Source organism: Butyrivibrio sp. XPD2002 (assembly GCF_000423945.1).
In the GTDB taxonomy this organism is placed as follows: Bacteria; Bacillota; Clostridia; order Lachnospirales; family Lachnospiraceae; genus Butyrivibrio.
This window is the reverse complement of the sequence record NZ_AUIY01000005.1, coordinates 57,672-115,342: the sequence shown is the minus strand read 5'-3', so window position 1 is coordinate 115,342 and position 57,671 is coordinate 57,672. Positions and strand designations below refer to the sequence as shown.

Here is a 57,671-nt window from a genome sequence, read left to right as displayed (position 1 = left end):
AAGAAGCATGTTTCCGAATACAGGGATATCGATTATTACAAATGGAACACTTCTCTTAAATCAGAGTGAGGAATTTTGGGAATGCTGTAGGAAATGTGGTGTTGAATTAAAAATAACAAAATATCCAATTAACTTTGATTATGATAGGGCTGTTAAGCTTGCAAAGGAAAACGAAATAAAAATATATTATCAGGCGCATTCAGATGAACAGATTAAAGTAATGTATTGTGTGCCTATTGACTGCGAGGGAAAACAAACTCCTGCTATTAGTTATTCAATTTGTGCAAAAGGAAATGAATGCGTAACGTTGGAAAACGGAAAACTCTTTACATGTACGCTGATTCCAAATATCGAAATTTTCAATCAATACTTTGGAAAACATCTTAAAGTAACGGCAGATGATTATATAGATATTTATAAAGTTGACGATCCTGATGAAATTTTATCTGCTTTAGCCTCTGAAGTACCTTTTTGCAAATATTGCAATAACTTGGGATATAAGACTGGAATTCCATGGGGGATAACTAATGGAAAAATATCAGAATGGTTATGAATCTTTACAATCGGAAGGAGGACTAGTATATCCGCTCAAGTTGCAATAAAGAGATTAGCAAAGATATAACGACGGTCACTACTCTGCAATAATGAATTTATTATGGGGGATTATATGCCAATTACTTACACTGACATAGTAGCTGCGTGGCAGAAAAAAGATATAAAAACTATTGCTGATCTGGATGTTGCTCTTGGCGATTTCCGGATTCTCTTTGCATATAATTCCAACAAGATTGAAGGGTCTCAGATAACGATCATTCAGACCAGAGAAATATTTGAAAATGGTAAGGTGATTGGTTATACAGGAGATTTGCGCGCTCTTTTTGAGACAGAAAATCAGAGAGTTTGCTACGAGTTTTTAAAGAATAAAATAGTAAGTCGAGATGCTCTGACAGAGGAACTGATTCTTGAGATTCAGGATAAGCTATGTCATGGATGTTATGATGAAAGTCGTTGGCAGAAGGGAGAGCGTCCCGGAACATACAAGAAGAATTATTATGGTGTAGGCATGTCTGTGGGTGTACTTCCGGAAGATGTACCTGAAGAAGTGCAGTTTATATGTAAAGAACTAAGTGAAGCAGAACTGGATACAGCAGAGAAAATCCTGAAGGCAGCAGCTTGGTTTCATTGCAGTTTTGAAAGGATCCATGCATTTGCAGATGGTAACGGAAGGGTTGGAAGAACACTTCTGAATTATATATTGATGGTAAATGATCTTCCTCCGATTATTATTTTTGATGAAGATAAAGAGACCTACTATATGGCACTTGAAGTATTTGATCACACTGATAAAATCGAGGGATTTGTACAGTTCTTAAAGGAGCAGGCGGTGAAGACCTGGACAAGGAAGAATGTGAAGGGTGAAGAATTCGTATGCATCTGAAGAGGGACACCAAAGGCATGAAGGATAAAAAACACTAATGAATGTATATGAAGAATGAAAGGTCTTTGTATTCCGTTTTATCTGTTTAACTTCGAAAGCGACTTTGATAAAATAGAGTCACAGGATGAGACTTTCCTTGTAAATTTTAGCAAGCGTTACCGGGAGATTTATGATAAGCTTCGTGAAAAGCTAGAAAGCGGACAGATTGATGTTTTGACTCATCATTCTATTATAATGTTGTCGAAGAAAGTAATTGCTGCACTAACGGCGCAGCGAAAAATCGTAAAAGAGGAGGCCGAGAGAATTATGGGTGGACAGGTACTTGATTACGAGACGAAGGAACTGATTCGTACAGGAATAGAACAGGGAATAGAACAAGGAATGTCTAAGCAAAGTGCTGATGATATTCAAAAATTGAAGGCTTTCTTTCTGAAAACTAATCCTGGAATGACTGACCAAGAGGCTTTGGAAGAAGCAGAAAAAGTATTAAATAACTAAATCATTTTTCTTAAATGAGTTGCAGCCGGCAGTTTTGCCGGCTCTTTTAATAGGCGGCCAAAGGGATAGAATCAATTCTTTATTATGGGTAGCCCTTTTTTCTCATTACGGAAACATGTAATATAGTAATGTGCTCAACGAGATTTTGAGCACATTAGGGGGAACAATAATAAAGGAGAGACAGAGAGTATGAAAAAAGGATTAGTAGTTTTACTATGCTTGACCATGGGGATTTCACTTTTTACTGTGGGCTGCGGAAAGGAAAAAGAAGTTATAGTTCCAGAGGAAATTGTAGAGGAATCTTCTGACGTGTTAGAAGAAGAGAGTGAAGATGAAAAAGATGTAGATGAAAATGGTGTAGATGGAAAAAGTGAAGCTGAAGGGGATTCCGAAACTGATTCTGCAGTAGATATGGATGAGCTACAAAAGAATCTTGAAGCTGCAAAGGCTGAAGGTGACGCATATATTCAGGGGCTGGATACTAAGATTGAAGAGACTCTTTCCGGTTGCAATTTAAGTATTGATAATAAGGACTCATTTGATGAGACTGTAGCTAAGGAAATGCAGGTAGACGCAATCAATGGAATTGCTGCGGCCAAGATGGATGCGGGATTTGATAAGGATGTTCACTGGACATTACACCTTCATGAATCAAGTGTGAAAAATGATTTTCCTTCATATGATGAGCAGAATACTGTTTTCAAAATGACCGTTGCGGAGAATGAGAGCATTCAAATTAAAATCAGTTATACGATAAATGATGGATATGGCTTCAGTATCAATGTTTATAATCCGGAGAAAGATTATGTCGCATGGGTTAATATAACTGATAATACTGCAATGGTATCCGCGGAAGGTAATGTGGGTGATTTTAAGGATTTTTATAGTGACATAGACATAGGCGGAGATGAAGCAGATGCAGTTGCAGATTATGACAATGTTCCGATAGATAACAGTATTCATAATTATGTTGGCTGCTTTATCTCTTCTATTGAGGGCTCCACTAACATGATTATTAAGGACAAGGATGGTAATAATGTTGCTCTTGTTACCTGTGAAGATAATTATAATGATTTTCATGATATACCAATTGTCGATTGGGAGGAGCTTTCAAAATGTGCCTCATGTGCTGATGGATTGAATTTCCAGGTCGGCTATGATGAGAATGGAAAGGTGATCTGTATAGGATAAAAGTGAATAGTTAATTGTCAGAATATAGAGCATCTTCACATAAAATCAAATGTGGAGATGCTTTTTCGTGGGAAAATTTATATAATATAGATAGATTATTCAGCTTATACAGTCACGCGTATTTCATCATAACGAAAGTAGGGGGTCGCTTATGAGGGATGGTTTAAATGTATTAACACATGATCAGCAGAGGGCAATGCAGGTTCTGAATTCCGGACTGAATGTGTTTTTGTCCGGGACAGCAGGTACCGGTAAGTCTTTTTTAATAAATGAGTTTATAAAAGGAAAGAAAAATAAAAACGTTATTCTTTGTGCGCCTACCGGGGAAGCTGCGGAGCGCAATGGAGAAGAGGACCTTCAAAAAATATTTGAGATGCCTGACAGGATTCTGAGGGTGGGCGAATATAATGTTGATCCCAGTCAAAGACTCGACCAGGCAGACATAATTATTATTGATGATATAAACAGCTGCAGAGTCGATATGTTTGAGTATGCTATCAGGACGCTGCAGTTTATATCTAATTTAAAAGAGCTGGCATCTTCATACGACCATGCCGATAAGCAGATAATTCTTGTGGGAGATTTTTACCGTCAGCCACCGAAGATAGCGGAAGAGTACAGATCGCAGTTTATATCTGAGTGGGGAGTGAAGAGAGGCGAAGATCGCTTCGCATTTAATTCGTCACTTTGGGATGAGTTGTTGCTGGCAAATGTGATTTTGAAGGCTCGTATAAAGAAGGACGAAGTGCCCGAATACATGGAAAGAGTCAACCTTATCAAGACATGCTACGAAGCTGGTACGGATCTTTATATGTATGATCAGACTCTCAGAACTACGAAGGTTGTATTTGATTTCTACGAGGGTATTGCTATCAGGAATTATCCTAACGTTGACAGGTTAAGACAGGTCAACGCAAAGACATATATTGATTGGAATGACGCTGAGGATGATGAGCTCAGGGACGAGTGGGCTATGGGAGTTGGAATAGATGAGATAGCCAAGGCTCACGATAGGACTGTGGGAGCAATCAGATCCAGGCTTTTGAAGATTTCTTGATTTTTGATTTTGCTTGCAAGAATCAAGGAAATAGTGGAACAATATGGTTTGGACAATTTTATTTTGATGCTCTAAACTTACGCAAAGGACGTTAAACATTGAAATACACCACTATTACACCTGCAATTTTCATATCCCGCCCCAACCGCTTCATTGCTAAGGTTAAGCTTGATGGTAAGGAGCTCTCAGTTCATGTGAAAAATACCGGCAGATGCAAAGAGCTGCTGATTTCAGGATGCAAGGTTTACCTTGAGAAGGCTGCTAATCCTGAGAGGAAGACGCCCTATGATCTGGTGGCGATTGAGAATGACGGACGTATAATAAATATTGATTCACAAGCGCCTAATGCGGTTGTTCGAGAGTGGCTCCTTAAGAGTGGTGAGTATGATCTTGTAAAGCCTGAGTATAAATTTGGAGATTCCCGCATCGATTTTTATATGGAAAAAGATGACGAGAAGTTTCTGATGGAGGTGAAGGGGTGTACACTTTTTAAAGATGGCGTTGGGTATTTCCCGGATGCTCCGACTGAGCGCGGAGCAAAACATTTGCGAGAGCTTGCAGGTGCGATAAAGGAAGGCTACAAAACAGCTGTGGCTTTCGTGATTCAGGGCGAAGGAATATCTGAGGTGAGACCTAATGCAGAGACGGATCCTGAATTTACAGTCGCTTTTCATGAAGCAGTGGCAGCAGGGGTTAAGGTGATTTTCTACACTTGCAGAGTGACTGAAGATGAGATAGAGATTATTGGTTTGGGACCGAAGAGTACAATTTAATGGCTATTCTATAAGATAAGAGCAGATGGTTGACTTACCATCTGCTCTTAATTACATCTCCTTTGAGATATAGGTTTCCTTTTACATTTTCTTTAATTGGAGTTAGAAGGTTCTGCTTATTTAAATAAGTAATGTTTTGGCGAGAGCATTTAAGCTCGGCACATGAATCGCTGGTGTCGTAAAGGTTTTTCTGTACAAAAGAGATAAAATCCTTGTATTGTAGTGGAATATCCAATCCTTTTTCATACAGCTTCCATGCAGGAATATCAATGGAATCATTGAAGGTGGCATAATATCCACCGGTACCAAGCTTGCAGGAGTTGAATAATCGTTCGTTTGTAAGGATTTTTTCAATTTTGCTATTACCGGTAAATGATTTTAGGTCCACTTTTTTAATAGTCATATCAGTAAAAAAGCATAAGAGATGATAGCCTTCTAAGGCCACGATGTCTATCAGGTTTTTGAGTTGTCTTTGGCGTACATAGTCAGGAATAGATTCGATTTTTTTTATGTATAAAGCGTCCTGAGAACAGCGACCATCGGCAAGTTCCAATAATTTCATCTCATCATAGGACTTGAGTTTATGATGAGTCAGGATTGATCCTATGTTTTGGCGGCCACTTGGGATTACTCTTTCCTGTACCCATAAAAGACTGATGTCTCTGGGGATGGTGTATATTCCCTTTTTGACAAAGCTTGTCAGAAGAAGTGGTGCTGTCCATTCATCCAACTCGTCACTCAGTTCTATAATGCAGGTCTTGCCTTTTTCGTAGTACAAAAGAATTCCTATAAATAGTTTCTCTGCTTCGTCATTGATTTCAAAGATTTTCATATATTTTGTACCTTTCAAAAATCATGTTCCAGGTCTTATCAATACGGGTTTCTGATATGATGTCATGAAGATCGCCGAAAATAATATCTTTATCTGATGCATGGAGTTTGTGTCGCAGTGGTTTATGCTTAGGGTCCAGCAGCGAGAGATTATCAAGGCATGAAAAGCTGCCTATAAAATTGTTGCATGACTTATCTGCTAATATATCAAAGCTTTCTAAATCATCCTGCGTGTAACAAGAATAAAGAAGTGACACACCATGGTCAAATAAAGGAGCTATTCTAAGTGTGTGCGCACGGGAATTTCTTATGATTTCAATATTTGCTCCGTGTCTGTCTCTATTCAGAATAATAAAATCGATGGCTATCATGGTGTCGATATAATTTTTCCATCCCTGACGAACGCAGAAATCATAATGGGATTCTCCTGGTTCGCAGTTTGTTCTGTAGTAATCATCTAAAGCTATTTTGCTTTCTCCTGCTTTTTTGAAATCTGTAGAAGCACAGAGATATGTGTTAAAAATGCTGTCTTCAATTTCTATATCAGCATTGATGAGTTCATATGGCAGATGCTCCACGCCAAATATATCAAGCAACCTATCCACTATAATTTCATTTACACATTCATATCCGATGACGCTTTTTACGGAATCAAAATTGGACAGCTTATAGTATTTTTTTTCACCATCAAGAGTAGAGGTGGCCTTAAGGAAAGTACCTGCTGTGCCGCTTGAACTCCTTACATGAGACCACTGAAGATATGTGAGATTCTGTTTTTCTTTGATGATTGTAGCCATAGTATCACCTCATGATCTGTATTTGACGTACGTCAAATATATATGCATAGTATATCAGCTTCATTTGACGAGCGTCAAATGAAATATAAATTAAAGAAATAAAAGTGCCTATATCCCGATGCAATTCCATTCCAGCAAAACATAATGGATACTAAACCATCAAAATAATGGTAAAAATAGCTTTACACACCATTATTTTGATGGTTTAATTATATTATGAAAACAATAAATTATGTAACTCCAAATTCAATAAAAGCAGAGGATATAAAAATTCTCAGGGCAAAGCTCAAGATGACGCAGAAGGAGTTTGCTCTTTTTTGTAATGTGTCGAAACCAACTGTGGAACGATGGGAGATGTCAGATAAAGAGATAACCGGCCCGGTGACACTTTTGGCCCAGATAGTGTTGCGCCATCCGGAGATTGCGGATGAGCTTGCGCTGCCTGAGAAGAAGTATCCGATGAGGTTGTGGTATTACTATCTGAATACCGTGTGCACCATTATAGATGTGGACATGATTAATCAGAGAATAGAGATAAAGAATTACACTGACAATCTGGTATTTCGGGCGTTTGGAAGAAATGAGCACCCGACGTTTACGGACTATGAAGAATTTCTGAGGTCTAGATGTTTTCCGGAAGAACGTGACAAGATGAAGCTTATGCTAAGGGAATTGGATATTCCGTTTTATGATCCTCTCATGATAATTGAGAAGACAGATGGACGTATGGCAGAGGATGATTTTTGGATAAGGATTGAGAGATAGTATGAACAGATGAGGAAGTATAAGTATTTATTCAGGTGATTGAACCGGGGAGGAAAAGTTTTGAAGTGGGGAAAAGGAAAATTTAAAAGAACTGTTATCGTTTCGCTTTTTTCGCTTGTAATGCTGTGTGGTGTTAAGGTTGACACCCACGCTGCGGGTACGACTACTTACAATGTCACGGGTAAGTATGATCAGACATCGGCAAGGAGTATGCTTTCGACCATAAATGCTTATCGTACAGGAGGCAAGGCCTGGATTCGTGATACCAGCAATAATAAGAAGTCTCTTGGTAAGCTTAATGCGTTACAGTGGGATTATAATTTGGAAATAATCGCAATGCAGAGAGCGATGGAAATATCTGTCAGAGCAGATTTGGATCATAAAAGACCTAATAACACCTCTTACTATACATATACTTATAGCGGAACAAAGACTAATGGAGAGAATATATATGGCATAAGTAGGGCTTCAGGTGCCCAGGAAGCTTATGAACAGTGGATGGAGGAAAATGAACCGTACTCTGGTCAGGGGCACAGAAGAAACATGCTTAATTCAGGGTATACTTCTATTGGAATAGCTCATGTTGTAAGAAACGGACATCATTTCTGGGTACAGGAATTTGGACATTCAAATTCTAATGCTTCAAAAACGAATGCTGTAAACGATTATAAGACGCTTTCAATTGAGGTATTGAATGGCTTTCTGCATTCATATCTTCGTGACGCTGACGATTGGGACAGCATTGAAATAATGTATGGCGAGACCTTTGATCTTGGGGAAATAACCGAGTATATAACTGCTGAAACAACAACAGAAGGCTTAGACATTGATTTTCCTATTGAACCGTTAGAGCCTCCGATAGCAACAAGGAGACCAACAAATTGGACAGTGACAAATAGTAAGATTGCTGCTGTGTCCGGTAACAAGCTTACTGCTAATAAGATTGGAACTACTAGTATTACTACCAAGTCAGCCCTTGGAAAAACCTTGAGCATGCCGCTTACAGTAACTGCATGCAGAATCGGTTATACCTCAATAAATCTTGATAAGTACGACTATGAATACACCGGAAAACCGATAACACCAAACATAAAAATCACATACGCCGGTAAGACCTTAAAGCAGGGCACGGACTATACTGTTTCATATAGTAATAACACCAATCCAGGAACTGCGAAAGCTACTATCACAGGAAAAGGGAATTTTACAGGAACTACTACCAGGTCGTTTTATATAAGGAAAAAGGCAAGTGACATAGAGCCTCAGAATCCATCAGAAGGAGAAGGTGGTTCAGAAAATGTCTGGGAGGAAAGCAAGGATACAGAAGAAAAACAGCCTGAGAATCAAACAGCAGATAAGCTTTTAGATGACGGAAAATCCTGTATAATAGGCAATGTAATATATGTTATAAATGGAAATGACGCAGAGGTAAGCGGATGCACAGGGGATATTGCATCATATACTGCGCCTAAATATGTGACGATTTCAGGGAGAGAATACAGAGTATCTTCTATAGGAAGCGATGCCTTTAAGAAGATTAAAACCTTGAAAAAGGTTGACCTCTCAAAATCAGAAATCGAAACAATTGGATCGGGAGCTTTTTCAGGGGACAGCAATCTCAAAAACATAAAGCTGAAGGCTTCTACACTTAAAAAGGTCAATAAGAACGCATTCAAAAAAATATCCTCAAAGGCTAAATGTACAATTAAGGCCAAGGATAAAAAGGCTTACGATAAGCTTGTTAAGAAGGTTAAAAAAGCCGGAATGAAAAAGGCTACATTTAAAATGAAGAAATAAACACAGCGGAAGGAAGTATGAAAAAATGAGAAAATTACTTGTAGTTATCGACATGCAGAAGGATTTTGTTGATGGGGCACTTGGAACAAAGGAAGCAGTAAGCATAATTCCAAACGTTATTGAGAAGATCAAATCCTATGATAAAAAGGATGTTTTCTTTACAAGAGATACTCATCAGGCAAATTACATGCAGACCCAGGAAGGTAAGAATCTTCCGGTGGAGCACTGTATAGAAGGAACTGAAGGCTGGGAGATTGATGCAAATATCAGGCCTCTTTCAGAAGGAACAACCATAGTTGATAAGCCTACCTTCGGAAGCACAAAGCTTGCCCGTATGATTAAGGACATTGCAGATAAGGAAGATATTGAGATTGAACTTGTCGGACTTTGCACAGACATTTGCGTGGTTTCCAATGCACTTATGCTCAAGGCTACAATGCCTGAGGTGTCAATAAGCGTAGATGCATCCTGCTGTGCGGGTGTAACACCTGATAAGCATGGCGCGGCGCTTGAGACAATGAGATCATGTCAGATATATGTGAAGAATGATTAAAATGTCTCTGAAGAAATCTCTATCGGAAAACGGCAGCAATAATGTTTAAAGATGGAAAGAAAATGAGGCTATATGTATGGCTAAATGTAAGGTGTGCTACAGACACTGCGAAATTGAAGAGGGCGGGCTTGGTTTTTGCAAGGTGAGAACTGCTGCAGACGGAGTGGTGGTTCCTGTTAACTATGGGAAAATCACCAGCATAGCACTTGATCCTATTGAGAAGAAGCCCCTGGCTAGATTTATGCCGGGAAGCAAGATCATTTCGGTTGGCTCCTTTGGCTGTAACCTGCGCTGTCCGTTTTGCCAGAACTATGAGATATCCTGGTCGGATGAGGCGTATAGCTTTAATGACAGGGCAGAGTATCTGCCTCCGGAGGCGCTTTCTGAGCTTGCACTTAGCTATCGCGGTCGGGGTAATGTGGGAGTTGCCTTTACCTATAACGAGCCTCTTGTGGGGTACGAGTATGTAAGGGATGCTGCGAAGCTTGTCCATGAAAATGGAATGGTGAACGTTCTTGTATCTAATGGCATGGCGAGTCTTGAAGTGCTTGAGGAGATCATTCCCTACATCGACGCCATGAATATAGATTTAAAGAGCTTTACGGATTCCTATTACGAGGATTTCATCAAGGGCAACAGACAGATGGTGATGGAATTCATCGAGGAAGCGTCAAAGCACTGCCACATTGAGCTGACAACTCTGATCATTCCAGGCGAAAATGATTCCGATGAGGAAATGCGGGAGCTTTCAGGCTGGATCGCATCATTAAAAGGATCTGATGGCAAAAATATAGGACAGGAAATCCCTCTTCATATTTCAAGATTTTTCCCAAGATTCCATCTGACAGACAGGGATGCCACGAATGTTGGTCTCATCTACCACCTGGCTGATGTGGCACGAGAAAATCTTAAGTATGTTTATACCGGAAATTGCTAGAGCCAGGGAACAGAGCTACAAAATCATTTGCGAGCCCTACAGGGCTTAGCACACTTAATAAAAATATTACATTTATTTTATACATAACATTATCAGGATATCGTATAATTATTTATGATGATAGAATTGCAATGACTGTCGGGGATTTTCAGCATTGCATGATATATATTCAGAGCGTTTGAGAAAGGTGGCGCTATGAGGGGAGTATACGATTATCAGATTTACAAGGCAATGCGTGTGGGCAGAAGACTGCTCGCATGCATTGCTGTGTTTTTAATGATAGTCAGCTTTTCAGGGGATACCATCGTTGCTGAAACAAAGACTGAGACTGAAAATGCCATGCGACTAACGGGTGGCAGTGGAACCATAAGTGTCACAGGTAACAACGGTAAGAAGGATAAAGTCACATCCAAGATGAGACTTTCAAACGGAAGCACCATTGCCACAGCCTCAAGGAGCTACGCTTATGTAAGTCTTGACAGCACGAAAACCATAAAGCTGGACGCCTTGACCAAGGCAGAGGTTAGAAAGAGAGACACCAGATATGCCGTTCTCCTTAACTCCGGCAATCTGTTTTTCAACGTAACTTCTCCGCTTACAGAAACGGAAACCTTCAATATAAGAACCTCAAATATGAACATGACAATAAAGGGCACATGTGCACAGGTTGAGGTGATTGATTCCAGACATACAAGGGTTTGCCTTTTAGAGGGAAGTCTTCACTGCAAGCTTACAAGCCTTAGAACAGGTGAGAGCAAAACGCTCATAATGCTGGCAGGACAGGCAGCCGATTTTTATCTAAATGGCGAGAGCCAGAACGACTGTAAGATCGTAACGGAGGAGATTACGGCAGATGCCATAAGGGGCTTCGTACTTGCAGAGCTGTACAGGGATAAAAATCTCGCAGCCAAGGTTTATCAGCAGAGCGGACTGGACTTCAGAAGCCTGACCCAGTCTGATGTAGATGCAAGACTTCGAAAGGACCAGAATAAGGCCGGAACCAGCGCAGCAAAGGCCAAGGATAATTCCAAGAGAGCCATGCACATGGACTTTTTGGAGGATCATGAGGAAGGAAAGGTTATATATACCACAGAAGGTGATGTGACCATAATTCCGGAAAATCTTTGTCTGGAGCGATTTAAAGGACCGGGCTGTCCCGGAACACCTCCGGCATCTGACTCAAATAATGACCAGAATAATAACTCTGGTTCAAACGATCAGAACAATAACCAGAATAAAGATCATGGCAAAAAGACTGAGCGCATCTCGGGAGAGATGAGAAATTATAATGATGAAAAGTGGGAGATTAAGATTCCCAGTCCGAATGCGAACACGGTAATAAGAAATTACTTTGATGACCTGTAAACATGATACTGCCGGGTATTGTCACGATACCCGGCAGTACTTGTCACGAAAAGTTTTCTATGAGGGAGATAAGAGAATTACATTCCTTTATCTTATGGTCTTATATTAGGACCAAAATCGTAAGGAAAAGTGTCGGGTTTGTGATTTATTTGTGAAATGTAAAAAGGCAGTATAATGCATCATTGAAACCACTAAAGATGTTTGTTACTCTTATACTGTAAAACGTTTTAATGAGGGGAACATTATGAAGTATGCGTTTACAACATTTGCACTGATAGTGACGTTGCTGGGCGGCTTTATATTCGGTGCATATTATATGTATAGAAAGAATAATCCGCTTCCCGCTGAGCAGGTGAATGAGGCGCCATCTGAAGAAGAGGCGCTTGATAACTCTGAATATTACGACAGCGACGGCAATTGGATTTTTAAATATAACACAGAACAGAGCGGCTATGGCGGCAGCGGTGCATTGGTAGTCGGCGGCGACGCATCTGAGAACATCGATTATCGCATAACAGGAACTAATTTCGTATATGAGGATGACGGCTTGTATTCCGGTTTTCATGCGGTAGTTACAATAGAGAATATAGGAAAAAGTAATCTGTATCTCGGTACAGAATCAGTTTTCGATATTGAGGACAGAAACCTTGAGGTAGTTGATTCCTATGACTATGTCCGCGCAGTGCCGGATGTAATAGCACCCGGTGAAAAGGGATATTTCTACGTGCCCTACGGACAGATCAAGACCCGAGAGGACAGTGTGACCATAGAAGAGGGCGATCTCTCAGGCGACACACCAAATCCCGGCGAGGCGAACAGCGTAGAAGGCAATTTTGACGGCGAAGATGTAAATTCAATAGATATAGAAGAGCTTGAAAAGGCACTTGAGGAAGAGGGACTTACCACTTCATCAATAAAGGTGGAGGAGCCCGTACTTATGGCGGCTGCCAAAGAAAATGGCAAGACCTCTACAAGTGAAGCCGGAGAGCAGAGCGGTGGTACAGAGCTTCTGCCTTCGGATGAGAGTGGAGAAGAAGCTTCAAAGCCTGCAGAGGGCGAAGCTGACAGCAGCGCAGAGAAAAGTGCTGATACTGAAAAAGCACCCACAGAGGGTGAGGCGCCTGCAGAAGGAGAAGAGGTTTCATCCGGTGATGCCACTTCCCCTCAGGAAATCATCAATTCAGTAGTAGGAACTGAAGAGGAGAAGAAGAAAGAAAAGGTTAATTATCCCGGACTTTCTCTTTACAGAGTGCATGAGTACTTTATCATGCCTAATCTTGACGTCAAAAAATGCGCCAATGATCCTCGTTCAGACTTTGATATTTCCAACATTATGTATGGAAGTAACACCAGCGGATATTTCACCTTATCGGCTGACGTATCCAATTCCACAGATAAAAATGTGGATTATATCCCTGTAACAGTTGTGGCTCTCGATCGCAGAGGCAATGCCATAGCAGTTGGCAAGGATTCAATTACAGACTTTTATTCAGGAGCAACCAGGAGCTTTGGCGTAAGCTATATCCTTACAAGAGAACAGCGCTCTAACATTGTACAGTGCGTTGTTTACGCCAGAGAGGCCGTTAGTAAATAGACATGATATCAAATTTTTTACAGGATAATGAGGCCCTGATCAGACTGATTATGTCTGATATTCAGGGCATGACCAAATATATACATATTGGCGTTGGAATAGCTCTGGTTTACGGAGTACTCTATCTGCTATATGTAATTTTTTGTAAGATTACGAAAAGAGAGAGGAAGCTCAGTGCATGGCATGCAATATCTGTATTTGCATTGCTTATATATCTGACAGCCATTCTTTTTATAGTGTTTATGAGCAGAGAGGTGGGGCAGTACGATGGAGTTAATCTTCATCTGTGGTCCTCATGGGGCATAACGACCCGCAGAAAAGCACTTTTCATAGAAAACATCATTATGTTTATTCCGATGGGGATACTGCTTCCCTCAGCATTTAAAACGTTCAGGAATCCTTTCGTGTGCATTTTTAGCTGTGCGGTGATGTCCTGCTTCATTGAACAGACGCAGTTTATCTTTAAGCTTGGCTTTGCTGAGCTTGATGATGTGGTGACAAACACGCTTGGAGGCGCAATTGGCTGGATAATTTGGGGCATTTTATGGCTTATTTTCCTGATTATTCACGGTATATTCCACAAAAATAAGTAATATTTTCGTAACAAAAACTTGACGAATGCGTAAAAATGGGTTAATATTCCGAACTATGAGGGAGCATAACAGGCTCCCTTCTTTCAGATTTTCATTTATCTTTGTAACCTTATAAACTTGTTTGGCATAGGAATCACGGAGTAACTAATATTTTTATGAATAGAACAGGTCGCAGGAAGACAAGAAATAGAAAACATAAGCAATTAATAAGAATAGTTCTGGCTATATCAATTCTCCTTATGATTGTACTGATCACAGCGTATACTGTGCAAATACTGGACAATCAGACGACAGCTATGGCTAAATCGGATGTCGAGATGGTCAAGGTAGAGAATAAAGCCGGCGCAGATGTTTCTAAGGCTCAGACTGCCAAGGTGACAAAGACTGTCAGCAAGCCTACCACTTCAAGTGAGGATACCTACAAAGCTGACAATCTATTAAAAGACGATTCCACCACAACCGACTATAAAATAACCGTTTATGAAACCGCTAAGAGCTTCTATTCCAATGAGCGTGTCAATGTAAGAAGCGGCGCAGGAACAGAGTTCGAGAGACTTGGAGTAATTAAGAGAGATACCAAGATGACAGTACTTGGTCAGACAGATAATGGCTGGTATCAGGTATCCTTCAAGGATGAAGTAGGATATATCAAAATGGACTACCTTCAGGAGAAGGAGCCCGGTGTTGAATATATTTTCGCAGGTGATTCACGTACAGTTCAGATGAGCCGTGCCGTTAAAAAGGGTGAGTACCAGTGGATCGCCAAGGTTGGAGAGGGCTATTCATTTTTCTCAAATGAAGCTGTTCCACAGATCGATGCAAATGTGGGAGACGGAAGCGTGATCATCATCAATTATGGTGTGAACGATCTCTACAATGCAGATAAGTATATCAATCTTATTAATAAGAAGATTGATACATGGATTTCAGCAGGTGCTACAGTTTACTACGCTGCTGTTACTCCCGTAGGTAATTATCCTACGATCACCAACACTGATATAGAGAGCTTCAATGCCGCTATGAGAAAAGGCCTTGATAGCAGGGTTGGATGGCTTGATGGTTATTCATTCCTTCAGAACAACGGATTCTCAACTGGCGACGGACTTCATTATAATGATGCTACTTACCAGTCACTTTATACCTATTATGTGAATCAGGTAGCTGCAGCTAAGGAAACAGCATAAATTATCCCTAAGACCCGGAGTAATATCCGGGTCCTATTTATTTAAATTTGTGTTATACTATCCAAAGAAAAAAGTATTTGTGAGGCGGTAAAGATGGTATCTATCAGGGATGTGGCAAAGGAAGCAGGGGTTGCCATTTCAACAGTTTCAAAGGTCTTAAATAATTATCCAAATGTAAGTGAAGCAACGAAGAAGAAGGTTATGGAGGCGGTTGAGCGCCTTAACTTTGTGCCTAACCAGGTGGCAGCAGCTCTTTCCTCCAAGCGTTCAGGAAGGATCGCGCTTCTTCTTAAACTCAATATGAAAACTCAGGCCATCGACGAGATCGACATGCAGTACATTTCGGGAGCCCTTGGCATGGCACAGGAAAAGCAGCTGGACTGCATTACCGTTTTCTATTCCATGATAGAGCATATGAGTGTTGAAGAGATGACAAGATACTTCGCATCACAGAACATAAGCGGAATCGTAATCTTCGGAATGAACAATGACGATAAGGTTCTGCATCAGCTTATCTCATCGCAGAACTTCAAGATAGTTGTAGTTGATGGCAATATCTTAAATGAAAGCACATCTGTTGTGGGCATCGACCACTATCAGGCCCAGATCGATGTGGCTGAGAAGACCATCAAGGAAAACACAGGAAATAAGATACTCTACATAGCCGGTATGAGAAACAGCTATGTTACAGAGGAAAAGATAAGAGCCATGGAAGATCTCTCCAGAAGGATGAAGCTCAAGCTCTTTATAAGGAACGGAGATTTCTCAGAATTAAAGGCAAGAAACATAGCGCTTCGCTATGCTAAGAATAAGGAAATAGTAGTCTGCGGATCAGATCTTATGGCTATCGGAGCCATGAAGGCTCTTATGGATATGGATATTTTCCGTCCCGTCTGCGGTTTTGATGGAATCATCCTTATGGGCTACGTCGGAAAACAGATGAACACAGTTAAGCAGAACTTCGCAGAGGTTGCAGCCGAGAGTGTAAGAGAACTGAACAGATTACTCAACGGATCATCCGGAAGAAAGGTGCGATTGCCTCACACGTTAGTTAGAATGAAATATGAGGACATCATCTGTTAAACCTGTTGCAGTGCGTGAAAAATAAGAAGCTCAAGATTGTGCTTGCACAATATCTTGGGCTTCTTATTTTTTACATAGGGCGATAGCCCTACAACGAGGAAGCTATGCTTCCGAGTCTGCAACAGGTTCATACCTGTAAAACATTTATGCTATGCTTCCGAGTCTGCAACAGGTTCATACCTGTAAAATACTCATGCTATGCTTCCGAGTCTGCAGCAGAAAACTTCAGAAAATTTTAATATTGCGGAAAACGTTTTCATGTGTTATGATATATGCAGTTCATGAGAAAACGTTTTCTGCGAAATTGGCAGAACCTAAGTTTTTACATTTTTTGAAAGGAAGGATGGAATGAGTCAGCACACTAATTTACAGCAGGATGTACTGGTAACAAACATGGAGGAAGCACTCCTTACTATATCTAAAGAGAAATTTGGCAAGGAGATCAAGGATCTTAGCAACAGAGAGACATATGTAGTTCTTCTTGATTATGCTAACCGCCTTATGGATGTTGCCCAGATTGAGGGTGGAGAGAAGAAGATTTATTACATCTCAATGGAGTTCCTTATCGGTAAGCTCCTTTCTAACAACCTTATCAACCTCAGAGTTTATGATAAGGTAAATGAGATTTTGGAGAAGAACGGTAAGCACCTCGCTGAGATTGAAGAGTGTGAGCCGGAGCCTTCACTTGGTAACGGTGGTCTTGGAAGACTTGCAGCTTGCTTCCTTGATTCAATCGCTACACTTGGTCTTGCAGGAGAGGGTATCGGACTTAACTATCACTTTGGACTTTTCCGTCAGGTGTTTAAGGACAACCTTCAGACAGCTGAGAAGGATTCATGGATCGAGAACGAGTCATGGCTTGAGAAGACAGATACTACTTTCGAGGTAGCATTTGGTAAGAAGAAGGTAGTTTCAAGACTTTACAACATGAACGTTGTTGGTTATGACACTGGTGTTAACAAGCTCAGACTTTTCGATATTGAGACTATTGACGAGAGCCTTGTTAAGAAGGGCATCACATTTGATAAGGAAGAGATCGCTAAGAACCTTACACTTTTCCTCTATCCCGATGATTCAGATGAGGCTGGTAATCTTCTTAGAATTTACCAGGAGTATTTCCTTGTAAGTAACGCTGCACAGCTTATCTTAAGAGAGCAGAAGGAGCGTCAGTATGACCTTCGCGAGCTCAATAAGCACGCAGTAATCCAGATCAATGATACACACCCGACAATGATCATCCCTGAGCTTATCAGAATCCTCGTTGAGGATAAGGCATTCACAATGGACGAGGCTATAGATGTTGTATCCAAGACCTGCGCATACACTAACCACACAATCCTAGCAGAGGCACTTGAGACATGGCCTCTTAAGTATCTTGAGAAGGTTGTACCTCAGCTTGTTCCTTATATTAAGGAGCTTGATAAGAGAATCCGTGCTAAGGTTAAGGATCCTGCAGTTCAGATCATTGATAAGGATAAGAAGGTGCACATGGCATTTATCGACATCCACTATGGATTCTCTGTAAATGGTGTTGCAGCTATCCACACAGATATTCTTAAAGATACAGAGCTTAATGATTTTTATAAGCTTTATCCTGAAAAGTTCAACAACAAGACAAACGGCGTAACCTTCAGAAGATGGCTTATGTCCTGTAACCATCCTCTCACAGAGTTCCTCTCTGAGACTATTGGTGATGGCTTCAAGAAGGATGCAGATAAGCTTGAGGATCTCCTTAAGTATGTGAACGATCAGGCTGTTCTTGATAAGATTGAAGACATCAAGATGCAGAAGAAGAAAGAGCTCGCTGCATATCTCAAGAAGCACGAGGGTGTTGAAGTAGATCCTAACTCTATCTTCGATATCCAGGTTAAGAGACTTCACGAGTACAAGCGTCAGCAGATGAATGCTCTTTATATCATCCACAAATACCTTGAGATCAAGGGTGGTAAGAAGCCTGTTCGTCCTCTTACATTTATCTTTGGTGCAAAGGCAGCTCCTGCGTATGTAATCGCTCAGGATATTATTCACCTGCTTCTTTGCCTCCAGGAGATTGTTAAGAACGATCCCGATGTATCACCTTACATGAAGGTTATCATGGTAGAGAACTACAACGTTACTTACGCTGAGAAGCTTATCCCTGCATGTGATGTTTCAGAGCAGATCTCACTTGCTTCCAAGGAGGCTTCAGGAACAAGTAACATGAAGTTCATGCTTAACGGTGCAGTTACTCTTGGTACAGATGACGGTGCTAACGTAGAGATTCACAACCTTGTTGGCGATGATAACATCTACATCTTCGGTATCAGTGCTGATGAAGTTATCGCTCACTACAAGAAGGCTGACTACGTTTCTAAGGATTACTATAAGAAGAGCAAGGTTATCAAGGAGGCTGTAGATTTCATCACATCCAAGCAGTGCCTTGCAGTTGGACATAAGACTAACCTTAAGCGTCTTCAGGACGAGCTCCTTAATAAGGACTGGTTCATGACACTGATCGACCTTGAGGATTATATCCGTGAAAAGGATCTCATCTTCGCTGATTATGAGAACCGCGACAAGTGGAAGAAGATGATGCTTACAAACATCGCTAAGGCTGGATTCTTCTCATCCGACAGAACAATCGAAGAGTACAACAGAGATATCTGGAAGCTTTAAATATGTTACCCGCCTCAAATCTGAGGCGGGATTTTTATTGAGAACTTCCTGACAAATTCACAGTTTATTTCGGGAAAATTGGACTGACGAAGCTGCCGCCGGGAAATTTACTGCACTGTACCTGTTGATCCCTACATGAAAAAGACAAAGATCAAGGATGTGACCACAGGCAGATCATCACTAAAGCTCAAGTGGAAAAAGGTTAAATCCGGGATTGACGGTTATGAAATCCAGTACAGTGATAATAAGAAATTTAAGAATAGAACGGGTTCGATTTTAATTAGTAAAGCATCTGCAACTTCAAAGAAGTTCAAACATATAAAATATGGAAAGAAATTCTATATACGCATGCGCACCTATAAGAATGTCGGAAAACAGAAGGTGTATTCCAAGTGGAGTAAGAAGGCTTCGGCAAAGCTTAATGGGTTAAAAGTAAATAAATGAAATAAACTTTCATAATCCGGGAATCTTAAGACAATCTTAAAGATTTCCGGATTTCTTTTTGATATTCTAATTTTTGGCTGCGATACTCAGCAGATATTCAATCTATTACGCGTAGTAGCGTATCAGGGCTTTTCGCCTATGAAATCACATTGGATTGTAATAACACTAGAGAAAAGAAGGAGAAAGAATTGAAACAAGACAACTTAATAACACCAAAGTACAAGGATACTACCTTCAGGATGTTGTTTAATGACAAGAAGGTACTTCTTTCTTTGTACAATGCGCTTAATGGTACAGATTATGATAATCCGGATGACATGATTATCAATACCATAGGCGATAGCACATTTATGAAGGTGAAAAATGATGTATCCTTTATCTTCAATTACGAGCTGGGAATTTTTGAGCACCAGTCAACACCATGTCCCAATATGCCATTAAGGGATTTATTCTATGTAGCAAAGCTCTTAAAAAGCATGACTCAGAAAGATGACCTATATAGGTCGAAGCTTATTAAGATTCCATCGCCCAAATTTTTTGTATTCTATAATGGAACAGAGCCTATGGAGGATAAAAAGGTTTATAAACTATCCGAGCAGTTTGAAAAGCATGAAGAATCTCCGGATCTTGAGCTTATAGTTACTCTTATTAATGTCAATGAGGGACATAATCCTGAACTTATGGCAGCGTGTGAGACGTTAAAAAATTATAGTATTTTTGTAGCTATCGTGAGAAAATATATAAAAGAGATTCCTATGGAAACAGAAGATACCGATGAGCCTATAAAGGATGCTATTGAGAAGGCAATCGATGAATGTATAAATCGAGGCATTTTAAAGGACTTCTTTGAAAAACGCAGAAAAGAGGTAGTGGAAATGGAAATGTGGGATTACGATGAAGAGCTTCACTATAAGACTATCGCTCAGGAAAAATATGAGGATGGCGTCGAAAATGCTATGGATATGCTTAACTGGCTTCTTGAACAGGGAAGAGAAGTAGACATGAAAAAAGCTATCTCGGATAAAGAATTCATGAAAAAAATGTTTGAGGAATACTCTGAGGCTAAGAAGGCATCTATATGCTGATGATATCGTAGCTAAATGAAATAAGGAGTTTGTAAAGGACAGTTGTAGAGGCTTCAGCTGTCTTTTTCCTTATGAAAACTCACTGGAACTTATGGATTGAACAGTAAAAAGGTTAATTCGGAGGGACGCCAGTTATGAAAATAATAAGAGCAAAAGACTATAATGATATGTCCAGAAAGGCAGCCAACATTATATCTGCGCAGGTTATCATGAAGCCTGATTCTGTGCTTGGTCTTGCGACCGGAGCCACACCGGTCGGAACCTACAAGCAGCTCATTGACTGGTACAAGAAAGGAGACATCGACTTTTCAGAGGTTACAACAATTAACCTTGATGAGTACAGAGGTCTTCCGAAAACGCACAGTCAGAGCTACTGGTACTACATGCATGAAAATTTCTTTAATCATGTAAATATTCCCGAGAACAAAATACATCTGCCTGATGGCAGTAACCTAAACAGTGAAGCGGCCTGTGAGGAGTATGAGGAAATCATAAGAAAAGCAGGAGGAATCGACTTACAGCTCCTGGGCATAGGTACTGATGGCCATATAGGTTTCAACGAGCCCGGGGAGGCCTTCGAGCTTTTGACCCACTGCGTTGATCTGACCCAGAGTACCATCGATTCAAACCAGAAGTTTTTTGGTGATGAGGAGATGCCAAGACAGGCCTATACCATGGGAATAAAGTCCATCATGCAGGCGAGAAAGGTGCTTATGATAGTTAACGGTGAAAGTAAGGCTGACATCATAGAGCGCGCACTTTTTGGAAGAGTGACTCCGGAGGTTCCCGCTTCAGTTCTTCAGATGCATCCTGACTTTACGATCATTGGGGACGAAGCAGCTTTTTCAAAAATCTGAGATAGATGGGCTAGGCTCATATACGCGTTAGAGTATAGAGGCGAAAGATGAAAATTACAGGTGCAAAGGTATTTACAGAAAATCATATTTTTACGGAAAAGGATATCTGCGTTCAGGACGGTCGTATTGCAGACAGCTCCGCGGATAGCGAGACTTTCGATGGCACGGGATTAATGGCGATTCCGGGACTCGTGGATATTCATTTTCATGGAGCAGTGGGACACGATTTTTGTGACGGCGATGCAGAGGGTCTTAAGGAGATAGCAGAGTATGAAGCAAAAAGCGGCATCCTGGCAATCTGTCCCGCTACCATGACAATGAGTGAGGAGACCTTAAGTAAGGCAGTCACTGTTGCAAAGGAGTATGCACAAAAAAACAGTGAGCATGATGACAAGGCGGACCTTGTGGGAATAAACATGGAGGGACCCTTTATCAGCCCTGACAAGGTGGGAGCACAGAACCCGGAATTTCTTAAGCTCCCGGATGCAGAGATGTTTAAGCGGCTTATGAAGGACAGCGGAGATTTAATTAAGCTTGTGGATATTGCACCTGAATTATCCGGAAGTATGGAGTTTATCAAGACTCTTTCAGATGAGGTGAATATCTCAATTGCCCATACCTGCACTGATTATGAGACAGCTATAGAGGCTTTCGATGCAGGTGCAAGACATTTGACACATCTGTTTAATGCGATGCCTGGATTAAATCACAGACTCCCGGGACCAATAGCTGCAGGCATAGAGAAAAGTGCAGAAGCTGAGCTTATAGCAGATGGAATTCATGTCCATCCCGCCATGGTGAGGTTTGCGTTTAATGCTTTTTTGCAGGATAAGATGATTCTTATTTCAGACAGCATGGAGGCCACAGGGCTTCCGGACGGTGAGTATCAGCTTGGAGGACAGAAGGTCACTGTATGTGGAAATAAGGCAACTCTTACAGAGAAGCCCGATGTTATAGCAGGCTCCGTAACCAATCTTTTTAACTGTATGAAGAATGCGGTTCAGAATATGGGAATTCCTGTAGAGAGAGCTGTAAGGGCAGCAACTGAGAATCCTGCAAAGGCCATTGGAATTGATGCTGATTATGGAAGCCTTAAGGAGGGCTGCTATGCAAATATTCTTTTAGTGGATGATGAGCTTAACATAAAGTATGTGTTTAAAAAAGGAAAATTACTAAAGTGATGTCTAATTGCATAGTCATTACAAAGAATGTGTTATAATTTGTATAAACAATTATTTATTAATCAAATTAAGGAGGAATAGTAATGGCACGAAAAGTAGTTTTGGCAGGAGCATGTAGAACACCAATCGGTGTTATGGGTGGAGCACTTAAGGATATCACCGCTCCTGAACTGGGTACTATCGTAATCAAGGAAGCACTTAAGCGCTCAGGAGTTAAGCCTGAGCAGGTTGATGAAGTATATATGGGCTGTGTTATCCAGGCCGGAACAGGTCAGAATGTAGCACGCCAGGCAGCAGTTAACGCAGGTATCCCGGTTGAGGTTCCTGCAACAACGATCAACGTACTTTGCGGATCAGGTCTTCACTGTGTAAACCTTGCAGCAAAGCTTATCTCCATGGGTGATGCAGACATCATCGTTGCAGGTGGTACAGAGAGCATGTCACGTGCACCTTATGCACTTCAGAATGCAAGATTCGGTTACAGAATGAATAACGGTGAGCTCATTGATACAATGATCAAGGACGCTCTTACAGATGCATTCGGCGGATTCCACATGGGTATCACAGCAGAGAATATCTGCGAGCAGTGGGGACTTACAAGAGAAGAGCTTGATGAGTTTGCAGCTAACAGCCAGCAGAAGTGCGAGAAGGCTCAGGCTGATGGCAAGTTCGATGAGGAGATCGTTCCTGTTCCTGTTAAGGTTAAGAAGGAAACAGTTATGTTTGCGAAGGATGAAGGCCCCAGAGCAGGCGTTACAAAGGAAAATATTTCAAAGCTTCGTCCTGCATTCAAGCCTGACGGAATGGTTACAGCAGCTAACTCTTCAGGTATCAACGACGGTGCTGCAGCTATCGTTGTTATGAGTGAAGAGAAGGCTAAGGAACTCGGAATCAAGCCCATGGCTACATGGATTGCAGGTGAGCTTGCAGGTGTTGAGCCCCGCATCATGGGTATCGGCCCTGTTGCTGCTACCAAGAAGACAATGGCTAAGGCCGGCTACCAGATTTCTGACTTCGATCTTATCGAGGCTAACGAAGCTTTCGCAGCTCAGTCAGTTGCAGTTGGTAAGGAGCTTGGCTTCGATCTTAGTAAGCTCAATGTAAACGGTGGAGCAATCGCTCTTGGACACCCGGTAGGATGCTCAGGCTGCCGTATCCTTGTAACTCTTCTTTATGAGATGCAGAGACGCGATGCCAAGAAGGGACTTGCTACTCTCTGCGTAGGTGGCGGAATGGGTGCCGCTGCGATAGTAGAGCGTGACTAAGGTGATCACTTAGCGAGGTCCTTTCGAACTTCATTATATTGCGAGGTTATATGAACGTTAATCTTGGAAAAGGCTTCGGCCCACTTGATTTTGATGAAAATGGAAAAATGTTTTCTATTTTTCCTGAAGACCTGCCATACATAGATGATGGCTTTGACGGAGATGGCGCAGACTTTACTGTTTATGTAGATGCTGAGCTTGTTGAAGCTGTTTGCAATTCAGGGCTGGACTTCGATGATTTTCTGCGGGCCGATGAGGAAGAGCGTCGGGCGATGCTGGAGGACGTAGGACTTAATCCGAATGATTTTGAGCTGGACTTTGACAGAGATGTAAGAGACAGGCTTGAAGCAGAAGGATACTTCGATTCGGAGTATGACTACGATGATCTTGATGATGAAGAAGGATCAGAGGATGACGATTACGACTTCGAAGAAGATGATGACGAGGACGATGATGAGGACTCGGATGAATTCGATGAAGATGATTTCGAAGAAGGGGACTACGACGAGAACCTCGATGAAGAGTTCGACGAAGGAGAAGATGACGACTTCGATGAGGACGACTTTGAAGACGGCTTCGGAGATGACAGTGATCAGGGAGATGCTTTCTTTGGGAAGCTTGGTCACTAATATCTAAATTTATGACGCAGGAGGGTAGATGCCTTCCTGCGTTTTTTCTTATAGGATAATAATTCGGATAGAAATAGTTGTCTGGAAATAAAACAGGAACAACTAAACGGCGGAAACAAGCAGAAATAGTTGTCCGGAAATAAAACAGGAACAACTAAACGGCGGAAGTAAGCTGAAATAGTTGTCCGGAAGTAAAACAGGAACAACTAAACGGCGGAAGTAAGCTGAAATAGTTGTCCGGAAGTAAAACAGGAACAACTAAACGGCGGAAGTAAGCTGAAATAGTTGTCCGGAAATAAAACAGAAACAACTAAACGGCGGAAGCAAGCTGGAATAGTTGTCCGAGCAAATAATCGGAACAACTAAACGGCGGAAACAAGCAGAAATAGTTGTTTTGAAAAATGATAGGAACAACTAAGTCTTCGATTATTGCTGTAATAGTTGTCATAATATTTTTTTTGTGATAGCTGTAAATCAATAATGAAAATATAAAGTGCTAATCTCAAAAAAATAAAAATAATGCTTGCACAGTTTGTTAGCCTATGCTAATATAACTGTGTTAGCAAAAGCTAACTTATATGACATACATAGTCATAAGAAATCTCCTACCTGAAAAACCCCACGTCTTGCCAACGTGGGGTTTTCTTAAAATATTTTATGAAGCCCGAATGGGCGACTTAATAATAATTCTGAAATCATGCTGTTTATATGTAGAACAGAGTACAGATTTTTATTGATATATCTTCAGTGAAGTTCATACTCCTTCATTATGCCTCTAACAGCATATTCAAGTTCAGGCAGGAGTTCATCAAGAGGCTGAGGCTGCTTATAGATTATTGAGCTGTAGCCTGCGGAGCCTACCATTTCAACAATGAGAAACATCATAAGCTCCGGGTTTCGATATTTTATCTCGGATGCTTCGAACATCTCTGTGATGATCTGAAGGAAATCAGTCTCGGAGTCATCTTTGTTGTTGGCCATGGCTTCCTTAAACAGAGCCCAACTTAAGTCCTTATAGATAAGAGTAAGCAGCATGTGATTGTTTGATAGCTCGATGAGGATGTGCTTCATCATAAAGATGATCTTGTCCTCTACAGTGTGAAGGTCTTCCTTAAGAAGTGCCTGATAAGCAACAGCAAAAAGCTGGTTCGATTTTCGCGCAATCAAACGATTCCTTATATCATACTTGTCCTTGAAATATAGATAGAAGGTTCCCTTCGCAACGCCGGCTTTCTTAACAATATCAGAGATCGACGTCTGGTTGATTCCCTGCGAGGTGAACAACTCAAAGGAGGTGTTAAGCAAAGAATCCAGTTTCAATTTTTTATTTTCATCCCATTTTCCCATAGCTTTATCCTAACACAAAAATGTTAAAAAACAAATATTGACCAACGGTCATAATTGGAGTATAACATAATTAAAGAAAAATGACCAACAGTCATAAAACGATATTGCGAGGAAAAGGTTATGAAATTTTTATCAAAAGCAATAGTAAAGGCCAGGTTCATAATCCTGATTGCCAGCATAGCACTGATGATTCCGTGCGTCGCAGGTATGGCAGCTACCAGAGTTAATTACGACATTCTCTCTTACCTGCCGGGTGAGATCGAGACCATGAAGGGCCAGGACATCCTCATGGATCAGTTCGGAACCGGAGCATATTCGCTTTTTGTAGTTGAGGGGATGGCTGACAAGGACATCGCTGATCTGAAATCCAGGATCGAGACAGTCGACCACGTAAAGAAGGTAATCTGGTATGACACCTTCATGGATTATTCCATACCGAAGGAGATGCTTCCCGATGAGGTGACACAGGCTCTTGGAACCGGAGATGCACAGATGATGTTCATCATATTTGATGACACGACCTCCGGTGATGGCACCATGGAGGCTATAACCGAGATAAGGAAGATTGCTAATGAAAAGTGCTTCCTCTCAGGTATGGCAGCAATCGTTCTTGATACCAAGAACCTGACAGAGAAGGAAACACCTATATATGTAGGAATGGCAGTTTTGCTTGCAGTCATTGTTCTTTCACTGACAATGGATTCCTACCTGATTCCTTTCTTCTTCCTGGCGAGCATTGGTGTAGCGATCATGTTCAACATGGGAACGAACATCTTCCTTGGAGAGATATCATTCCTTACAAAATCGCTCAGCGCAGTACTTCAGCTCGGTGTAACACTGGATTATTCGATTTTCCTGTGGCACAGCTATCAGGAGGAGATTGAAAAGGGTGAGACTGATAAAAAGAAAGCAATGGCAAACGCCATCTGCGCAACCTTCCAGTCGGTAATAGGTTCATCGATTACAACAATCGCAGGCTTTGTGGCTCTTTGCTTTATGAGCTTCACCATTGGACTTGATCTTGGAATAGTAATGGCCAAGGGTGTTATCTTCGGTGTTGTTGCCTGTGTAACAGTACTTCCTTCGATGATACTTATCTTTGACAATGTTATAGAGAAAACAAAGCATAAGCCTGTTATTCCCGAGTTTGTGAAAACTCCCAGATGGATTTCAAAGCATGCATTACTTTTCGGAGTGATTTTCATATGTCTACTTCCTCCGGCAATATGGGGCTACAGACACGCAGCAGTTTATTACGATCTTGCTGAGACACTTCCTGAAAAGCTTCCAAGCAGACAGGCTATGATAGAGCTTGATAAGCACTTTGAGACAAATACAACCTACATGATTCTTGCAGATGCAAATCTTGATACAGCAACGATGCAGGAAATGGTAGGAGAGCTTAAGGACGTTAAGGGAGTGGATGATGTTCTTGGTCTGGATGCAATGGTTGGACCAAGGCTTCCTAAGGACATGATTCCTTCAAAGATCAGAGATGAGCTTTCAAGTGATGATTATCAGATGCTGATGCTCACAAGTGAGTACAAGACAGCTTCTGATGAAGTAAATGAGCAGATAGATACTATCAACGAGATAGTAAAAAGATACAGCCCCTCAGCAATGGTTGTAGGTGAGGCGCCTTGTACAAAGGATCTTATCACGATAACAGATAAGGATTTCAAGACAGTCAGCATAGTTTCAATTGGCTGCGTATTCCTTATCATCGCACTGGTAATGAAATCCATATCACTTCCTTTCATTCTGGTAGCGGTTATCGAGTTTGCGATTTTCATAAATATGGGAATCCCCGGATTTACAGGAACGGTAATTCCCTTCATATCTTCAGTTGTTATCGGAACAATTCAGCTCGGTGCGACAGTTGACTATGCAATCCTGATGACAACACGTTACTGCAAGGAGAGAATGGACGGACAGAGTAAAAAGCAGGCAACACGAATTGCTCTTTCAACCAGCATGAAGTCAGTAATTGTAAGTGCACTTAGCTTCTTTGCAGCAACCTTCGGCGTAGGACTGGTATCCAGCGTCGACATGATCGGATCACTGTGCTTCCTTATGGCAAGAGGTGCGCTGATCAGTATGGCAGTCGTTATCCTGGTACTTCCTTCCATGTACATGATCTTCGATGGTCTGATCGTCAGATCAACCTGGGGAATGGGTGACTGTGTGAAGAGAGATAAGGAAAGAAAGGCTGCAAAAGTGGCTTCATTAAGTCACGCAGTTTGACAATATCAGAAAACAGAGCTGATCAACATAAATCAATATAAGAGGTGAAATTGGTATGTATAAGAAAAATTTACTTAAAGCTACTTCAGTTTTAACAGCATTCGCGTTGGCATTCTCTACAATGACAGGCTGCGGACTTTTCAATAAGAATAATACAGAGACTGCGGATGCTAAAGTGGAGAATCCCGAGGCAGAGGCACTTGAGAAGACAATGACAGAGACAGCCTTTGCAGGTAACAGAGTTAATTCTGACAGCGGAAAAGAAGAGACTGTTTACGTTATGACTGATGCCAACGGTGCTGTGGATGAAGTCGTAGTAAGTAACTGGTTAAAGAATGCCAGCGGAGGTAAGACTCTTACAGATAAGACAAATCTTAAAGACATCGTCAACGTAAAGGGTGAAGAAACCTACACAGATAATGGCGACGGAACAGTTACATGGGATGCCGAGGGCTCAGATATCTACTATCAGGGAACACCCACTGAGGAGGTTCCGGTAGGCGTTAAGGTAACCTATGAGCTCGATGGTAAGCAGATGAAGGCTGAGGACATCGCAGGAAAAAGCGGTAACGTCAAGATCAGATTCGATTACACAGACAGCCTGAAAAGAAAAGTTGATATCGACGGTGAGAAGCAGGACGTTGAGGTTCCCTTCACAATGATTTCCGGAACAATGCTGGATAGTGAGAAATTCGCCAACGTAAAGGTATCAAACGGTAAGGTTATATCAGATGCAAACAACTATGTAGTTGTAGGCGTGGCTCTTCCCGGCTTGAAGGAGTCCCTTGATATCGATGAGAAGAAGCTTGAGGAAAAGCTCGAGGAGAATGATATAGATAAAGAGGATATCGAGATTCCTGATTATGTGGAGATCACAGCAGACGTGCAGGATTTTGAGCTTCCCATGACGATCACCATGGCAAGCGCCAACGCTGTATCAGACCTTGGCCTTAACAAGATTTATGATTCGGAAAAGCTTGATACCGTAAACGATGACATGGACAAGCTTTCAGATGCATCTACACAGCTCCGTGACGGTTCAGGTGAGCTTGCAGACGGAACACAGAAGTTTGAGGACGGCACTGGAGAGCTCTATGACGGCACATCTGATCTTAAGGATGGAACAAAAGAGCTCAAGGACGGCACAAAGCAGTTAAAGGATGGTACCGGAGAGCTTAAGGATGGTGCTGCACAGCTTAAGGACGGTTCAGGTCAGCTTAAGGATGGTACAGGAGAACTTGATACTGGTGCAGGACAGCTTAAGGACGGTGCATCTACACTCAGCACAGGAATAGGAACCTATACAGATGGCGTGGGCCAGATTGCAAAGGGTGCCAAGAGCCTTGATGATGGTGTTACAAAACTCAAGGATGGTGCATCAACTCTTACAGGCGGACTTACATCTGCCAAGGATGGTGCTAAGAGCGTATCCGAGGGTGCAGCTCAGCTCAGCACAGGTATCGATACAGCAGCAAATACAGTAAAGCAGCAGATGGAGGCAGTTAAGTCAGCATCTGATACCTTCTATAAGGAGTTTGCAGCAGTTATCAATTACGCTGCAAGTAATGCAGGAGCAACAAGCACAGCTTCAGTTAACAGCAGTATTTCAGCAAGTGATTCCGCAACACTAAATTCACTTCTGCAGACAGCTTCCGAAAAGCTCGCAGGACTTTACACCATGGACACAGTAAGCGGACTGGATGTTGTGGCTGTTGATACACCTGTGATCATCGAGAATAACAATGATTCAGATGATGCACAGACAGAGGACTCATCAGAAAAGAAGACAGCTTCTGATGAGCAGGAGAATCAGGACGAGCAGACTTCTAAGGATGAGAGCACTCCTTCAGAAGAGCAGAATAATAACGAGACACCTTCTGAGGATAATCAGGATGCACAGGAAGCACCCCAGGAGGAGCAGAACAACGAGGCACCCCAGGAGGAGCAGAACAACGAGGCACCCCAGGATGATCAGAGTGCTCCTTCAGAAGATACAGTTGACACTCAGGATACAGAGAAAACCTCTGATGAAGAGCAACCGGTATCAGATGGAAATGAGGCTCCCAGCGCTGACGATGGCGTAACACTTGGAGATGAGCCTGATGCAGCGGTAGATGGCAGCTTTGATGATTTTGCAAGTGACGGTGACTGGGCATACATTGAGAAGAACACCGGAATATCACATGCACAGTGGACTCAGATGTACAATGTGGCTAAGGCTACAATAGAGAGCCAGTCGGATCAGAACGCATTTGCAGCAACACTTAAGGCTATGTGCGATCAGATCAAGGATGAGATGAATAAGGGTGATGTTGATGCAGGAAAAGCTCAGGCTGCATACACAGAGGCTATGACCTACAAGGCACAGGCTGAGAAAGAGGCAGCAGAGGCAGCAGCTCTTGGAGAGCAGGCTAAGGAAGCAGGCGCAGCAGCAAAGCAGGCAGCAGCCGAGGGAGATATGGCAACTGAAGAAAGTAAATCTGCAGAGGCTGAAGCTATTGCAACACAGGCAAAAGAAAAGGGCGCAGCAGCTCAGAGTGATGGCACTAAGGCACAGGAGAAGGGTGCTGAAGCACAGAATGAAAAGGCATCGGCTACAGAGCACTACACAGCAGCAGTTACAAAGGTAGCTCAGGCACTTACACAGACCAAGAATGCTACGCAGTATACAACAACAATTTATATGACCTACAGAACTCTTGCTACATCAGCAGGAACACTTGATGCTCTTTACAACGGAACAGGAAACGGTGGCCTTAAGGATATTCAGGCAGGCGCTTCAAAGCTTGCTACAGGTGCAAACTCACTTTACGATGGCATGAAGAAGCTTGATAATGGTGGTTCTACACTTGCAAATGGAATCGGTACACTTAAGGATGGCTCCAAGAAGCTCAAGGAAGGTGCTGATAAGCTTGAGTCCAACAGCAGTGCACTTAAGGATGGAGGAAGCAAGCTTGCAGATGGTGCATCCAAGCTCGCAGAAGGAACAACCAAGCTTAAGGACGGTGCAGGTAAGCTCGATGAAGGTGTCGGAAAGCTTTATGACGGCACAGTCAAGCTCGATGATGGCGCAGGTAAACTTGATGACGGTGCAGGTAAGCTTGATGATGGCGCAGGAAAACTTAAGGATGGTGCTAAGGAGCTTAAGGACGGTGCCGTAGAGCTTAACGATGGTGCAAGAAAGCTTGCAGATGGAATGGTTGAGTTTGATGAGGATGGAATACAGAAGATAACAGGAATTGTGGATGATGATGTACTTTCAGTAACAGACAGACTTAAGGCAGTCGATGAAGCATCACAGAGTTATACATCATTCTCCGGTGCAAACGATGATGAACCCAGTTCAGTACAGTTCATAATCAGAACAGCTCCGGTTAAGGCAGAATAATATTAAAGGGACATGGCAAAAACGCCATGTCCCTTATTTTTACTTTTCAGATGCATCAATCGCAAGCTTGATCGCGCCCATGATTCCCTGGTCATCATTGAGACTTGCAGGAACGATGTAGTTGTCGAGATCTTCAAGCTCATTGGTTACGATATATCCATTAAGGAGTTCCTTGAACCTAGCTCTTATCATCGGGAAGAGCTGTTCCTGATGCATTACGCCTCCGCCGAGGATGATCTTCTTGGGGCTTAAGGTTACTACGTAGGTAACGAGCGCTGTAGCAATATACTCAGCCTCAATCTCCCAGACTTCTTTTTTATCAACGAGCTGATCAGCGCTTACACCCCAGCGGGCCTTCAGTGAAGGACCGGATGCAAGACCCTCTAAGCAGTTCCTGTGGTAAGGGCATACACATTTTCCGGGATCGCCTTCTACAATAGGAAGAAGGAGGTGGCCGAGTTCAGGATGAAGCATTCCGTGAAGAAGCTTTCCGTTAGACATTACGCCGCCGCCAACGCCTGTTCCGATTGTGAGATAGAGCGCATCGGAAAGACCCTTTGCACAACCCCAGGTTATTTCACCAAGGAGTGAGCCGTTAACGTCTGTGTCGAATCCAACAGGAATGCCGAGCGCTTCCTTCGCTGCATTCACGATGTTGTAGCCTGACCATGCAAGCTTAGGAGTTGTGGTTATGCTTCCATAGGTCTCAGAATCTTCATTTAAATCGATAGGACCAAAACATGCAATGCCGAGGGCTTTGATATCTTTTCCCTTAAAATACTCAAATATCTGTGGCATTGTGGTTTCGGGTGTTTCTGTAGGAAATTTTACCTGCTCTAAAATTTCACCGTTTTCATTGCCGATTGCGCAAACCATCTTGGTTCCGCCGGCTTCTAGTGCTCCGTATAACATATTGTCCTCCAAATAAAAATTTTTTTGCTATTTCTACATTAAAACAAACGGAGAAAAAATCAAGATATAAAATTAACGTAAAATCTGATTGTCTAAATGGAATAATTCTTTCAATTAATGTAAAATAAATGCACTATGGATTTATTTGAATACGCACGCGAAAAAAGCATGAGTTCGGAGTCACCGCTTGCCGCAAGGATGCGCCCCAAGACCCTCGATGAGGTGGTTGGGCAGCAGCATATCATTGGTAAGGACAAGCTCCTTTATCGTGCCATAAAGGCTGACAAGATCAGCTCAATTATACTGTACGGCCCGCCAGGAACCGGTAAAACTACACTGGCTAAAGTTATCGCCAATACAACCAAGGCGGATTTTACACAGCTTAATGCCACAGTTGCAGGAAAAAAGGACATGGAGGAAGTGGTTGCCAAGGCAAAGCAGAATCTTGGCGGCTACGGAAGAAAGACAATCCTTTTTATAGACGAGATACACCGTTTCAACAAGGGGCAGCAGGATTATCTTTTGCCATTTGTTGAGGATGGCACTGTTATCCTGATCGGAGCCACCACGGAGAATCCCTATTTTGAGGTCAACGGCGCTCTTATTTCAAGATCAGTTATCTTCGAGCTTAAGCCGCTTTCAGTAGAGGATGTGAAGACTCTGATGAGAAGAGCCATAACCGATACTGTTAACGGAATGGGCTCCTATGACGCGGTTTTGGAGCCTGATGCAGAGGAGTTTCTGGCTGATATAGCAGGTGGAGATGCCAGACATGCCCTTAATGCCATTGAGCTTGGCGTTATGACCACAGATAGAAGTGAAGACGGCAAGATCCACATCACAAGAGAGGTTGCGGAGGAATGCATACAGAAGAGAGTTGCCAGATATGATAAGGACGGCGACAATCACTACGATACGATTTCGGCCTTTATAAAAAGTATGAGAGGCTCTGACCCCGATGCGGCTGTTTACTATCTTGCAAGAATGCTCAATGCCGGAGAGGATCCGAAGTTCATCGCAAGGAGAATGGTTATCTGTGCCTCTGAGGATGTCGGAAATGCTGACCCTCAGGCACTTCAGGTGGCGGTGGCAGCTTTTCTTGCAACAGAGAGGATAGGTATGCCGGAGTGTCAGATCAATCTCTCACAGGCAGCCAGTTATATAGCAACTGCGCCTAAGAGTAACGCAGCAGTGGAGGCGATTTTCAGCGCTATGGATACAGTGAAAAATACAGGCAATCTTCCCATTCCTACGCACCTTCAGGATGCACATTATAAGTCCGCTGCAAAGCTTGGACACGGAATAGGGTATAAATATGCTCACGACTATCCGAATAACTATGTGGAGCAGCAGTATCTGCCCTATGAGCTCAATGGCAAAGAGTTCTACAGCCCTTCGGGCAACGGTTATGAGGTGAAGATTAAGGAGCATATGAAGTTCCTCAAGGAACAGGCTAAGAAGCAGGAGGATTAATTATTAATTCGTTTTTGAAAAAAATAAAGGCTATTTTTGAATCTTTAAAGGATATGGTATTAGCCAGACCTAAAGTAATAGGCATTGTTTGCAGCATTGTGGCAGTGCTTTCTTTAGTGGTGGCGGTATGCTGTGTATCAGGAGTTTTTGATAATAAAAATAAAAAGCCGCAGGTGGTATCTGAGGAAAATCCTAAGGAAGATAAGGCAGAGACTCCCAAGGAAAAGAGCTACCTTGACGATGATGCATTAAAGGCCATCATAGATTCAGGTGACAGGGTTAAGAAGGCTCTGGATGAGAGACCTGCCACGGTGGATGTGCCAGACGAGGAGCTTACTGACTATGTGAGCCTCGATGAATGTGTGATCGGTGAAAGCGGTCAGGTGGAGGTTATCGCGTCTGCGGAGGCAATCCCGGCTTCAGATGATAAATACTATTATCTTTTTGATGCGGCAACCTATGAGGGTGATTTTGATGCAGATGCAGAGCCCATCGCGAGAACCTATAAAAATACCGAGATAAAGCTTCGCGCCGCTGTTAAAAAGGGTGAGGCAGGATCAAGACTTTACAGGAAGTTCATCGTTGCGGTGATGAAGGATGACGAATATAAAAGCGTGTCCCATGCAAGCTACATCACCAATCCCGAGGCGGTTGCATCCTATAATTACAGCGGAATGCAGCATAGCTCCAAGAAGGGACTTCTTGTTGATCCCTCAAGGCTTCATGAGGTTGGGGACCTTGGCGTCAACTATGCGACCTACAATATTCCGCTGAACAGGCTTCTTGCCACAAGCGGAGATGGCTCAATTGCATATAACTACAACGGAGTTACATATTATTTCAACGGAAGGATAATTCAGGAATACGATTATCTTTTCACCAATCTGAACTCAATGGGCGTGGATATTGCTGCGATCATATTAAATGATGTATCGCCATCCACTTTTCCTGAGGTGACTCATCCAGATGCAAGAGGAGGCTCCACAGCCCCTTACTATATGTTCAATGCAACGGATGAGAGCGGTGTGAACGCAGTTGCGGCTATAGGGTCATTCCTTGCAAACAGATACTCAGGATCAGGTCACGGCAACGTTGCCATGTGGATAATCGGCAATGAGGTCAATGCAAGAAAAGAGTGGAACTACATGGCTCAGACAGACCTTTCCACCTACACGGCAGCCTATGCAAGAGCCTTCAGAGTTTTCTATAATGCGATAAAAAGCACAAACTCAGGAGCACATGTGTACATTTCCCTGGATCAGCAGTGGGATAGAAATATGAAGGGCAATCCAGATTATGACGGAAGGGATATGCTGGATACTTTTGCTTCATCCCTTAGGAGCTATGGTGATATCGGCTGGGGACTTGCCCAGCACCCTTACACAGTGCCGCTGTACAACGTGGATTTCTGGAATGGGCACAAGCTTGTGACAGATTCTGCGGATACATCTTTTATTACTATGAAAAATATAAAGGTTCTCACTGATTACATGAACAGTGAGGCTATGCTTTATAATGGGAATGTCAGATCCATCATCTTAAGTGAAGTCGGGTATACTTCATCTAAGGGTGATACGCTTCAGGCAGCGGCTATTGCCTATGCCTACAGCAAGGTTGCGGCAAACAGCAGCCTTCATGCCATCATGTTTTCCAGACAGACCGATGCGCCTGAGGAGATTGCTCATGATGGTCTCGCCATGGGACTTTGTACCACAGGCGGCGGACATAAATATTCTTATGATGTGTTTAAATATATGGACACGGATAAGCGAGAGGAGTATATTTCTTTTGCAAGATCAATTGTGGGGGTAAACTTTTAATTATCAAGAGGTTTTTATGAGTTCACAATACCTTACTTTATATAAAATGATAGTGCTTTACATGCTCAGAAAATCCGAAGGGCGCCTTAGTAAGGCACAGATATATGATTTTATTTTGGAAAAAGAATACACGAATTTCCTGACTCTTCAGGAGGTTTTCAGCGAGCTTGCAGATTCAGATCTTATAACTGAGAAAAACGAAGGCAACAGAACATACCTTAAGATGACAGATGCGGGCTCCGAGACTCTGGATTTCTTCGGAAACAGGATAAATCCTTCCATAAAGGAAGAGATAGATGAGTTCTTTAAGGAAAACGGCCTTAAGATGCGTGATGAGACCTCGATAGGCGCTTTTTATAAAAAGACCGGTGAAAACGAGTACACGGTCTACCTGTCTGCGACAGAGGGAGAGAGCAGTCTTATCGACATTTCTATCCCTGCCTGGACAGAGGAAGCGGCCATTTCCATGTGTGATAACTGGAAGAAAAAGAACTCGGATATCTATCGCCATCTGCTTACAGAACTTATGTAATTGGTACATTTATTAAAATAAAAATTATATGATTATAAATATATAATTAAACGATTTGCAGACTATTGTTGCAGTGCCTTTTAAGGTTTAAAATCGTATTATGAAAACTTTGCGGAATAGCATTTTAATTGTATATTTTGCAGTTTGTATTTTGTTTTCTTCCGTATTAAGGGCTAATGCGGAGGATAGCTTAGAGCGGCAATTTCGCGTGCTTTTTATATCTTCGTATGGTTTTTCTAACGCTGCGGTTCCCGATCAGCTCAGTGGGTTTGAGAAGGGAATCGAGGGCGTCAATGTGGATATCAGCTATGAATTTATGGATTCCGATAAATATTATGGCAGTCTTGATATCCAGAATTTCGACAGATTTGTAAAATATAAGATTTTTTCAGTAAGAGCCTATGATCTTATCGTGGTTGCGGATGATTCTGCGCTTAGATATGCCATTAATAACAGGGAGGAGCTTTTCCCTGATGTTCCGCTGGTGTTCATGGGCGTAAACAATATGACGGAGGCTATCACTGCCTCTGCTATGAGCAATGCGACAGGTATCGCTGAGTCACCTGACTTTGAGAGTAATTACGCTCTGATGAAGGATCTTTTCCCCATGAGGACTCATCTGAATGTCGTGGTGGATTCCTCTGTCGCCGGTCAGGGTGACTATGTGGAGTTTATGAAATTCAGGGACAATCATCCCGAGATAAACAGCACGGTTATAAATACCTCATACTACACGGCAACAGGTCTTGAGGAGGTCCTTGGGGGGCTGGATGGAGACGACATTATTCTGTTCCTTGATTTCTCTGTTGATGGTGAGAAAAAGAACTATTCCCTGAAGCATGCCTCGGATTTCCTGTCAGCCTATGCGCCCAATGTTCCGATTTTCAGGCTTACGTCAACGGATGTAGGGCATGGTGTATTTGGCGGAATATCTTATTCATACTATAATGCCGGAGAAATAGCCGGTGATGTAGCAAGGAGAATACTTCTAGGAGAGCCTGCGGATGCTATTCCGCTTAAAAGCACCACCGTTTCAACTCCCTATTTTGACCAGGACTGCATGGATAAATTCGGAATTGTATATTCCCAGCTGCCCAAGGGCTCGGTTGTCATAAATGAGCACGAGAACCTGGCAAAATTCTATCGCGAAAATACACTTATCAGTAATCTGGTCATTATCATTCTGATTTTGCTGGTGGCTATTATAGGGATTCTCTATGCTACAAATATACGCAGAAAGAAGATTATCCGAACTGACTTTTTGACTCAGATGCCCAACAGAAAGAAGATCATGGAGGATATAAATCAGGCCATTACATCACTTGCACCTTATGGGCTGATAATGCTGGATGTGGATCGCTTTAAGCTTATCAATGACACATATGGGCATAAGGTTGGAGATGAGATAATAATCGGTGTTGGTGAGAGGCTTAAGAAGCTTTCGGGAAAAGATGTGACCTTTGCAAGACTTGGCGGAGATGAATTCTGTGGACTGTTTACGGCAGCGAATCCTGAAAAGGGTAAAAAGATCTGCGAAGATATCATTAAGAATGTTAAGGGCGTATTTAAGACTTCCGCAGGTGACATTTCACTCACGGTAAGTATCGGATGCGCGACATATCCTGAGGATACCAATGATGCTGGAAAGCTGTTAGAATGTGCAGATACAGCCCTCTATGAGACTAAGGCAAATGGAAGAAACGGTTATACCTTATTTGGTAGCATAAATCAGTCCTGAGCTGTTTCTCTGATAATATCCTGTGACAAATAATTCTTTTTCAAGATTCTGATAATTGATAGTGATAGGCTTTAACAGATAAGAGGGCACTGCCTTGACGCCGTTGTCGTAGGTGGTGGTATCGTAGGAGCAGTCAAAGCTGAAATTGGCTGCTTCTATCAGATCCTCGGCGGGGGTGTTGCCATCTAAAATGGACGAACAAAGGGCAACAGTAACAACAGCCTCCTGATCAAGAGCCTTGTAAACTGTCATGTCCTGTGTTCCGTTTATAATATTGTAAATATTTGCGATATCCGCATCCTGACCTGTTAATACTACATGATTGGTTCCGGAATAATCTGCCTCAATGGCCTTCGCTGCGCCGAGGGCTGTCGAATCATTGGCGCAAAGAACAGCGTCTAATCTTGTTCCCTTAGGATAATAGGAATTCAATATGATCTGAAGCCTTTGCTGTGCGATATCTGTGGACCACTGTGCGGTAGAGGTCTCATAGAAGCCTGATTGGGTAGAGAGAATCCTTATCTTGTTCATTTCAAGGAAGGGATCAAGAGTGTCCATCGCTCCCTTATAAAAATATCTTGCATTATTATCTACAGGGTCTCCTGAAATAAATTCAATGTTGTAAATTTTATCGGAGTTTACCATAAGAAGAGCTCCGATGACGTAATTGGCCTGAAGAACTCCAACCTGATAATTGTCAAAAGAGACATAGTAATCCACGGCATCAGTTTCCATGATGAGCCTGTCGTAGGCTATGATCTTTACGTTGGCTGCTCTGGCTTCATTAAGAACCTTAGTGAGTGCGGCGCCGTCCACGGCTGTGATTACGAGAACGTCAGCACCGCCGGATATCATATCTCTGATGTCGTTTATCTGGGTATCTATCAGATTGTTGGCAAAGCGCAGAATTACCTCGCAGCCATTGTTTGCAAACTGCTCTTTTAGGAAGGCTCCGTCGCGATTCCAGCGCTCAAGCAGAACATCGGGCATGGAAATACCCACAACTGTACGCCCATCATTAGAATGGGTATCAACAATTGTGGTCTCCTCAGTTTCCTCAGTAGTCTGCTCCGTTACATGAGGCTGCGGTTCGCAACCCGACAGAACCAGCGGGAATAATATAATTGTTATAAATGCTGTCTTGATTTGCTTTAACATAATGTTTTATACAAAATCATTTACGTTTATATTGAATCCTAACAGGAATAATCGTATTTCTGTTATTTATTGTTATACTAATATCATATATTTTGAGGGTGCTTAAAGCTATAATCATCCTATAAACTTTCTGAAAAGATAATAAAATCTAGGTTTATTTAAGCATGTTTTTTAGCTTGGAAAATTTTTTTATATTTTTTCCAACACTTTTATTCGTTCAAACGTTATATATACAGAAGCGCTTAAAACGGTATACCGAATGAACTTAAGGCATGATAGAAAACCGGGTAGGAATACACAGAGATTGAGTGGATGCTGATTATTATGAGTTATAAGCAGCGGATAGACATATTAAATATTGTGTTGACAATAGAGTTTGTGCTTGCTACAATATTTTTCGTGACTTACATAGGTCGCGGATTGCTGGCATAGCACAGTCGGTAGTGCGTCGCATTGGTAGTGCGGAGGTCACGGGTCCGATTCCCGTTGCCAGCTCGATAAAAACCTCAGATTTTATCTGAGGTTTTTGTGTTACTGTGTGTCATATTTTTGTTGTTTTAGATGTTGTAGTCCCTTGAGATTGGAGTTATCTGGTCTTGGGGGATTTTTTGTTCATTCAACCTGTAAGATAATTTGCTCGCGAGTAGACGTAACGGATAGCTGGGTGTTGCTCCCGCAGTTGGATCTATGGAAAGATTTGTTCGCGAGTAGACGTAACGACTATATAGAGGTTGTTCCCGCAGTTCAACCAGGATTGGGGAATTTAGATATATAGACTGAATGCTGAAACATGGTGGCAAATATCATTTACGTCGGTGAAATGATAAAGGAGCAATAGGCGTAATGACGCTTTAGCTTGCATATTTTCAGTGCAATCATTATATGAGAATAATTCATATAGACTGAAATGATAAGCTGAGGGTATAAGAATCCTTCAACCTGTGTGAGAACTTGTTCGCGAATAGACGTAACGGTCACAAGAAAGTTATATCCGCAGATGAACCGGAATGGTTGAATTGTTGGGCATAGACTGACAGTCATTTATGGAATGATAATGCAGTTCATCCAGTTTGGAATATCAGGAGAAATAGACGTAGCAAATTGTGATAGAATACTCATCACAGGTGGCTTGTTTTGTGATGTACGTGAGACAGGAGAAGTGTCTGACAATATCGGAGTGTCAGCTGCAGATTCTTCAGCGACATATGAATAATATTGTTGAAATAGAAATGTAAAAAGTGCATAGAATGGGGATTTTGCCTATTTCGATAGTTGCAATACGGTTAACTGCTTGATAAAAATATCGTGTAAAAACCGATAGAAGTCTTTATAAACAAAAGATTAACTAAGGCGTCAAAAAATTTATTTTTTTTGTGATAAAATCTCTATTGACTCTCACGTTACGTTAGGATCTAAGATTTCTTATATCAAGAGACAGGAGGAACGCCATCATGAAAGCAGTAAAGGAAGTTTCAAAGATCACGGGTATCTCTGTGCGCACGCTTCATTACTACGATGAGATCGGGCTTTTCAAACCCACCGAAGTAACTGAAGCAGGATACAGGCTTTATGACGATAAGGCCATCGAAAAACTGGGACAGATTCTCGTTTTCCGTGAGCTTGAACTGCCGCTTGCTGACATTAAGCTCATAATGGATAATCCGGATCTTGATAGCAACACGATTCTGGCAAAACAGCGCGAAATGCTACTTCTTAAAAAGCAGAAGATAGAGCGCATAATCGCCAGCATAGATGATATGTTGAAAGGAGATCTTGATATGGACTTTGCGATATTTGATGAGGCAGAACTACACGACATGGTTATAGAAATGTGTCGTAACATGAATGAGTCACGGAAGAAGATTTTAATTGATTATTATGGGAGCCTTAAGGCGTGGGAAAAACACATGCTGGACAGTGCATCCGATGAGAAGGTTCAGAAGAACTTTGTAAAGGTTGTAGAGTGGTATGGTGACAAGGATTCAGTTAAGGAGACTGTGAAGAATCAGCCTAAGTCAGAAGTGTTTGCTGCATATCAAAAGAGGATGGATGATATTCAGAAGAGAATCGCTGCCAAGAAGGGGACGGATGTTAACACCTTTGAAGTCCGACAACTGATAGGCGAGTACGATTTTGTTGCAAAACAGCTCTATCAGGTTAAGGATGCAAAGGCGCTTTTACTTAATCTGGCCAAGGGTTATCAGGAAGATGAAACACTTGCAAAGGGTGTGGATTCTGTCTATGGTGATGGGGCTGCGAATTATATCGGAAAAGCGATAGACGCTTTTTATTATTTGGATAAGTAATTATAGACGGATATTTTGAAATATTATGTAATCCGGACATACAAAAATCTCTACAAAGGCACGAAAAATGCTTGCGTAGAGATTTTTTTCGTATAGGCGCTGTGATATCATTAGCATATTACGGATTAGCGTATTGCTTAAAAAGAGAATACCTTAGAAGGTATATAACGATTTTTGGAGCATTTTGATGAAAACTGAAGATTATATTTTTTATGAGATAGAAGTGTAGATATTACGCTGGGTAATATAGCTGCAATAAGGCTAACCATACATCCGTATTTATCAACGCAAAGTTGATTTTTATCCAAAAACGAATTGTTAGGATACCACCTCGGTGTCTGATATAGTGGATTTATCAAAGATGCATCTATGAAATACAAATAAAGAGGTGGATTGTATGACATTAGGTAATAATATAAAAAAATATCGACGTGATTTAGGTATAACCCAGGAGGAACTGGCGGGAGTTCTTGGTGTTACCAGCCAGGCTGTCAGCAAATGGGAAAGCGGCTCAGGCCTTCCTGATATCACGCAGGTTATTCCTCTGGCGCAAGCCTTGAATGTATCAACAGATGCACTTTTTGGATTTAATCAGGATAACTATGATGTGAAGCTCGCTGAGGAAGTGAATAGGAAAGCGGACGAACTCAGGGATAGCGGAGAACAGGCCGAGGGAGCTTTAAATGCTGCAGAATATCTGGATCAGCAGTGTGAAGAGAACATTTTCAATTATGGGATTATGACCCGCTATGTGCAGGCGATCGCTCACATGAGCCGTTTTGTTAATCCTAATAATTCATACTACGAGTGCTTGCTTAAGGACGATAACAAGAAGTGGAAGCAGATAGTCAGAACTGCTGAAAACAGAGCCATGCAGGTTATCAGGTATTCGGACAGCAAGAAGCTTTCTGATGAATGCCATTATGCTCTTGCCTGGCTTTGCTGGCATACTTCGGATTGGGAAAAAGGCCGGCAGCATATTGAAGCGCTACCTTCAGTAAGCAACAACATGCTTCAGGAGACACTTCTTCCATATTACATCGACATAAGCACTGATGCTGGCAAGGAAAAATGGAAGGCCCAGATAAGGGACAATTACCAGGATTTTATACGAGTTATAAATAAGCATATTGTTTATACGGCAGAATCTATGATGTGGGTCAGTCCGCTAAAAGAAGTAGAGGAGAACTGTCTTTGGGGAATTTCCATAATGGACAAATTCATGGAAAATGAAAAGATGAAACCGCATTGTCAGGGCTTTTATCGGGAGACCTATAAGTTCCTGGTTGCTGCATATTTAAGAAATGATGAGCCGGTCAAGGCAGCAGAGAACTGGAAAAAGCTTCTATCCGTAATAGATGAATATGTGAAAATGTGCCAGAAGGTTAATGAAAAGGATCCGGAAGAAATCATCCGAAGCTTCGGAGAAAAGGCTGCAGGCAACATGCGCACCTATACCAGGAAGTGGATCGATGGAAAATTGCAGTTTATGCTGGGACAGCTTAAGAGCTTGAGCAAAGAAGAAACTTTTATTGAGTTTGAGAAACTGATCTGAAATTGTTGTTTGATGGGAAAAGTGCTTTTGGGGAGAAACAATGAGCTTAAAGGTTGAACTTGTTGAGAACATATTAAGTCCGGAAGATTTCGTGAGATTACGCAACGCTACTGATTTTGCGGATATTCCGATAGAGCATGCCAGAAGAGCGCTTGAAGGCGGACTCGTAAATGTTTCAGCATTGTATAACGGCGAGCTTGTTGGAATGGGAAGGCTTGTGGGTGATGGTGCCATGTACTGGTACCTGCAGGAAGTGATTGTTTTGCCTGAATATCAGAACCGTGGCGTAGGGACACAGATTGTAGTATATCTGTGTTCCTATGCTGTTAAGAATTCGTATACAGGAAGATTCACTACTATTGGCGGCGTTTCGGCCAGGGGAAAGGAGCCTTTTTATGAAAAGCTTGGCTTCGAGATCATTCCAAACGGAATAAGAAAAATGGTTGAGATTAAGAACTGAGTATGAAAAAAAAGTTGGGTGATTAAAGGGAGTATAGGATAGTGAAAAAAATAGAAATTTTAGGGGATAACAGATTTGAAACCTTCACCAAAACCCGTGATGGCTGTCGCGCTGTGATTATTGAGGATGGAAAAATCCTTCTTACACATGAATTGAATTCCGGTTGGTGGCTGATACCCGGTGGCGGCATGGAAGAGGGCGAGACACCCGAAGAGTGCTGCATCAGGGAGGTTGAGGAAGAGACCGGTGTGATAGTGCGACCTGTTCAAAGGTTTCTTCAGATGTACGAGTACTATGAGGAATACAGATACGGCGGCTATTATTTCATTTGTGAGGTTGTGGGTCAGGGCCAGATGAAGCCTACGGAAGCGGAGATTGAGCGCGGCATACAGCCGGAGTGGATTCCGCTGCAGGATGCCATAGATATTTTCTCAAAGCACCAGGAGTACGCGGCGACAAGCGAAGAAAAGAGAGGGTCATATCTTAGGGAGTATACAGCACTGCTGGAGTATATGGACTATGTAAAAAACGTGGGATAATATTTATGAAAACATATTATGACGATGGAATAACTAAAATTCGCAGTATGTTAAAAACTGATGCGAAGATAATTTATGATACTTATTTTTCATACGGATGGCATCCGCAAATGGAAACCTATGAGAATTACTATAAAGAACAGGAAGCCGGTACGAGATTTGTCTTCATAGCAGAGTTTGAAGGCGACGTTGCCGGTTTATGTACATTGTTACTTAAACCTAGCGAAGGACCATGGCTTGATACCAACTGGCCTGAGATAGAAGACCTCTGTGTTTTCTTTAGTGTTCATAAGAAGGGAATTGGAACAAAACTTCTTGATGCTGCTGAGAAAGAGGCTTCCAACGTGGCAGATCATGTTTTCCTGGCAGTGGGTGTTCATTCAGGCTATGGACCGGCCCAGAGAATGTATGTGAGCAGGGGCTATAACTTCGATGGCAGCGGAGTTTGGTACAAGGGGAAGCAGCTGGGGCAGTATGAACCATGCTGCAATGACGATGATCTGCTGCTTTATATGGCTAAGAAACTTTAAGAGACGGAAAGGTTCAGGAAATCAAAGATAAGACAGCGGAGACAAGAGATAGTCTTAGCAGAGTTGATGAACTTAATAGAAGGCTAAACGAAGGGCAGGAGCTCACAGATGAAGAAAGAGATTTTATCAATGATGAGTTAAAGAAACTTACAGCTCAAAATTATGTGGATAAACGCTTCCATGTGATGACCAGGGATGATTACGAGGCCGTTATAGAGGCTTTGCAGGAAAACATGATTCAGAGAATTCAGCTGTATTCTGATATGCAAAAGGAACTCGAATCTCAGAAATATTCTGACGAAGTAGGACAAAATGCGCAAAAGCTTGCCGAGGCTGAAGAAGAACAGTCTCAAAAGAAGAGAATTGTTGAAATCCTTCAGGAAACTTTGGAAGAGGATGATGAGGAAAAGGGCAATTTTGGAGTAGAAGCTGAAGACAAAGCGGTAGATGTTGAAGCGTCAGAAAATGGAATAATCGAGTTTGAAGCAGAAGAAGATAAAAAGAAGTCAAAATCTGCAGAGGAATTGCTTAAATTCAGAGCAATAGATCTGATTGATAAAAACAAAGAGCAGATTGCAAGTATGCTTGGTCAGTCTTCATCTGAGAGCGCTGATGTAAGGGAATATAATAATCTTATGGATGAAGAGTTAATAAGATCTTATGATCTTTTGTCTAGCGATGAACTATCAGAGGAGGAGAAACTTAAAGAGTTTAATAATTCCTGGGATCATATGAGAGAGCTGCATAGAGAAAAAATGGTGTCGACAGCAATGTCTAAGATTGATTTTGATACCTGGCTTATAAGTAAGATTGAGTTTAACAGTCACAACAATATTCATGAAGTATTGAAGGATGACAGTGTTGATAGCTCTATGGGCGGATTGGATAGGGTTCGGGAATTTTTGACAAATGCAAATCCGTTTTAATGTGGAAAAGATTTCATGTTTTATATGACCCGTTACACCTGTTAAAAAGAAAAAGAGAGAACAGGCGTAACGGGTTATGATATTTCAAATACTTTTCAGAGGGCAATTACGCCTGTTTTGACTATAAGGACCAATAGGTTGAACTTTTTGATGAAAAATCTCCCAAGAAAAATGAACAAGAAAAATAAAGGGGTAAAAATTCATCCGGAAGAGTCAAAAATCAGGTATTAGGCGTAACACAAACGATAAAACGATAACTTTTGAGGCAATACGGTAGTCCGGAAAGCCAAAAAAAGACAAAACTGACGTAAAATGCCTCGGCCCACAGCCCACAGCCCACTGCCCACAGCCCCCAGCCCCCAGCCCACAGCCCACAGCCCCAGCCCACAGCCCACAGTCCTCAGCCAAAATTCAGAAAATCCACGGGGTTATAGTCTGAAAATCCAGAAAACCCCACAAACCTCCCATTTATTTCTTCCCACAAACGCGGTATATTTGTATGGTACGAAAAACGAGGAGAGTATACCGATGAAGATTTATATTGATTTTGATGATTGCCTCTGTGAGACCGCGAAGCACTTCTGTAGCCTTGTGGAAGAGCTTTTTGATAAAAAGGTACCATACGAGGATGTGAAATATTTTGATTTGAAGAGATCCTACGATCTGACAGATGAGCAGTACGAGAAGATGATGATCCTGGGACACACACCGGAGGCGCTTCTGGAGCTGGAGGAGACACCGGGAGCATCCAAGACTATCAACAGCTGGCTTGATGAAGGGCATGAAGTATCGATAATTACAGGCCGTCCCAGCAGTGCCTATGAAGCATCAAGAAAATGGCTTGATCAGCACGGCCTTGAGCGTGTTAAGCTGTACTGCCTCAATAAGTATGGAAGAGATAGCTTCATTAAGAATAGTGATTTCAACTTAGAGCTTGAGGATTATTACAAGATGCATTTTGACTATGCTATAGAGGATTCACCGCTGGCGTTCAAGTTCTTTGAGCATTTGCCGGAGCTTAAGGTGCTGGTGTACGACCGCCCCTGGAATCATGAAGCTGAGCTTCCGGGAGAAGGCTTCAGGCGCTGCTTTGATTGGGAGACTATTAAAGGTATTGTGGGTTAAAATGCCATTTCCCCGCTCATCTGTGTTATAATTTCATCATTACACAGCTTATGGGGAGTAAAGCATGACATTTGAGTTTACGACACTTATATACCTTGTGGTGACGCTTGTAGCGTTCTATATTTCCGCGCCGAAGTACAGGAATTTCGTACTTATGGGTGCGAGCTTTGGATACATAATTATCCTTAGCAGAATGGCTTTTATTATCATGTTTGCGGTGGCTGTATTTACATATGCCATCGGATTTCTGATTCACAAATTCATTGATACGCAGGCGAAGCTGGCCGGAATTCTTACGTTTTTCGGTGTTCTTGCCTGCGCATTTTCTTTATGTTTTCTTAAGCTTGGGGATTTCCTCAGGGCAAGAGATCAGCTCCCTTCTTTTATGTCGATGGCTGTTCTTCCGATTGGTTTTTCCTATTATATTTTCCAGTCCATAAGCTTTCTTGTTGATGTTCGCAAGGGAAAAATGGAGCATTTTCCGTCAGTCATTGACTTCTTACTTTATCAGTCCTTCTTTGCAAAATTCATAAGCGGACCGATTGAGAGAGGAGAGAATTTCTTTTCACAAAAAGAAGCTTCTACTACCGGAAAATTCCTTAATGAGGAGAACTTGAACAGAAGCTTTGCATACATTCTTTACGGATTTTCCATGAAGCTGATTCTGGCAAACAGATTTGCACAGTACACATCAATACTTCTGGAGAACCCTGACTATCATTCTGCAAAGGCGCTTATCGCAGGAAGTCTTATGTACACCCTGCAGATTTATACTGACTTTGCGGGCTATTCCTCAATAGCGATAGGAATTGCACTTTTATTTGGAATAAAGCTCACACAAAATTTCAAGGCGCCCTACACAGCTAAGAGTATGTCAGATTTCTGGAGAAGATGGCATATTTCCTTAAGTAACTGGCTTAGGGATTACATCTACATTCCGCTTGGCGGAAACAGAAAGGGAGCCTTCAGAAAGCACCTTAACACCGTGATAGTTTTCTTTGTATGCGGACTCTGGCACGGAAACGGCCTGAATTTCGTGGCATGGGGACTGATGCACGGCTTTTTGTCAGTTGTTGATAACATCCTTGAAAAGCTCCATGTTTTTGATGCAAAGATCATGCAGATAGTAAGACGCGTTCTGGTTTTCATAAGTGTATCAATTGCCTGGGTACTCTTCGGATCAGAGAGCCTTAGCAGAGCGATCAGATATGTGAGAAACATGTTCCTTGGAAGCGGCATCAGCATGAGCTGGGGCGAGGAGATGGAATTTATCCAGATGAGTAATTATCAGCTCTGGATCATGATCATCGGAGTTATCGTGATGATCGTAATGGATGTCTTGGCTAGTAAAAAGAGTAAGGATTTCCCTGAAATTCTGATGGATATGGCACTTCCTGCAAGACTTTCAGTGTTCTTTGTTTTACTGATTCTCCTTCTTGTTTACGGAGTCTACGGACCCTCTGAGCAGGTAATCGGATTTATGTATATGGAGTTCTGATCATGAAAAAGATATTTACCTATTTAGCCTTTATACTGGCGTTTGTTATTATCATAAGCTGTCTTGACAGACTTCTGTCCGAGAAATCAATTCATGGAATCAATCAGGCCCGCAGCTTCTATGCTCAGCCCAAGGATTCCATAGATGTTCTGATGCTTGGCTCAAGCCATATTCACTGCGACGTGAACACAGCACTTTTGTGGGAAAACTACGGCATCGCAGCCTACGATTACAGTGCAGCGGAGCAGACCTTGTGGCAGACCTACTATTATTTTAAGGAAGCATTAAAAACGCAAAAGCCCAAGGTGGCAGTGCTGGATTTTTACGCAGCTGCATGCTTTAAGAATGATCATCAGTACGACTTTTTATATGAAAATCTCCAGGGACTTCGCCCGTCACTTAATAAGCTTGGACTGTTTGTGACAAGCTGCGAGTTTACAAGATGGGATGACTATTTTCCGGACTTCTTCACCTATCACAACAGATATGAGAGTCTGACCCAGGAGGACTATGATGCTCTTTGGGGAAAAGAGGACCTTGCAGCATTTAAGGGCTACACACCCTACTGTGCGGTTAAGGAGCAGCCAAGACCTGTCTACGATGTGACTATCAGCGCAGACCTTACTCCCAAGTCGGAAAAATATCTGAACAAGATAATCGACCTTGCAAATGAAAATAATGTAAAGCTTTTTTTCATAGTTGCGCCGTACATTGTTGATGACAAGGAGGTTCTTACCTATAACAAGGTGGGACTTATCGCAAGGGACAATGGCATTGAGTACATGAACATGAATGAAGCCTATGATGAGATAGGCCTTGATTTTACCAAGGATTTTAATGACCATTCCCATTTGAATTACGAGGGAAGCTGCAAGTTTACAGAATATCTTGCGGATAATCTTAAGGAGCGATTCGGAGAGGATATTGTAGACAGAAGAGGCGATTCACGCTATAAATCCTGGGATGACAGCATAGAGGTTACAAGAAAAATGGCTGAGGAAGCAAGGGAGCAGGAGAGGCTAAAACAGGAAGCTGCCGCTGCCGAAGAAGACAACAACTGATAGCGGTTTGTGTATAGGAAGCAAACAAGTGATAGCGGTTGCTTTTAAGGCCAAAAACAGATAAAATTGATGTATTCAGAGTTTGGCTTGGAAGACAGGCTTTAATTCAGAATGGTTATATATGATGTAACTGTAGTTTCTATTTTTCTATGAGGGTATTTGTTTTGAAGGGGAATTTAATAAGAGTTTGTAAGAAGACAGTGCTTGCCTGCATTATGATCGCGGCGCTTACTTTTAGTACGACAAAGGAGTTATATGTCAGTGCTGAAGGGGTATCCGGTGATGATTTTGCCGCTATCGAGACAGGGCAGGAGCTGGATTCCGGGGGTGATGATTCCGAGATTCCGGAAGATTCTTCCATTTCAACTATCCAGGATAATACAGATAATGATGAAGGCGAGCCGGCAGCTGAAGAGGCTGACCAGGGCGGCGATGCAGAGGCGTCTGATGAGCAGAAGGATGCTTTAGACGTTCAGGCTGATGCTGTGCCTTCTGAGGAAGTACAGCCTGCTGAAGATGTAGATGCTGTGACAGATGCAGCTCCTGCTGATGCAGAGAAGCCTGCTACTGAAGCGCCTGCAGAAGAGACTGCGCCTGTGGATGATCAGGCACCTGCAGAGGATTCACAGCCGACCGAGGAAGTGCCTCCTACTGATGAAGAAGCGCCGACTGAGGAAGCTCCTGTAGAGGAGAAAGCGCCTGCAGCTGAGAAAAGCGAGCCTGCGGCAACTGTTTCTGCTCTTACTGTTACAGGAACTACTGTAGAGTCCAAGGTTTATAACGGCGAAAGCCAGGATGTACAGATTTCACTGCCTTCTTCGTCAATAACTGTAGCGGGTCAGTCAAAGGATGTTGTTGTTGCAAGCTCTCCTGAGATTGGAACTGTTTATATCGCGGGAATCCCGAATAACACGGTTACAGTAAGTGCCGTTGATGCTACAAATGATAGCAATAACACTTTTGATGTTGCTCTTTCAGGCGTTACGGTTTATAACGAAGCAGCTGAGGATGTCAGTGCACCTTCAACTCTTACGGTTACAGCGGTTGATGTAATTAAGAAGAAAAATGTAGAGCTGGTTTCCATGAACATCGTTAAGCCTTACGATGGAACACCTCTTGAAAATGGCGCTATGCCACTTGCCAAGGAGGATGGCTGGGTAGGTAACCAGGGCGCATATTATAAATTTACCAAGAGCAGAACCGACATCGGAACAGATGTAAATGAGTTCACGATAAGCTCCTACAAGGATGGCACTAATCCCGACAATTACAATATTAAATATACTTTTGGCGGATTATCTGTTGTAGACAGAACCGATGAACAGAAGTACATACTTACGGTAGAAGGTGCGAACAGCACAGTAAAATATAACGGACAGGTTCAGAGTATAAGTGGCTTCATGCTTGAGGGCAGAAGCGATTCTGAATACAGAGTTACAGGAAGCGGCGATTCCTCACAGGTTTTGCCTCTTACAATCGGTGATGCTAATTTTACAGTTACCGGAATTGCTGCATACGGCTCAGGCAAAAATGCCGGCGAATATGCAGTAAACATCACAGGCTCACCCGTGATAAAGGATTCTGAAGGCAATGTGGTTACTAACCAGTTCAAATTTGAATTCAGACCCGGTAAGCTCACCATTGAGAAGAGAAATGTAACTCTTACCTCCGGCAGCACTACAAAGACATTTGATAATAAGACTCACAAGAAGCATAAGGTTACCGTATCAGGTGACGGTTTTGCAGAAGGTGAGGGCGCAACTTATAAATATACAGGTAAACAGAAGGCAGTTGGACAGAGCTACAACTACTTCACCTATACACTTAATGATGGAACTCTCGAAGAGAACTATAATATTGAAAAGGTACCTGGAATCCTCAAGGTTAAGAACGCTGATAAAGCAGTAAACGAGACACCCGGGAATGATAAGAACGATGGATCAAATTCAAGCGATACATCTTCTTCAACACCTGCTACGCAGCAGAGTACAACGCCTGCTCCTAAAACAGAAAAGGCAGCGACTGTTGATCCTAACGTTCTTGGTGCTAAGAGAGTTACAGGCGATGTCACAGTTGATATAGCGAATCCTGCAGATGATAACGTACTTGGTGCCAGAAGATCATCAACTGATGACTATTCAGATCTTGGAAGACATATAATAGTATTTGCGGCAGCAGTACTATTTATGGCAATACTAACAATAAAGAGAAGCAAGAGAATTAAAAAATGACAGAATCAGAATCACGTATTTTTGGAAAAAACTTAATTTGCGTCTGCGTTAATGAGGCGTCAGAAAGGGATATAAGCGGAATGCTGTGGACTCCTTATGAAGAGGAGCCCCTTCCCTTTGGCAGCGGATATGAAATGGTCATGCTGATGGACAGACTCTATGATAACTGGGATTTCCCGCAGAGGACTACATCCTACAGAACCTTTGGTCAGAAGGATAAGACCAGGGACTATCACAATCCCAACTCAATCAGAAAGAGAGAGCCCATCAGAAGCCTCAAGACATACAGAGGCGAGCAGGCAACATTTCTTGTTCAGGTTAAATTCAGGCAGAACAGCTCCTGGCAGGGACAGGTGCTTTGGTCTGAAAAGAAAAAGACGGTTCATTTTAGAAGTACATTGGAACTGCTCAAGCTTATGAGCAGCGCACTAGAGCAGATAGAGAATTGACAATAAGTCCGGGAGGCTTTTGCTTTTCGGACTTAATTAATGGGCAATTTTGCGATAGAATATATTGGTGTTTGCAATGACAAAAAAACAATTAGCGCAGGAAGTAATAGAGAGACTAAAAAAGGAATATCCCGATGCGGACTGTACACTTGACTACAGCGAGGCCTGGCAGCTTCTTGTCAGCGTGCGACTTGCTGCTCAGTGCACGGACGCCAGAGTCGATAAGACTACGCCTCTTTTATATGAAAAGTTCCCTACCGTGGAAGCTTTGGCAGAGGCTGATCCGGCTGACATAGAGGAGATAGTCCGTCCCTGCGGACTTGGTAAATCCAAGGCGAGGGATATCAGTGCATGCATGAAAATTCTTCACGAAAAGTATAATGACATGGTTCCTGACACCATGGAAGAGCTTTTAAAGCTTCCCGGTGTTGGCAGGAAAAGTGCGAATCTTGTCATGGGTGATGTTTTCGGAAAGCCTGCGATTGTTACGGATACGCATTGCATAAGACTTTGTAATCTTATCGGACTTGTGGATAATATCAAGGACCCCGCCAAGGTGGAGGCGCAGCTATGGAAGATTGTTCCTCCCGAGGAGGGTAACAGCCTTTGTCACAGATTCGTATGGCACGGAAGGGCAGTCTGCGTAGCAAGAAGACCCCAGTGCGACGTATGCTGTCTAGGGGATATCTGCAAGCATGGGAAAAGTATTAAGGAGTAAAGACGCGTGACATTTTGCGGCAGATAAGCCCGCCGAATGGAGAGCTTAAAGATATGTTTGTTAGTAAGATATTTATATTATTTATGGCATATAGCTTTATAGGCTGGATCTACGAGTGCATTTACTGCACAGTCAAGGAAGGCCATTGGAGAAACAGAGGATTCTTGTTCGGACCGATCTGTCCAATATATGGGACAGGTTCCGTTGCCTGTGAGCTCGTTTTTGGATATCTTCCTGTGTTCAGAGGCATCCCCTACAATGAGATTCCGCTATGGAAGATATTTGTGATCTGTGCTTTGGGAAGCATGGTTCTGGAATATAGTACATCCTATTTTCTTGAAAAAAGATTCCATGCAGTATGGTGGGAATATTACGACATGCCCCTTAACATTAACGGACGTGTATGTGTGCCTGCGACACTGGGCTTTGGCGTAGCGGGAATCCTTGTTACAAGATTTGTAATGCCCTTCTCTGAAAAGGTACTGGGGATGATTCATCCTCTTGCGGCAGAGATCATCGCCCTTGTTCTGATGGCTTATCTTGCAGCTGACCTGGTGCTTACGGTATCCAGCTTGGTACACCTTCTTGATATGGTTGAAGGTGCCATGGCTGAGTTTGACGGTCGTATGGAGGATGTTTACAAGACAGCCGCTGCGACTCCCGTTAAGGCCAAGGAAGCTATCACTTCCGTTCCTATAATGGCAAAGAGTGCAATCGCATTTGCTGCTGAGCGCCTCGATTTCAGACAGAGGTATCAGCTTGGAAATATTAAAAACTTCAGGTTCAAAAGACCCGTTTTCAGAGGTGGGAAGAAACTTAATACTGAACGAATGTCTGAGTTTTACAAAGGACTTCAGGACAGAATTCGTATGGGAAATGATAAATGATAGAAGGTGAAGAAATGAAAAAAACAGTAAAAGGATTAACAGATTTTATCAAGAAGAGCCCCACAGCTTTTCATGCAGTAGAAGAACTCAGAGTAAGGCTTCTCGAAGAGGGCTTTACAGAGCTTAATGAAAATGAGAAGTGGAAGCTTTCAAAGGGCGGAAAATACTTCGTTACAAGAAGCGGCTCTTCAATTATATCCTTTAAACTCCCTGCAAAGGATTACAAGGGATTTTACATGATCGCAAGCCACAGCGATTCTCCCTCCTTTAAGATCAAGGAGAATCCGGAGATCGAATCAGTAGGCGCTTATGTAACTCTTAATGTGGAGAAGTATGGCGGAATGCTTTGCGCGCCCTGGTTTGACAGACCGCTTTCTATTGCGGGCCGCGTCATGGTGAAAAAATCCGGGGCAGCAGTTGGCGTAGATTCCAAGCTTGTTGATGTAGGAAGGGATCTTGTTATGCTGCCCTCACTCGCAATCCACATGGACAGAGAGGCTAACGACGGTCACAAGTACAACGCCCAGAAGGACATGCTTCCGATTTTCGGAGATGTGACAAGCAAGGATACATTTATGAAGCTTATCGCAGAGTCTGCAGGTGTTAAGGAAAAAGATATTGTTTCTCACGATCTTTTCCTTTATAACAGAGTAGAGCCCACTGTATGGGGGGCAAACGATGAGTTCGTTTCCTCAGGACGTCTCGATGATCTCGAGTGCTGCTACGGTTCCTTCGAGGGCTTCGTAAAGGCTGAGAATAAGAAGAACGTTATCATGCATGTTGTATTTGATAATGAGGAGGTTGGCAGTACCACAAGACAGGGCGCTGCATCCACATTCCTTAAGGATACACTTGTGAGAATAAATGATGCTTTTGGTAAGAGCAAAGAGGATTATCTTGTATCACTGGCAGAGAGCTTTATGGTTTCTGCTGACAATGCTCACGCAGTTCATCCTAACTATGTTGAGAAGGCAGATCCTGTAAACAGACCTCAGATGAACAAGGGCATTGTAATCAAGTACAATGCTAATCAGAAGTACACAACAGATGCTGTTTCAGGTGCTGTTTGCAAGCTCATCTGTGAGAAAGCAAAGGTTCCTTTCCAGACCTTCACTAATCGCTCAGACGTAGCAGGTGGTTCAACACTTGGTAATATATCAGGTACACAGGTTGCGGTCAGAACAGTGGATATAGGTATGGCACAGCTTGCAATGCATTCGCCTTATGAGACAGCCGGCGTGCAGGATGTTGATTATCTGATAGCATTTTCAAAGACATTCTTTGAGGCTGACATTCAGGCGTAAAACGGCCTTATAAAGTTTTAAGTAGTATTAAGAACGGAGAGATATTTTAATGGGAATTTTAGATTTTTTGGGTGGTAAAAAGAAAGCGGAGGAGGCTGCACTTCTTGAAGAGCAGCAGGAGGCCGAGAAGAAGGCTGAGCAGATTGCTGAGCTTAAGGAAAAGCACAAGGAGCTTAGCTGGCCTGTTCCCGGCAAGCTTAATCCTATAAAGATTGAGGGACAGGAAGAGGACGGAGAATTTGAGGATCCTCTCACAGAGGAGCGCAAGGCTGAGATTGGTGAGCTCATTTATGAAGAGGAGCTAAACATCGATTCAATCAAGTTCTTATCCATGCAGGAGCTTCTTTTCCTTCTGACAGTTCAGGAGAGATTCCAGAAGGTTGCGCCTATTCCTGGTTATGAAGCTAATCACAGAAAGGTGTACAACGAGATCCTCGGAAGAGTCCGCGATGCTAAGATGCTTTACGTGCTCTTTGATATGCAGACAGGCTATCCCTTCATTGATCACGGATATATCAATATCTATTCATCTCAGGAGTATGCTGAGGCTGCTGTTAAGGTATTTGCAAAGCAGTTCAGAAAACTGGCTGTCCGCGCATGCAAGGCTGATAACGAAGCAGAGTCTGCAAGCGAGAGAAGAACATTCTTCGATTATCTCTACTATCTTGGAATTGAGCACTTCATAATTGATAACGGCTATTACAGAGCACACTTTAAGAGAAACGAGATCGTGGCAGCACCCGGAGACTGGGGTAACGGCGGAGACAAATCTCCCAAGAATCCTACTCTCGTATTTGCCATCCTTGATTTCCTCGGAGAGGTGAGATGGCCTGTTAAATATGAAAAGAGAAACGAGGTTCTCACAGCTAAGGAAATGCGTATGGCTCAGGCTGCACAGGCAGCTAACTATATCGTTCCCATGCAGCATGAGGGACCTGTTGAAGTATTAGAGGATGGCAGATTTAAGTTCACTGCCGACACCAAGATCAGATTCCCTGAGATCAAGAGTCCTGATGAAAAGCACTTCCTTCCTGTTTTCACAGATGGAATAGAGTTCACCAAGGCCTTCAGGAATTCTGAGTACAAGGGAGCTGTTTTCGGGTTTGGAGATATTCTTAAGTTTGTGGGTGAGAAGGATGGTATCATAATCAATCCCGGCGGACAGAAGATCATGATTCCCAGAGACCGTATGCTGGCTCTTCAGATGGCTGCACAGGCTGCATCTGCAGGCAAGAACGCCGGTAAGAAGCCTGCAAAGAAGAAGCTCTCAGAGACAGAGGCAGCGGTTCAGTCAGCTATGAGCGGAAAAGGAATTGCAGCTAAGACGGAAGTGGAAGAAGAACCTGAAGAATAATTATCAAAAACAAAGGCATAGCTTCGCTCTATTAGGTATTATTCAAGGCTGTTTTGTGTTAAAATTGTTATTAACTTGATTGTGTTTTTTTCTTATGTTTTTCTTATGAATTGGAGGGTATTATGTTTGACCGAATAATGGGAAAATACCTCCTCGACAGGGGGACTATTACTAAAGCACAGTTATATACGGCTTATCAGGTTATGGAGTCGAGAAGAGCTAAGCTTGGAGTAATAGCGGTTACTGAGAAGCTTATGACGGTTGCTCAGGCTGAGGAAATTAATGCACTTCAGGCCACGAAGGATAAACGTTTCGGCGACCTGGCTATAGAGAGAGGCTATATTACTGAGATACAGCTTGGTTATCTGTTGTCTCTTCAGGGGAATGAATTCCAGACATTCACATCTGCACTTGTTGAGAAAGGCATTATGACACTAGAGGATGTGGATGATGTTCTTGGAGCTTTCCAGCAGGAGAAGAATCTTACAGATGAACAGATGTCTGCGCTTAAAAACGGAGATCCTGATTTTATAGTGCCGCTTTTTACAGGTACGGATGATCCGGAGTACAACGCTCTTTACAGATATGGAGTTAAAAATATATACAGACTAGTGGATACGCACCTTTCCATCGATCGTGTTTATACCACAAACAACATCAAGGATCAGTGCATTGCGTATCAGTCCTTTTCAGGGGATGTCAAAGCAACTGTTGCACTTATTGGCAAGAATGAGGATTTGCAGAAGCTGGCTAAGAGCTACACCAAGGAGGAGTTTATTGAGACCGAGGAAGATGCTCTTGATGCTATGTGCGAGCTCATAAACTGCATAAATGGTTTGTATGCAACAGACAGGAGTAAACAGGGTAAGAAGATTGAACTTGATCCGCCTTATTTCATCACTAAGTTTGGTGAGATTTCAGGTGATGATATTCATGTAATGACTGTTAACTGCTGTGATGCAGATATTCGTCTTGTTGTCGCTGTGAATTCAGAAGTGACTGTTAAATAAGGAGAAGGGACTATGGCAAACATTCTAATAGTTGATGATTCCAGAACATCCAGAAGAGTGCTGAAGGACATGCTCGAGAGACATGGACATTCAGTTGTACATGAAGCTACAAATGGCCAGGAAGGCTTTGACGACTATGGCAAATTTAAGCCTGATATTGTTACTATGGACATTACAATGCCTGTAATGGATGGTATTGAGGGACTTAAGCTTATTCGCAAGGCTTATCCGGATGCAAAGGTGATAATGATTACAGCTGCCGGACAGAATGAAAAGGTTGTGGAAGCTGTGGAGAACGGAGCGGTTGAGTTTGTTACAAAGCCGCTTGATGAGAATACAGTTATCTCTGCAATAGATAAAGTGTTGAAGAGTTAACTGTTGGAAATGGAGAAATATGTTTAATGATATTAAGATAGGTCCTGTTACATTACACATGTACGGCCTTATGATAGCTGTTGGTTTTTTGGCAGCACTCATGATTGTACTTAAGAGAGGAAAAAAGAAGGGCTTATCTGAAGATACCATTTATGGCAT

General features: G+C 42.4%; 52 protein-coding genes and 1 tRNA gene (2 of these 53 cut by a window edge). 48 read left to right on the top strand and 5 right to left on the bottom strand.

Going from position 1 to position 57,671, the window contains the following annotated elements:
- The 6 genes from G587_RS21385 to sfsA all read left to right on the top strand — a co-directional run.
- On the top strand, positions 1–553 hold the 3' portion of the coding sequence (locus G587_RS21385; protein ID WP_196812509.1) for a radical SAM protein. The gene continues 269 nt to the left of window position 1, outside the view; only the last 553 of its 822 coding nucleotides appear in the window; the start codon falls outside the window, past its left edge; it ends in the stop codon at positions 551–553.
- Positions 554–667: 114 nt separating this feature from the next.
- Positions 668–1,438, top strand: coding sequence for a Fic family protein (locus tag G587_RS0104560; protein WP_026491279.1), 771 nt, complete (start codon positions 668–670; stop codon positions 1,436–1,438).
- A 54-nt stretch (positions 1,439–1,492) separates the two neighbouring features.
- Positions 1,493–1,936 carry a hypothetical protein gene (locus G587_RS0104555; RefSeq protein WP_026491278.1) on the top strand — a complete coding sequence of 148 codons (444 nt, stop codon included), beginning with the start codon at positions 1,493–1,495 and terminating at the stop codon, positions 1,934–1,936.
- A 189-nt stretch (positions 1,937–2,125) separates the two neighbouring features.
- Positions 2,126–3,127, top strand: coding sequence for a hypothetical protein (locus G587_RS0104550; protein WP_026491277.1), 1,002 nt, complete (start codon positions 2,126–2,128; stop codon positions 3,125–3,127).
- 151 nt (positions 3,128–3,278) lie between these two features.
- Positions 3,279–4,184 (top strand): AAA family ATPase, encoded by a 906-nt coding sequence (locus G587_RS0104545; protein ID WP_026491276.1) that lies wholly within the window; start codon positions 3,279–3,281, stop codon positions 4,182–4,184.
- Between the two features lie 98 nt (positions 4,185–4,282).
- A complete protein-coding gene (gene sfsA / locus G587_RS0104540; RefSeq protein ID WP_026491275.1) occupies positions 4,283–4,957 on the top strand; it encodes a DNA/RNA nuclease SfsA in 675 nt (224 codons plus the stop codon).
- A 34-nt stretch (positions 4,958–4,991) separates the two neighbouring features.
- On the opposite strand, the gene G587_RS21380 is transcribed toward sfsA, so the two are convergent.
- Both G587_RS21380 and G587_RS0104530 read right to left on the bottom strand, forming a co-directional pair.
- Positions 4,992–5,789 (bottom strand): hypothetical protein, encoded by a 798-nt coding sequence (locus G587_RS21380; protein WP_035785718.1) that lies wholly within the window; start codon positions 5,787–5,789, stop codon positions 4,992–4,994.
- Positions 5,776–6,585 carry a hypothetical protein gene (locus tag G587_RS0104530; protein WP_026491273.1) on the bottom strand — a complete coding sequence of 270 codons (810 nt, stop codon included), beginning with the start codon at positions 6,583–6,585 and terminating at the stop codon, positions 5,776–5,778. The genes G587_RS21380 and G587_RS0104530 overlap by 14 nt, the downstream gene beginning before the upstream one ends.
- Before the next feature lie 216 nt (positions 6,586–6,801).
- Here G587_RS0104530 and G587_RS0104525 point away from each other — a divergent pair, with 216 nt between their 5' ends.
- The 16 genes from G587_RS0104525 to G587_RS24145 all read left to right on the top strand — a co-directional run bounded on the left by G587_RS0104525 (position 6,802) and on the right by G587_RS24145 (position 24,572).
- The gene (locus tag G587_RS0104525; protein ID WP_026491272.1) at positions 6,802–7,350 is read left to right on the top strand and encodes a helix-turn-helix domain-containing protein; all 549 of its coding nucleotides are present in this window, start codon (positions 6,802–6,804) and stop codon (positions 7,348–7,350) included.
- Positions 7,351–7,410: 60 nt separating this feature from the next.
- Entirely contained in the window at positions 7,411–9,147 is a 1,737-nt protein-coding gene (locus tag G587_RS0104520; RefSeq protein WP_026491271.1) for a CAP domain-containing protein, read from the top strand.
- A gap of 25 nt (positions 9,148–9,172) precedes the next feature.
- Complete coding sequence (locus tag G587_RS0104515) at positions 9,173–9,700, top strand: cysteine hydrolase family protein (protein ID WP_026491270.1); 528 nt, start codon at positions 9,173–9,175, stop codon at positions 9,698–9,700.
- A gap of 76 nt (positions 9,701–9,776) precedes the next feature.
- Complete coding sequence (gene amrS, locus G587_RS0104510) at positions 9,777–10,637, top strand: AmmeMemoRadiSam system radical SAM enzyme (RefSeq protein ID WP_026491269.1); 861 nt, start codon at positions 9,777–9,779, stop codon at positions 10,635–10,637.
- Positions 10,638–10,832: 195 nt separating this feature from the next.
- On the top strand, positions 10,833–12,002 hold the full coding sequence (locus G587_RS0104505; protein ID WP_026491268.1) for a FecR domain-containing protein: 1,170 nt from the start codon (positions 10,833–10,835) through the stop codon (positions 12,000–12,002).
- A gap of 244 nt (positions 12,003–12,246) precedes the next feature.
- Entirely contained in the window at positions 12,247–13,596 is a 1,350-nt protein-coding gene (locus G587_RS0104500) for an FxLYD domain-containing protein (RefSeq protein WP_026491267.1), read from the top strand.
- 2 nt (positions 13,597–13,598) lie between these two features.
- Positions 13,599–14,189, top strand: coding sequence for a VanZ family protein (locus G587_RS0104495; protein WP_026491266.1), 591 nt, complete (start codon positions 13,599–13,601; stop codon positions 14,187–14,189).
- Positions 14,190–14,344: 155 nt separating this feature from the next.
- The gene (locus tag G587_RS24150; RefSeq protein WP_051200716.1) at positions 14,345–15,373 is read left to right on the top strand and encodes an SGNH/GDSL hydrolase family protein; all 1,029 of its coding nucleotides are present in this window, start codon (positions 14,345–14,347) and stop codon (positions 15,371–15,373) included.
- Positions 15,374–15,466: 93 nt separating this feature from the next.
- On the top strand, positions 15,467–16,456 hold the full coding sequence (locus tag G587_RS0104485; RefSeq protein WP_026491265.1) for a LacI family DNA-binding transcriptional regulator: 990 nt from the start codon (positions 15,467–15,469) through the stop codon (positions 16,454–16,456).
- Between the two features lie 348 nt (positions 16,457–16,804).
- Positions 16,805–19,111, top strand: coding sequence for a glycogen/starch/alpha-glucan phosphorylase (locus G587_RS0104480; protein ID WP_081673454.1), 2,307 nt, complete (start codon positions 16,805–16,807; stop codon positions 19,109–19,111).
- A gap of 135 nt (positions 19,112–19,246) precedes the next feature.
- A complete protein-coding gene (locus tag G587_RS0104475; protein WP_026491263.1) occupies positions 19,247–19,555 on the top strand; it encodes a fibronectin type III domain-containing protein in 309 nt (102 codons plus the stop codon).
- A gap of 188 nt (positions 19,556–19,743) precedes the next feature.
- Positions 19,744–20,640: a hypothetical protein gene (locus G587_RS21370; RefSeq protein WP_035785715.1), complete on the top strand. Its 897-nt coding sequence runs from the start codon at positions 19,744–19,746 to the stop codon at positions 20,638–20,640.
- Positions 20,641–20,774: 134 nt separating this feature from the next.
- Complete coding sequence (gene nagB, locus G587_RS0104465) at positions 20,775–21,497, top strand: glucosamine-6-phosphate deaminase (protein WP_026491262.1); 723 nt, start codon at positions 20,775–20,777, stop codon at positions 21,495–21,497.
- Between the two features lie 47 nt (positions 21,498–21,544).
- On the top strand, positions 21,545–22,678 hold the full coding sequence (gene nagA / locus G587_RS0104460) for an N-acetylglucosamine-6-phosphate deacetylase (RefSeq protein WP_026491261.1): 1,134 nt from the start codon (positions 21,545–21,547) through the stop codon (positions 22,676–22,678).
- Between the two features lie 83 nt (positions 22,679–22,761).
- Positions 22,762–23,943 (top strand): acetyl-CoA C-acetyltransferase, encoded by a 1,182-nt coding sequence (locus tag G587_RS0104455; RefSeq protein ID WP_026491260.1) that lies wholly within the window; start codon positions 22,762–22,764, stop codon positions 23,941–23,943.
- Between the two features lie 50 nt (positions 23,944–23,993).
- The gene (locus G587_RS24145; RefSeq protein ID WP_051200713.1) at positions 23,994–24,572 is read left to right on the top strand and encodes a hypothetical protein; all 579 of its coding nucleotides are present in this window, start codon (positions 23,994–23,996) and stop codon (positions 24,570–24,572) included.
- Between the two features lie 744 nt (positions 24,573–25,316).
- On the opposite strand, the gene G587_RS0104445 is transcribed toward G587_RS24145, so the two are convergent.
- A complete protein-coding gene (locus tag G587_RS0104445; RefSeq protein ID WP_026491259.1) occupies positions 25,317–25,919 on the bottom strand; it encodes a TetR/AcrR family transcriptional regulator in 603 nt (200 codons plus the stop codon).
- A 120-nt stretch (positions 25,920–26,039) separates the two neighbouring features.
- On the opposite strand from G587_RS0104445, the gene G587_RS0104440 reads away from it, so the two are divergent.
- Both G587_RS0104440 and G587_RS24140 read left to right on the top strand, forming a co-directional pair.
- Positions 26,040–28,163 (top strand): efflux RND transporter permease subunit, encoded by a 2,124-nt coding sequence (locus G587_RS0104440; protein ID WP_026491258.1) that lies wholly within the window; start codon positions 26,040–26,042, stop codon positions 28,161–28,163.
- 55 nt (positions 28,164–28,218) lie between these two features.
- Positions 28,219–31,551 (top strand): hypothetical protein, encoded by a 3,333-nt coding sequence (locus tag G587_RS24140; protein ID WP_051200710.1) that lies wholly within the window; start codon positions 28,219–28,221, stop codon positions 31,549–31,551.
- Between the two features lie 39 nt (positions 31,552–31,590).
- Here G587_RS24140 and G587_RS0104430 read toward each other — a convergent pair whose 3' ends face one another.
- Positions 31,591–32,463, bottom strand: a complete 873-nt coding sequence (locus G587_RS0104430) for an ROK family protein (protein ID WP_026491257.1) — start codon at positions 32,461–32,463, stop codon at positions 31,591–31,593.
- Positions 32,464–32,598: 135 nt separating this feature from the next.
- On the opposite strand from G587_RS0104430, the gene G587_RS0104425 reads away from it, so the two are divergent.
- The 4 genes from G587_RS0104425 (at position 32,599) to G587_RS0104410 (ending at position 38,026) form a co-directional block, all read left to right on the top strand.
- Entirely contained in the window at positions 32,599–33,936 is a 1,338-nt protein-coding gene (locus G587_RS0104425) for a replication-associated recombination protein A (RefSeq protein WP_026491256.1), read from the top strand.
- Between the two features lie 14 nt (positions 33,937–33,950).
- Positions 33,951–35,756 (top strand): DUF5722 domain-containing protein, encoded by a 1,806-nt coding sequence (locus G587_RS21355; protein ID WP_051200707.1) that lies wholly within the window; start codon positions 33,951–33,953, stop codon positions 35,754–35,756.
- Positions 35,757–35,772: 16 nt separating this feature from the next.
- Entirely contained in the window at positions 35,773–36,288 is a 516-nt protein-coding gene (locus tag G587_RS0104415; protein WP_026491255.1) for a DUF4364 family protein, read from the top strand.
- A 208-nt stretch (positions 36,289–36,496) separates the two neighbouring features.
- The gene (locus G587_RS0104410; protein WP_026491254.1) at positions 36,497–38,026 is read left to right on the top strand and encodes a diguanylate cyclase domain-containing protein; all 1,530 of its coding nucleotides are present in this window, start codon (positions 36,497–36,499) and stop codon (positions 38,024–38,026) included.
- On the opposite strand, the gene G587_RS21350 is transcribed toward G587_RS0104410, so the two are convergent.
- Positions 38,000–39,184: a substrate-binding domain-containing protein gene (locus tag G587_RS21350; protein WP_051200704.1), complete on the bottom strand. Its 1,185-nt coding sequence runs from the start codon at positions 39,182–39,184 to the stop codon at positions 38,000–38,002. The two genes, G587_RS0104410 and G587_RS21350, sit on opposite strands and share 27 nt — an antisense overlap.
- Before the next feature lie 422 nt (positions 39,185–39,606).
- Between G587_RS21350 and G587_RS0104400 the strand changes: the two genes are divergently transcribed.
- The 20 genes from G587_RS0104400 to lgt form a co-directional block, all read left to right on the top strand.
- Positions 39,607–39,679, top strand: a tRNA-Thr gene (locus G587_RS0104400).
- 553 nt (positions 39,680–40,232) lie between these two features.
- Entirely contained in the window at positions 40,233–40,397 is a 165-nt protein-coding gene (locus tag G587_RS25330; protein WP_196812508.1) for a hypothetical protein, read from the top strand.
- Between the two features lie 238 nt (positions 40,398–40,635).
- Positions 40,636–41,490, top strand: a complete 855-nt coding sequence (locus tag G587_RS0104390; RefSeq protein ID WP_026491253.1) for a MerR family transcriptional regulator — start codon at positions 40,636–40,638, stop codon at positions 41,488–41,490.
- Between the two features lie 397 nt (positions 41,491–41,887).
- On the top strand, positions 41,888–43,045 hold the full coding sequence (locus G587_RS21345; RefSeq protein WP_035785712.1) for a helix-turn-helix domain-containing protein: 1,158 nt from the start codon (positions 41,888–41,890) through the stop codon (positions 43,043–43,045).
- Between the two features lie 40 nt (positions 43,046–43,085).
- Positions 43,086–43,505 carry a GNAT family N-acetyltransferase gene (locus tag G587_RS0104380; protein ID WP_026491252.1) on the top strand — a complete coding sequence of 140 codons (420 nt, stop codon included), beginning with the start codon at positions 43,086–43,088 and terminating at the stop codon, positions 43,503–43,505.
- A gap of 41 nt (positions 43,506–43,546) precedes the next feature.
- Positions 43,547–44,044 (top strand): NUDIX hydrolase, encoded by a 498-nt coding sequence (locus G587_RS24135; protein ID WP_051200702.1) that lies wholly within the window; start codon positions 43,547–43,549, stop codon positions 44,042–44,044.
- 47 nt (positions 44,045–44,091) lie between these two features.
- Positions 44,092–44,574 carry a GNAT family N-acetyltransferase gene (locus tag G587_RS0104370; RefSeq protein ID WP_242830032.1) on the top strand — a complete coding sequence of 161 codons (483 nt, stop codon included), beginning with the start codon at positions 44,092–44,094 and terminating at the stop codon, positions 44,572–44,574.
- Between the two features lie 164 nt (positions 44,575–44,738).
- The gene (locus G587_RS0104365; protein ID WP_196812507.1) at positions 44,739–45,500 is read left to right on the top strand and encodes a hypothetical protein; all 762 of its coding nucleotides are present in this window, start codon (positions 44,739–44,741) and stop codon (positions 45,498–45,500) included.
- A gap of 528 nt (positions 45,501–46,028) precedes the next feature.
- Positions 46,029–46,625, top strand: a complete 597-nt coding sequence (locus G587_RS0104360) for a 5' nucleotidase, NT5C type (RefSeq protein ID WP_026491249.1) — start codon at positions 46,029–46,031, stop codon at positions 46,623–46,625.
- 64 nt (positions 46,626–46,689) lie between these two features.
- Positions 46,690–48,123: an MBOAT family O-acyltransferase gene (locus tag G587_RS0104355; RefSeq protein WP_026491248.1), complete on the top strand. Its 1,434-nt coding sequence runs from the start codon at positions 46,690–46,692 to the stop codon at positions 48,121–48,123.
- Between the two features lie 2 nt (positions 48,124–48,125).
- Positions 48,126–49,184, top strand: coding sequence for a hypothetical protein (locus G587_RS0104350; RefSeq protein WP_026491247.1), 1,059 nt, complete (start codon positions 48,126–48,128; stop codon positions 49,182–49,184).
- A gap of 164 nt (positions 49,185–49,348) precedes the next feature.
- Positions 49,349–51,415: a hypothetical protein gene (locus tag G587_RS0104345; RefSeq protein WP_026491246.1), complete on the top strand. Its 2,067-nt coding sequence runs from the start codon at positions 49,349–49,351 to the stop codon at positions 51,413–51,415.
- Positions 51,412–51,864 carry a hypothetical protein gene (locus tag G587_RS0104340; RefSeq protein WP_026491245.1) on the top strand — a complete coding sequence of 151 codons (453 nt, stop codon included), beginning with the start codon at positions 51,412–51,414 and terminating at the stop codon, positions 51,862–51,864. Before G587_RS0104345 ends, G587_RS0104340 begins: the two co-directional genes overlap by 4 nt.
- 76 nt (positions 51,865–51,940) lie before the next feature.
- Positions 51,941–52,582 carry an endonuclease III domain-containing protein gene (locus G587_RS0104335; protein WP_026491244.1) on the top strand — a complete coding sequence of 214 codons (642 nt, stop codon included), beginning with the start codon at positions 51,941–51,943 and terminating at the stop codon, positions 52,580–52,582.
- Positions 52,583–52,665: 83 nt separating this feature from the next.
- Positions 52,666–53,469: a putative ABC transporter permease gene (locus tag G587_RS21335; protein ID WP_207637461.1), complete on the top strand. Its 804-nt coding sequence runs from the start codon at positions 52,666–52,668 to the stop codon at positions 53,467–53,469.
- Positions 53,470–53,483: 14 nt separating this feature from the next.
- Positions 53,484–54,773: a M18 family aminopeptidase gene (locus tag G587_RS0104325; RefSeq protein ID WP_035785766.1), complete on the top strand. Its 1,290-nt coding sequence runs from the start codon at positions 53,484–53,486 to the stop codon at positions 54,771–54,773.
- A 49-nt stretch (positions 54,774–54,822) separates the two neighbouring features.
- Entirely contained in the window at positions 54,823–56,127 is a 1,305-nt protein-coding gene (locus G587_RS0104320) for an SseB family protein (RefSeq protein ID WP_026491242.1), read from the top strand.
- Positions 56,128–56,249: 122 nt separating this feature from the next.
- Positions 56,250–57,137 (top strand): chemotaxis protein CheX, encoded by an 888-nt coding sequence (locus tag G587_RS0104315; RefSeq protein WP_026491241.1) that lies wholly within the window; start codon positions 56,250–56,252, stop codon positions 57,135–57,137.
- Positions 57,138–57,149: 12 nt separating this feature from the next.
- Entirely contained in the window at positions 57,150–57,512 is a 363-nt protein-coding gene (locus tag G587_RS0104310) for a response regulator (RefSeq protein WP_026491240.1), read from the top strand.
- A gap of 19 nt (positions 57,513–57,531) precedes the next feature.
- Positions 57,532–57,671, top strand: the start of a protein-coding gene (gene lgt, locus G587_RS0104305) for a prolipoprotein diacylglyceryl transferase (protein ID WP_026491239.1). 616 nt of this gene lie beyond the right edge of the window; 140 of the gene's 756 nt are visible here — the first part of the coding sequence; it begins with the start codon at positions 57,532–57,534; its stop codon lies off the right edge, out of view.

Coding starts and splice junctions, on each gene's coding strand:
- G587_RS0104350 (WP_026491247.1), top strand. CDS start 48,126: ATGAAAAAGATATTTACCTATTTAGCCTTTATACTGGCGTTTGTTATT.
- G587_RS0104530 (WP_026491273.1), bottom strand. CDS start 6,585: ATGGCTACAATCATCAAAGAAAAACAGAATCTCACATATCTTCAGTGG.
- G587_RS0104415 (WP_026491255.1), top strand. CDS start 35,773: ATGAGTTCACAATACCTTACTTTATATAAAATGATAGTGCTTTACATG.
- G587_RS0104355 (WP_026491248.1), top strand. CDS start 46,690: ATGACATTTGAGTTTACGACACTTATATACCTTGTGGTGACGCTTGTA.
- G587_RS24140 (WP_051200710.1), top strand. CDS start 28,219: ATGTATAAGAAAAATTTACTTAAAGCTACTTCAGTTTTAACAGCATTC.
- G587_RS0104445 (WP_026491259.1), bottom strand. CDS start 25,919: ATGGGAAAATGGGATGAAAATAAAAAATTGAAACTGGATTCTTTGCTT.
- G587_RS0104340 (WP_026491245.1), top strand. CDS start 51,412: ATGACAGAATCAGAATCACGTATTTTTGGAAAAAACTTAATTTGCGTC.
- G587_RS0104555 (WP_026491278.1), top strand. CDS start 1,493: ATGAAAGGTCTTTGTATTCCGTTTTATCTGTTTAACTTCGAAAGCGAC.
- G587_RS0104480 (WP_081673454.1), top strand. CDS start 16,805: ATGAGTCAGCACACTAATTTACAGCAGGATGTACTGGTAACAAACATG.
- G587_RS24150 (WP_051200716.1), top strand. CDS start 14,345: ATGAATAGAACAGGTCGCAGGAAGACAAGAAATAGAAAACATAAGCAA.
- G587_RS24145 (WP_051200713.1), top strand. CDS start 23,994: ATGAACGTTAATCTTGGAAAAGGCTTCGGCCCACTTGATTTTGATGAA.
- G587_RS0104495 (WP_026491266.1), top strand. CDS start 13,599: ATGATATCAAATTTTTTACAGGATAATGAGGCCCTGATCAGACTGATT.
- G587_RS0104500 (WP_026491267.1), top strand. CDS start 12,247: ATGAAGTATGCGTTTACAACATTTGCACTGATAGTGACGTTGCTGGGC.
- G587_RS0104455 (WP_026491260.1), top strand. CDS start 22,762: ATGGCACGAAAAGTAGTTTTGGCAGGAGCATGTAGAACACCAATCGGT.
- G587_RS0104550 (WP_026491277.1), top strand. CDS start 2,126: ATGAAAAAAGGATTAGTAGTTTTACTATGCTTGACCATGGGGATTTCA.
- G587_RS0104430 (WP_026491257.1), bottom strand. CDS start 32,463: ATGTTATACGGAGCACTAGAAGCCGGCGGAACCAAGATGGTTTGCGCA.
- amrS (WP_026491269.1), top strand. CDS start 9,777: ATGGCTAAATGTAAGGTGTGCTACAGACACTGCGAAATTGAAGAGGGC.
- nagA (WP_026491261.1), top strand. CDS start 21,545: ATGAAAATTACAGGTGCAAAGGTATTTACAGAAAATCATATTTTTACG.
- G587_RS0104320 (WP_026491242.1), top strand. CDS start 54,823: ATGGGAATTTTAGATTTTTTGGGTGGTAAAAAGAAAGCGGAGGAGGCT.
- G587_RS0104505 (WP_026491268.1), top strand. CDS start 10,833: ATGAGGGGAGTATACGATTATCAGATTTACAAGGCAATGCGTGTGGGC.
- G587_RS21380 (WP_035785718.1), bottom strand. CDS start 5,789: ATGAAAATCTTTGAAATCAATGACGAAGCAGAGAAACTATTTATAGGA.
- G587_RS0104325 (WP_035785766.1), top strand. CDS start 53,484: ATGAAAAAAACAGTAAAAGGATTAACAGATTTTATCAAGAAGAGCCCC.
- G587_RS21335 (WP_207637461.1), top strand. CDS start 52,666: ATGGCATATAGCTTTATAGGCTGGATCTACGAGTGCATTTACTGCACA.
- G587_RS0104335 (WP_026491244.1), top strand. CDS start 51,941: ATGACAAAAAAACAATTAGCGCAGGAAGTAATAGAGAGACTAAAAAAG.
- G587_RS0104545 (WP_026491276.1), top strand. CDS start 3,279: ATGAGGGATGGTTTAAATGTATTAACACATGATCAGCAGAGGGCAATG.
- G587_RS0104560 (WP_026491279.1), top strand. CDS start 668: ATGCCAATTACTTACACTGACATAGTAGCTGCGTGGCAGAAAAAAGAT.
- G587_RS0104315 (WP_026491241.1), top strand. CDS start 56,250: ATGTTTGACCGAATAATGGGAAAATACCTCCTCGACAGGGGGACTATT.
- G587_RS21345 (WP_035785712.1), top strand. CDS start 41,888: ATGACATTAGGTAATAATATAAAAAAATATCGACGTGATTTAGGTATA.
- G587_RS0104515 (WP_026491270.1), top strand. CDS start 9,173: ATGAGAAAATTACTTGTAGTTATCGACATGCAGAAGGATTTTGTTGAT.
- G587_RS0104475 (WP_026491263.1), top strand. CDS start 19,247: ATGAAAAAGACAAAGATCAAGGATGTGACCACAGGCAGATCATCACTA.
- G587_RS0104525 (WP_026491272.1), top strand. CDS start 6,802: ATGAAAACAATAAATTATGTAACTCCAAATTCAATAAAAGCAGAGGAT.
- G587_RS0104370 (WP_242830032.1), top strand. CDS start 44,092: ATGTTAAAAACTGATGCGAAGATAATTTATGATACTTATTTTTCATAC.
- G587_RS25330 (WP_196812508.1), top strand. CDS start 40,233: ATGATAATGCAGTTCATCCAGTTTGGAATATCAGGAGAAATAGACGTA.
- nagB (WP_026491262.1), top strand. CDS start 20,775: ATGAAAATAATAAGAGCAAAAGACTATAATGATATGTCCAGAAAGGCA.
- G587_RS0104425 (WP_026491256.1), top strand. CDS start 32,599: ATGGATTTATTTGAATACGCACGCGAAAAAAGCATGAGTTCGGAGTCA.
- G587_RS0104380 (WP_026491252.1), top strand. CDS start 43,086: ATGAGCTTAAAGGTTGAACTTGTTGAGAACATATTAAGTCCGGAAGAT.
- G587_RS0104440 (WP_026491258.1), top strand. CDS start 26,040: ATGAAATTTTTATCAAAAGCAATAGTAAAGGCCAGGTTCATAATCCTG.
- G587_RS0104360 (WP_026491249.1), top strand. CDS start 46,029: ATGAAGATTTATATTGATTTTGATGATTGCCTCTGTGAGACCGCGAAG.
- G587_RS21350 (WP_051200704.1), bottom strand. CDS start 39,184: ATGTTAAAGCAAATCAAGACAGCATTTATAACAATTATATTATTCCCG.
- G587_RS0104310 (WP_026491240.1), top strand. CDS start 57,150: ATGGCAAACATTCTAATAGTTGATGATTCCAGAACATCCAGAAGAGTG.
- G587_RS0104485 (WP_026491265.1), top strand. CDS start 15,467: ATGGTATCTATCAGGGATGTGGCAAAGGAAGCAGGGGTTGCCATTTCA.
- G587_RS0104390 (WP_026491253.1), top strand. CDS start 40,636: ATGAAAGCAGTAAAGGAAGTTTCAAAGATCACGGGTATCTCTGTGCGC.